The sequence below is a fragment of the Duganella sp. Leaf126 genome (assembly GCF_001423125.1).
Taxonomy (GTDB): Bacteria; Pseudomonadota; Gammaproteobacteria; order Burkholderiales; family Burkholderiaceae_D; genus Rugamonas.
In genome coordinates, this window is sequence record NZ_LMNW01000003.1 from 224756 (window position 1) to 281344 (window position 56589).

Annotated in this window: 49 protein-coding genes, 6 tRNA genes and 2 pseudogenes (2 of these 57 only partly in view); 27 read left to right on the top strand and 30 right to left on the bottom strand. The window is 64.7% G+C overall.

Going from position 1 to position 56589, the window contains the following annotated elements:
• Positions 1-607 carry the 3' portion of a flavin reductase family protein gene (locus tag ASF61_RS05290; protein WP_056152037.1) on the top strand. 17 nt of this gene lie to the left of the window's left edge, so the window shows 607 of its 624 coding nt (coding positions 18-624); its start codon lies beyond the left edge, outside the window; its stop codon occupies positions 605-607.
• A gap of 26 nt (positions 608-633) precedes the next feature.
• Here ASF61_RS05290 and ASF61_RS05295 read toward each other — a convergent pair whose 3' ends face one another.
• Positions 634-1719: a type II asparaginase gene (locus tag ASF61_RS05295; protein ID WP_056152040.1), complete on the bottom strand. Its 1086-nt coding sequence runs from the start codon at positions 1717-1719 to the stop codon at positions 634-636.
• Positions 1720-1888: 169 nt separating this feature from the next.
• Here ASF61_RS05295 and ASF61_RS05300 point away from each other — a divergent pair, with 169 nt between their 5' ends.
• A complete protein-coding gene (locus ASF61_RS05300) occupies positions 1889-2248 on the top strand; it encodes a hypothetical protein (protein ID WP_056152042.1) in 360 nt (119 codons plus the stop codon).
• A 40-nt stretch (positions 2249-2288) separates the two neighbouring features.
• On the opposite strand, the gene ASF61_RS05305 is transcribed toward ASF61_RS05300, so the two are convergent.
• The 4 genes from ASF61_RS05305 to ASF61_RS05320 form a co-directional block, all read right to left on the bottom strand.
• Entirely contained in the window at positions 2289-3434 is a 1146-nt protein-coding gene (locus tag ASF61_RS05305; RefSeq protein WP_229205721.1) for a patatin-like phospholipase family protein, read from the bottom strand.
• Positions 3435-3475: 41 nt separating this feature from the next.
• On the bottom strand, positions 3476-5689 hold the full coding sequence (locus ASF61_RS05310; protein ID WP_056152047.1) for a TonB-dependent siderophore receptor: 2214 nt from the start codon (positions 5687-5689) through the stop codon (positions 3476-3478).
• A 92-nt stretch (positions 5690-5781) separates the two neighbouring features.
• Positions 5782-7953 (bottom strand): M23/M56 family metallopeptidase, encoded by a 2172-nt coding sequence (locus tag ASF61_RS05315; RefSeq protein ID WP_056152050.1) that lies wholly within the window; start codon positions 7951-7953, stop codon positions 5782-5784.
• On the bottom strand, positions 7950-8339 hold the full coding sequence (locus tag ASF61_RS05320) for a BlaI/MecI/CopY family transcriptional regulator (protein WP_200919802.1): 390 nt from the start codon (positions 8337-8339) through the stop codon (positions 7950-7952). Before ASF61_RS05320 ends, ASF61_RS05315 begins: the two co-directional genes overlap by 4 nt.
• A gap of 234 nt (positions 8340-8573) precedes the next feature.
• Between ASF61_RS05320 and ASF61_RS05325 the strand changes: the two genes are divergently transcribed.
• The 7 genes from ASF61_RS05325 to ASF61_RS05350 all read left to right on the top strand — a co-directional run bounded on the left by ASF61_RS05325 (position 8574) and on the right by ASF61_RS05350 (position 13781).
• Complete coding sequence (locus ASF61_RS05325; protein WP_056152054.1) at positions 8574-9191, top strand: hemolysin III family protein; 618 nt, start codon at positions 8574-8576, stop codon at positions 9189-9191.
• Positions 9192-9227: 36 nt separating this feature from the next.
• Complete coding sequence (locus ASF61_RS05330; protein ID WP_056152246.1) at positions 9228-10109, top strand: LysR substrate-binding domain-containing protein; 882 nt, start codon at positions 9228-9230, stop codon at positions 10107-10109.
• A 331-nt stretch (positions 10110-10440) separates the two neighbouring features.
• Positions 10441-10617, top strand: coding sequence for a hypothetical protein (locus tag ASF61_RS23695; protein WP_200919803.1), 177 nt, complete (start codon positions 10441-10443; stop codon positions 10615-10617).
• A gap of 151 nt (positions 10618-10768) precedes the next feature.
• Entirely contained in the window at positions 10769-11146 is a 378-nt protein-coding gene (locus ASF61_RS05335) for a LiaI-LiaF-like domain-containing protein (RefSeq protein WP_056152057.1), read from the top strand.
• Positions 11143-11913, top strand: a complete 771-nt coding sequence (locus tag ASF61_RS05340) for a LiaI-LiaF-like domain-containing protein (protein ID WP_056152060.1) — start codon at positions 11143-11145, stop codon at positions 11911-11913. The genes ASF61_RS05335 and ASF61_RS05340 overlap by 4 nt, the downstream gene beginning before the upstream one ends.
• Positions 11914-11928: 15 nt before the next feature.
• Positions 11929-13002, top strand: coding sequence for a sensor histidine kinase (locus ASF61_RS05345; RefSeq protein ID WP_056152062.1), 1074 nt, complete (start codon positions 11929-11931; stop codon positions 13000-13002).
• The gene (locus ASF61_RS05350; RefSeq protein WP_056152249.1) at positions 13002-13781 is read left to right on the top strand and encodes a LytTR family DNA-binding domain-containing protein; all 780 of its coding nucleotides are present in this window, start codon (positions 13002-13004) and stop codon (positions 13779-13781) included. The genes ASF61_RS05345 and ASF61_RS05350 overlap by 1 nt, the downstream gene beginning before the upstream one ends.
• A gap of 55 nt (positions 13782-13836) precedes the next feature.
• Here ASF61_RS05350 and ASF61_RS05355 read toward each other — a convergent pair whose 3' ends face one another.
• The 6 genes from ASF61_RS05355 to ASF61_RS05375 form a co-directional block, all read right to left on the bottom strand.
• A complete protein-coding gene (locus tag ASF61_RS05355) occupies positions 13837-16155 on the bottom strand; it encodes an ATP-dependent DNA helicase (protein ID WP_056152065.1) in 2319 nt (772 codons plus the stop codon).
• 1 nt (position 16156) lies between these two features.
• Positions 16157-17869 carry a VRR-NUC domain-containing protein gene (locus ASF61_RS05360; RefSeq protein WP_229205722.1) on the bottom strand — a complete coding sequence of 571 codons (1713 nt, stop codon included), beginning with the start codon at positions 17867-17869 and terminating at the stop codon, positions 16157-16159.
• An 82-nt stretch (positions 17870-17951) separates the two neighbouring features.
• Positions 17952-18551 carry a phasin family protein gene (locus tag ASF61_RS05365; RefSeq protein ID WP_056152068.1) on the bottom strand — a complete coding sequence of 200 codons (600 nt, stop codon included), beginning with the start codon at positions 18549-18551 and terminating at the stop codon, positions 17952-17954.
• 61 nt (positions 18552-18612) lie between these two features.
• Positions 18613-18837 carry a hypothetical protein gene (locus tag ASF61_RS22585; RefSeq protein WP_082491219.1) on the bottom strand — a complete coding sequence of 75 codons (225 nt, stop codon included), beginning with the start codon at positions 18835-18837 and terminating at the stop codon, positions 18613-18615.
• 30 nt (positions 18838-18867) lie between these two features.
• The gene (locus ASF61_RS05370) at positions 18868-21081 is read right to left on the bottom strand and encodes an ATP-binding protein (RefSeq protein WP_056152070.1); all 2214 of its coding nucleotides are present in this window, start codon (positions 21079-21081) and stop codon (positions 18868-18870) included.
• Positions 21082-21160: 79 nt separating this feature from the next.
• On the bottom strand, positions 21161-21577 hold the full coding sequence (locus tag ASF61_RS05375; protein WP_056152073.1) for a helix-turn-helix domain-containing protein: 417 nt from the start codon (positions 21575-21577) through the stop codon (positions 21161-21163).
• Between the two features lie 175 nt (positions 21578-21752).
• On the opposite strand from ASF61_RS05375, the gene ASF61_RS05380 reads away from it, so the two are divergent.
• Positions 21753-22601 (top strand): SDR family oxidoreductase, encoded by an 849-nt coding sequence (locus tag ASF61_RS05380; RefSeq protein WP_056152075.1) that lies wholly within the window; start codon positions 21753-21755, stop codon positions 22599-22601.
• Between the two features lie 65 nt (positions 22602-22666).
• Here the strand turns inward: ASF61_RS05380 and ASF61_RS05385 are convergent.
• The 10 genes from ASF61_RS05385 to ASF61_RS05430 all read right to left on the bottom strand — a co-directional run bounded on the left by ASF61_RS05385 (position 22667) and on the right by ASF61_RS05430 (position 30460).
• Positions 22667-22751 (bottom strand) — tRNA-Leu (locus tag ASF61_RS05385).
• Between the two features lie 106 nt (positions 22752-22857).
• Positions 22858-24036, bottom strand: a complete 1179-nt coding sequence (locus tag ASF61_RS05390; RefSeq protein ID WP_056152078.1) for a glycerophosphodiester phosphodiesterase family protein — start codon at positions 24034-24036, stop codon at positions 22858-22860.
• Between the two features lie 52 nt (positions 24037-24088).
• On the bottom strand, positions 24089-24889 hold the full coding sequence (locus tag ASF61_RS05395) for a DUF1868 domain-containing protein (protein ID WP_056152081.1): 801 nt from the start codon (positions 24887-24889) through the stop codon (positions 24089-24091).
• Positions 24890-24894: 5 nt separating this feature from the next.
• The gene (locus ASF61_RS05400) at positions 24895-27423 is read right to left on the bottom strand and encodes a TonB-dependent receptor (protein WP_156369456.1); all 2529 of its coding nucleotides are present in this window, start codon (positions 27421-27423) and stop codon (positions 24895-24897) included.
• 132 nt (positions 27424-27555) lie between these two features.
• Positions 27556-28275 (bottom strand): hypothetical protein, encoded by a 720-nt coding sequence (locus ASF61_RS05405; RefSeq protein ID WP_229205723.1) that lies wholly within the window; start codon positions 28273-28275, stop codon positions 27556-27558.
• Positions 28238-29461 (bottom strand): hypothetical protein, encoded by a 1224-nt coding sequence (locus ASF61_RS23910; RefSeq protein ID WP_229205724.1) that lies wholly within the window; start codon positions 29459-29461, stop codon positions 28238-28240. Before ASF61_RS23910 ends, ASF61_RS05405 begins: the two co-directional genes overlap by 38 nt.
• A gap of 429 nt (positions 29462-29890) precedes the next feature.
• Positions 29891-29975: transfer RNA gene (locus ASF61_RS05415), tRNA-Leu, on the bottom strand.
• Between the two features lie 11 nt (positions 29976-29986).
• Positions 29987-30071 (bottom strand) — tRNA-Leu (locus ASF61_RS05420).
• Between the two features lie 204 nt (positions 30072-30275).
• Positions 30276-30360: transfer RNA gene (locus ASF61_RS05425), tRNA-Leu, on the bottom strand.
• 15 nt (positions 30361-30375) lie between these two features.
• Positions 30376-30460, bottom strand: a tRNA-Leu gene (locus ASF61_RS05430).
• A gap of 322 nt (positions 30461-30782) precedes the next feature.
• Between ASF61_RS05430 and rnr the strand changes: the two genes are divergently transcribed.
• The 4 genes from rnr to ASF61_RS05450 all read left to right on the top strand — a co-directional run bounded on the left by rnr (position 30783) and on the right by ASF61_RS05450 (position 35566).
• The gene (rnr, locus tag ASF61_RS05435; RefSeq protein ID WP_056152093.1) at positions 30783-33257 is read left to right on the top strand and encodes a ribonuclease R; all 2475 of its coding nucleotides are present in this window, start codon (positions 30783-30785) and stop codon (positions 33255-33257) included.
• A 4-nt stretch (positions 33258-33261) separates the two neighbouring features.
• Positions 33262-34005, top strand: coding sequence for a 23S rRNA (guanosine(2251)-2'-O)-methyltransferase RlmB (rlmB, locus tag ASF61_RS05440; protein ID WP_056152097.1), 744 nt, complete (start codon positions 33262-33264; stop codon positions 34003-34005).
• Between the two features lie 125 nt (positions 34006-34130).
• Positions 34131-34868 carry a serine O-acetyltransferase gene (gene cysE / locus ASF61_RS05445; RefSeq protein ID WP_056152099.1) on the top strand — a complete coding sequence of 246 codons (738 nt, stop codon included), beginning with the start codon at positions 34131-34133 and terminating at the stop codon, positions 34866-34868.
• A 20-nt stretch (positions 34869-34888) separates the two neighbouring features.
• The gene (locus ASF61_RS05450) at positions 34889-35566 is read left to right on the top strand and encodes a YceH family protein (protein WP_056152101.1); all 678 of its coding nucleotides are present in this window, start codon (positions 34889-34891) and stop codon (positions 35564-35566) included.
• Between the two features lie 113 nt (positions 35567-35679).
• Here ASF61_RS05450 and ASF61_RS05455 read toward each other — a convergent pair whose 3' ends face one another.
• From ASF61_RS05455 to ASF61_RS23145, 5 genes are all read right to left on the bottom strand, one after another.
• Positions 35680-36627, bottom strand: a complete 948-nt coding sequence (locus ASF61_RS05455) for a hypothetical protein (RefSeq protein WP_056152104.1) — start codon at positions 36625-36627, stop codon at positions 35680-35682.
• A complete protein-coding gene (locus tag ASF61_RS05460) occupies positions 36624-37517 on the bottom strand; it encodes an ABC transporter ATP-binding protein (protein WP_056152107.1) in 894 nt (297 codons plus the stop codon). Before ASF61_RS05460 ends, ASF61_RS05455 begins: the two co-directional genes overlap by 4 nt.
• Positions 37514-37921, bottom strand: a complete 408-nt coding sequence (locus tag ASF61_RS05465; RefSeq protein ID WP_056152110.1) for a GntR family transcriptional regulator — start codon at positions 37919-37921, stop codon at positions 37514-37516. The genes ASF61_RS05460 and ASF61_RS05465 overlap by 4 nt, the downstream gene beginning before the upstream one ends.
• Positions 37922-38006: 85 nt before the next feature.
• Positions 38007-38717 carry a DUF72 domain-containing protein gene (locus ASF61_RS05470; protein ID WP_056152113.1) on the bottom strand — a complete coding sequence of 237 codons (711 nt, stop codon included), beginning with the start codon at positions 38715-38717 and terminating at the stop codon, positions 38007-38009.
• Between the two features lie 172 nt (positions 38718-38889).
• A complete protein-coding gene (locus ASF61_RS23145) occupies positions 38890-39228 on the bottom strand; it encodes a hypothetical protein (protein WP_162241967.1) in 339 nt (112 codons plus the stop codon).
• Here ASF61_RS23145 and ASF61_RS05475 point away from each other — a divergent pair.
• The 3 genes from ASF61_RS05475 to ASF61_RS05485 all read left to right on the top strand — a co-directional run bounded on the left by ASF61_RS05475 (position 39155) and on the right by ASF61_RS05485 (position 42821).
• The gene (locus tag ASF61_RS05475; protein WP_056152117.1) at positions 39155-41353 is read left to right on the top strand and encodes a bifunctional SulP family inorganic anion transporter/carbonic anhydrase; all 2199 of its coding nucleotides are present in this window, start codon (positions 39155-39157) and stop codon (positions 41351-41353) included. The genes ASF61_RS23145 and ASF61_RS05475 overlap by 74 nt on opposite strands.
• Before the next feature lie 56 nt (positions 41354-41409).
• A complete protein-coding gene (locus ASF61_RS05480) occupies positions 41410-41994 on the top strand; it encodes a DUF1439 domain-containing protein (protein ID WP_056152120.1) in 585 nt (194 codons plus the stop codon).
• 77 nt (positions 41995-42071) lie between these two features.
• A complete protein-coding gene (locus ASF61_RS05485; protein ID WP_056152124.1) occupies positions 42072-42821 on the top strand; it encodes a tetratricopeptide repeat protein in 750 nt (249 codons plus the stop codon).
• A 101-nt stretch (positions 42822-42922) separates the two neighbouring features.
• Here the strand turns inward: ASF61_RS05485 and ASF61_RS05490 are convergent, their stop codons facing one another.
• From ASF61_RS05490 to ASF61_RS05500, 3 genes are read right to left on the bottom strand one after another with little or no spacing between them, the layout of a single operon-like run.
• Positions 42923-43735 (bottom strand): UDP-2,3-diacylglucosamine diphosphatase, encoded by an 813-nt coding sequence (locus tag ASF61_RS05490; protein ID WP_056152126.1) that lies wholly within the window; start codon positions 43733-43735, stop codon positions 42923-42925.
• Positions 43736-43741: 6 nt separating this feature from the next.
• Positions 43742-44236, bottom strand: coding sequence for a peptidylprolyl isomerase (locus ASF61_RS05495; RefSeq protein WP_056152129.1), 495 nt, complete (start codon positions 44234-44236; stop codon positions 43742-43744).
• A 43-nt stretch (positions 44237-44279) separates the two neighbouring features.
• The gene (locus ASF61_RS05500) at positions 44280-44927 is read right to left on the bottom strand and encodes a peptidylprolyl isomerase (protein ID WP_056152131.1); all 648 of its coding nucleotides are present in this window, start codon (positions 44925-44927) and stop codon (positions 44280-44282) included.
• Between the two features lie 169 nt (positions 44928-45096).
• Between ASF61_RS05500 and cysS the strand changes: the two genes are divergently transcribed.
• The 8 genes and pseudogenes from cysS to ASF61_RS05535 all read left to right on the top strand — a co-directional run bounded on the left by cysS (position 45097) and on the right by ASF61_RS05535 (position 53305).
• Positions 45097-46488 carry a cysteine--tRNA ligase gene (gene cysS, locus ASF61_RS05505; protein ID WP_056152134.1) on the top strand — a complete coding sequence of 464 codons (1392 nt, stop codon included), beginning with the start codon at positions 45097-45099 and terminating at the stop codon, positions 46486-46488.
• Complete coding sequence (locus tag ASF61_RS05510; RefSeq protein ID WP_373994531.1) at positions 46485-47168, top strand: DNA-3-methyladenine glycosylase; 684 nt, start codon at positions 46485-46487, stop codon at positions 47166-47168. Before cysS ends, ASF61_RS05510 begins: the two co-directional genes overlap by 4 nt.
• A gap of 88 nt (positions 47169-47256) precedes the next feature.
• Entirely contained in the window at positions 47257-48231 is a 975-nt protein-coding gene (locus tag ASF61_RS05515; RefSeq protein WP_056152137.1) for an acetyl-CoA carboxylase carboxyltransferase subunit alpha, read from the top strand.
• A gap of 193 nt (positions 48232-48424) precedes the next feature.
• Positions 48425-49556 (top strand): annotated as a pseudogene (gene tilS, locus ASF61_RS24525) (tRNA lysidine(34) synthetase TilS); the annotation flags it as partial.
• A 458-nt stretch (positions 49557-50014) separates the two neighbouring features.
• A pseudogene (gene tilS, locus ASF61_RS24530) lies at positions 50015-50233 on the top strand (tRNA lysidine(34) synthetase TilS); the annotation flags it as partial.
• Between the two features lie 141 nt (positions 50234-50374).
• Positions 50375-51622 carry an aspartate kinase gene (locus ASF61_RS05525; protein WP_056152140.1) on the top strand — a complete coding sequence of 416 codons (1248 nt, stop codon included), beginning with the start codon at positions 50375-50377 and terminating at the stop codon, positions 51620-51622.
• A 114-nt stretch (positions 51623-51736) separates the two neighbouring features.
• Positions 51737-51829, top strand: a tRNA-Ser gene (locus ASF61_RS05530).
• Positions 51830-52060: 231 nt separating this feature from the next.
• The gene (locus tag ASF61_RS05535; protein ID WP_056152143.1) at positions 52061-53305 is read left to right on the top strand and encodes an integrase arm-type DNA-binding domain-containing protein; all 1245 of its coding nucleotides are present in this window, start codon (positions 52061-52063) and stop codon (positions 53303-53305) included.
• A 15-nt stretch (positions 53306-53320) separates the two neighbouring features.
• Here ASF61_RS05535 and ASF61_RS05540 read toward each other — a convergent pair whose 3' ends face one another.
• Positions 53321-53599, bottom strand: coding sequence for an AlpA family transcriptional regulator (locus ASF61_RS05540; RefSeq protein ID WP_307155871.1), 279 nt, complete (start codon positions 53597-53599; stop codon positions 53321-53323).
• 392 nt (positions 53600-53991) lie between these two features.
• On the opposite strand from ASF61_RS05540, the gene ASF61_RS05545 reads away from it, so the two are divergent.
• Both ASF61_RS05545 and ASF61_RS05550 read left to right on the top strand, forming a co-directional pair.
• Positions 53992-55752: an SIR2 family protein gene (locus ASF61_RS05545; protein ID WP_056152149.1), complete on the top strand. Its 1761-nt coding sequence runs from the start codon at positions 53992-53994 to the stop codon at positions 55750-55752.
• Positions 55752-56589, top strand: partial view of a hypothetical protein gene (locus ASF61_RS05550; RefSeq protein WP_056152151.1) — the 5' portion only. 614 nt of this gene lie beyond the right edge of the window; only the first 838 of its 1452 coding nucleotides appear in the window; its start codon is at positions 55752-55754; the stop codon falls past the right edge of the window. Before ASF61_RS05545 ends, ASF61_RS05550 begins: the two co-directional genes overlap by 1 nt.

The window sequence follows — 56589 nt, forward strand, 5'->3', positions numbered from 1 at the left end:
CTACCAGCCAGCGCAGGGCCACGGCCTGCCGCACGATCCGTTCAACGCCATCGTCGGTCCGCGCCCGATCGGCTGGATCTCGTCGCACTCGGCCGCCGGGGTGCTGAACCTGGCGCCCTACAGTTTTTTCAATGCCTTCAATTACACGCCGCCGCTGATCGGCTTTGCCAGCATCGGCCGCAAGGACACGCTGCGCAACATCGAGGAAACCGGAGAATTCGTCTGGAACCTGGCCACGCGCCCGCTGGCCGAAGCGATGAACGCCAGCTGCGCACCGGCGCCGCCCGAGGTGAACGAGTTCGACCTGGCCGGCCTGGCCACGGCGCCGTCACGCATCGTCGGCGTGCCGCGCGTGGCGGCCAGCCCGGTCTCGTTCGAATGCAAATGCAGCCAGATCATCCGGCTGCAGGGCGCCTCGGGGGACGTCACCGATACCTGGCTGGTAATGGGCGAGGTGGTGGGGGTGCACATCGCGCGTGCGCTGCTGCGCGATGGCGTGTACGACACGGCCGCCTCGCAGACCATCCTGCGCGCGGGTGGCCCGGCCGACTACTTCGAGATCAGTGCCGACACCCTGTTCCGGATGCGGCGGCCCGATTACCCTTAAAGTCCCCTTGATCTGTCGGTGCCCGATCAGTAGGTGTAGAACATCTGCTGGATCGCGCGGGTATCGCTGGTGCGGGTCAGGGCCAGCATCAGCAGGATCCGCGCCTTTTGCGGATTGAGCGTGTCGGCCGCGACGAAATCGAGCTCGTCGTCGTTGGCTTCGCCGTTGCGCGCCAGGATGCCCTGACCCACGCGGCTGGCGCGCACGATCACCACGCCCTGCTTGCGTGCGGCCACCAGCGCCGGCTTGACGGTTGCCGCCAGGCTGCCGTCACCGACGCCGGCGTGGATGATGCCCTTGGCGCCAGCCGCCACCAGCGCGTTCAGCGCCACCGGACCGACGTTGGCGTAACCATAGACGATATCGACCTGCGGCAGGGCCGTCAGCTGGCTGACATCGAATTCGGTATCGGCCGTGTGCTTGCGGGTGGACGCCCGGTAGAAATACGGCTTGTTGCCCTGGATGTAGCCGAGCAGCCCCAGTTCCGGGGTCTTGAAGCTGTCCGGGGTCGAGGTGTTGGTCTTGGTGACATCGCGCGCGCTATGGATCTGGTCGTTCAACGCCACCAGCACGCCTTTGCCGACCGCGTCCTTGCTGGCAGCGAGCAGCACCGCGTTGTACAGGTTGATCGGACCGTCAGCCGACAGTGCCGTGCCAGGGCGCATCGCGCCCACCAGCACCACCGGCTTCTTGCTGTGCACGGTCAGGTCGAGGAAGTAGGCCGTTTCTTCCAGCGTATCGGTACCGTGGGTGATGACGATGCCATCGACATCGGGCTGGGCCAGCAGCGCGTTGACGCGCTTGGCCAGCGTCAGCCAATGGGCGTTGGTCATGTTCTCGCTGGCGATCTGGAACACCTGCTCGCCCTTGACCTCGGCCACTTTCGACAGCTCCGGCACCGCCTTGATCAGGGTATCGACCCCTACCGTGGCGGCCGTGTAGCCGACCGTCGTGGTGGAGCTGGCGCCGCTGCCGGCGATGGTGCCGCCGGTCGCCAGGATGGTCACATGGGCCAGTTTTTCTGCAGCCCCGGCATAGCCGCCAAGCAACATCGTGCAGGCCAGCAGGGCGTTTATGGTGCGTACCAGACGGTCAGGAAGAGGATGTGACATGCGGTCGGTCTCCAGTTGCAGTGTTATAAAGCTGGTCAGTCTAACAAAATCGCCCGCTGTCAACAATGCGCAGGGGTCGAGCGTTAAGTCGGGTACCGGGCAACGAGGAGAGGCGCAGACCGTATCGGTAGATTAAAATCGGTCCAGGGCACAGAAGATGAATAAGCACATGAATTTTTCACACACCTTGCGCTGGCAAGGCGCCGGCCTGCTGGCGCTGGCCGCATTGCTGGCCACGACCGGTTGCGGCGAAAGCAAGGCCCAGAAAAGGCAGCAGGAAGCCAGCGCCGTGATCGCCATGGGCGAAAAATACGTCAGGGAGAAGGTCCGCGAGCCGAACGCCGCGCAGTTCCGCAACCAGTTCATCGGCAAAGGCGGCGCGCCGTGCGGCGAAGTCAACGCCAAGGATGCGTTTGGCGCCTACCTCGGTTACCAGCGCTATATTTCGGTGGCGCGCGAACTGACCATGCTGGCGCAGGATATGCCGCCGGCCGAATTCGAGGAGTCGTGGCGCGAAATGTGCCGCTAGGCGCCGGGCGCATGATCGCTGCGCGCCCGCAGGTCCGCTGTCAGCCGTCAGGATAGCGGCGGCTGTGGCGCGTGGCGCGGCGCACGTCGGGATGGCGGCCGACCGGGTGGGCCAGCGCCTCCCTGGCGCGATCGTAGCCGTATTGCCACTGGTCGCGCACGTGCTGCACGAAGATCTCGTACGTGGGCGGCATCGCCAGTTCGATGCGGTTGCGGCTCCAGTGCAGCTTTTGCTGCAACTGCTGGCGCGCCAGCACCTTCGAGATGTCGGAGGAATCGATGCGCAGGTCGGCCAGCCAGGTATTGGCGTAACGCAGGCGCGCATTGCCGTTCAGCCCCAGCACCGCGCGCCAGGCCGGAATCGAAAACACCTGGTCGAACGCCTCCTTGAACTCCATGATCACTTGCGTGCCGAGCGTGCGCGCGATTTCGACCGGGAACAGGTCGAGTACCCCGCCGATGTATTCCGCGCCCCGGTACTGGCGGCAGCGGAAATAGATCATGTCCGCAATCGAGATGCGCGCCGCTTCGGTGATCGGCACGCTGCTGTCGATCAGCAGTTCGGGCGCGACCGCGTGCTCGCCCCAGCGCGGGTCGGCCAGCGGCGACGCCATGCCGCGCAGCGCGGCAGCGGCGCGCTCCCCGCAAAACACGGTTTCGGCGAACAGCTTGCGCTGGCCGCGCGGGCAGCCCACCTCGTGCGCCTCGAACAGCAGCTTGCCGCCGATGATGGCCACGTCCACCTCCGGCGTGCCGCTGGCGGCAGGGAAGGGCAGTTGCGAGGGTATGTCGAACAGGAAGTCGCCGAACAGGTCCGGTATCAGCGGCGCCGGGGCCGATGACAGCTTGCGCCGCGCCGCCCGTGCCAGTGTGGCCAGCAGCGCCGCGTGGCGGGTGGACCTGAGACCGCACCAGAAATCGTACATGGCGCGCGACGACAGCCAGTCGCGCTGCGCCTGCGGCGCCGGCAGGTGGTGGATGATGGCGGCAGCAATCGCCCCGCCGCAGCTGGCGACGATCACGTCGGGCGCCTTGCCCGCCTCGCGCAGCGCGGCGTACATGCCGATGTAGATGCCGAAGCGGAAACCGCCGCCGCCCATGATCATGCAGCGCCGGTACGGTGGGGCGGAGGATGCGGCGCGCGTGGAGGACGGAGACGGGACGGGGGCAGTCGGTGCTGTGGTCATGGGCCCACCTTACCACAGCAGCGCCGCCCGCGCGGCCTCGGTCAGAACTGGTGTTCGAGCATGATGCGCACGGCTGCGCTGGTCGGCGTGACGGTGTCGCGCCGGCGCGTGCTGGCGCCGGCGCCGTCCGCGTCGCGGAACTGCTGCCAGTTGCGCTCGCGCTGGTGCAGCAGGTTGCTGGCCGACAGGCGCAACTGGGTCCTGGCGTCGAGCTTGCGCAGCGCATACAGGTCCAGCTTGCGGCCGGGCGAGTTGCCCAGCCAGAGCTGTGTCGATTGCCGGGCGGCGACGCCGCCCTGGTAATGGAAGTCGCCGCCCACCGTCCATGCGCTGCCGGGCAGCGTGTAGTCCGCGCCCAGATTGGCGGTGACGGGCACCTGTTCTTCCAGCGTGTTGCCGGGGCCGGGTACGCGCGCCACGCGCGACCAGTTGCGCGCCAGGTTGGCGCGCAGGTCCACCGCCGGCGCCGTGGCCCGGTTCAGCAGGCGGCGCAGCGGCAGCTTCGCTTCGAGCTCGATGCCGTGCACGCTGGCGTTGCCGTTGTTGAACGGCGCCGTGATCCACACGCCGGCTTCTTCGAACAGGCGGGTCTGCGTGACATCGCGGATACGGCGCCAATACAGATTCACGCTGACCAGCGCGCCGTTACCGAGATAGTGCTCGTAGGCCGCGTCCAGGCCCCAGGCCAGTTCGGGGCGCAGCTGCGGGTTGCCCTGCTCGTCGGGATTGGTGGGGTTGTTGTTATTGTCGATGGTGTACCGGCGCGGCACCAGCTTGGCCAGCGGCGGCGCCTTGTAGGTGCGCGCCAGCGCTATGCGCAGCACGTCCTTGTCCGGCAGCGCATAGCGCGCCTGCAGCGAGGGGCTCCACACGGCCGAGCGGACGTCGAGCGCATCGGCGGACGTGGGGGCGCCAGCGAGCGCGCGGCTGGTCGTTTGCAGCCGCTCGTGGCGCAAACCCGCGTACAGCGAAAACTGTTTCGAGATTTCCCACTCGTCCTGCGCGAACAGCGCCAGGCGTTTGACGATGGCGCTGTAGTCGGCGTTGCTGGCGCCGGTCTGCACGCCGGCGCCATCGAAGATGGTTTCGATGCGGTCTTCGTCGCGCCGCGCGCGGCTGGCGTCCCAGCCGATAGCGAGCGCGTGGTGCGCGCCGACCGGGTGGCGCCAGGTGCCGGTGAAGGTGACGGCGGTTTCGGCGGGGCCGGCGTCGACATGGCGGTGCACGCCCGGCATGCCCTCGGCGTCCATGCCGTAAAAGTCATAGCCGGTGTCGCGACGGTTGCTGCTGGCGCCCAGCCTGGTTTCGAGCTGGTCGCCGCTGGCGAAGCCGTGGTTCCACTCCAGGTCGCTGCGCAGCATGGCGATGCGGGCGCGATAGTCCGACACGAAGCGCGGGAACTCGCTGGCGTCGCCCACCAGCGTTTGCTCGTCGGCGCGGTTGCCGATCGCAAGGCGGCGCAGGTTGGCGAAACCTTGCCAGGTCACGGTGTCGCGCTTGCCCAGGGTCCAGCTCGCGCGTGGCGCCAGGGTCAGCTTGTCGTCGCGGGTGGACTTCGGTTGCAGCGTGTGGCGCCGCACGATGGTGGCGCCGCTGTCGTCGGTCAGTATTTCGTCGTCGGTATTGGGCTGTTCCGTGCGCTGGCGCGATACGGTGGCGGCCAGGCTGTACTGGCCGTGCAGCGGGCTGCTGTCTGCCGCGGTCGAAAACTGTGTGCTGAGTGAGGGGGACGTTGCGCCGCCCTGGCGGGTGGCGCTGGCGGTGATGGTGCGCTGGCCGCGCGGCGCAGCCTTTTTCAGCACGATATTGATGCTGCCGGCCACCGCCTGGTTGCTCGATGCCGCCGTGGCGCTGCGCAGGATTTCCACCCGCTCGATCATGTCGGGCGCCACCGTATCGAGCGAAAAGCCGGCCGGCACCGGCTCACCGTTGAGCATGATCTGGGTATAGCCTTGGCCCAGTCCGCGCATGCTGATCTCGCCGCCCTGGCCGGAAGCGCCGCCGACGCTGATGCCGGGCAGGCGCTTGAGGGCGTCGGCCAGGGTCTGGTCGCCCTGGCGCACCAGATCCGCGTGCGGGTAGATGATGGCGGTGGTGGTTTCGCGCTGGCGCAGGTCGGCGCGGGTGCCGGCGACTTCCACCTGCTGCAGCTGCTGCTCTGCGGCGGGCGTCGTGGTTGCCGTGGTGGCGGTGGCTTCGGCGGGTACTGCCGGCGCTGCCAGCAGCATGCCGGCGGCGAAAAGGGATAGCGACATGACGGGTCCTGTGATGGGGTGGACAAAACGCGGGCAAAAGGGGGCCTCGGCCACCGCTGACGGTGGCCGATTGCAGTCAATCTGAAGCGGGATCAGTAGCCCAGCTGCTGCCGCCGCACGGTCAGTGCATGCCGCGTGGCGTAGCGGTCGAGGCCTGGGAGCACGCTGGCCGGATCGAAAGCCTGGCCGTGCCGGCGCAACTGGAAGTGCAGGTGCGGTCCGGTGCTAAAGCCGGTCACGCCGACCGTGCCGATCACCTGGCCGGCCACCACCTGGTCTCCGGGCCGCACCGTCGTGGTGGCGAGGTGGGCGTACAGCGCTTCGGTGGCGGCACGTTCCGGGCCATCGTGCGCTCCACGGCTGACCACCATCACGGCGGTGCCGTAACGGCCATTGTTTTCCGTGCGCGGACCGGCTGCCAGCACGGTCCCGGCAGCTGCCGCCCGCACCGGCGTGCCGACCGGCGCCGGCAGGTCCAGGCCTATGCTCGGACGCGGCGAGACGCTGCGCATCACCCCGAAAAAGCCGGAGACGCGCATCTTGTCGAGCGGATGGCGCCATGCGATGGCGGACACGTCGCCCACCTGGCGCGGCGCCGTGGCAGCATTGGTCGATGTCCCCGACGCGATGGCTGTTGCGTGGGTTGAACCCACAGCCGCTCCAGCGGCCGTTGCGCCGTTAATTCCTGCGGTCGCCTTAGCGGCCGCTGCGCCGGCGAATCCCACAGTCGCTTCGTCGGCCGCGCCACCGGCTGTTGTTCCAGCTAGGCTCGCAGCCATGCCATCGATCGCCACGCCGGATCGCGCAGCCGCCTCGTCGACTGCGCCGCCGGCCGTTGCGCCAGCTAAGTTGGCAGCCCGGCCATCGGATGCTGTGCCAGTCAGTCCCGCGGTGGCCTCGCCGATCACTTCATCGGCTTCTTCGCCAGACGACACGGCCGCTGCCTCGACCGCCAGTGCCGGTCGCAGCAGCGTGGTCCCGGTCAGTGCGACGATCAGCAACGCCGTCACCGCCCAGGCGCCGGCGGCCGGCAGCCGGGCAGCATCGGCGTGGCGCAGGTGGGCGATGCGCGCGCTGGCGGTATGGGCGTCGGCGGTGCCAAAGGCGAGGGCGGTCGCTGGCGGTGCGATCAGCTGCGCCCGCCATTGGGCCAGCAGCGCGCCGGCATACTGCTTGCGCTGCCGGGCAGGACGGCCGGCCAGCACGCGGCGGTCGCACGCCAGTTCTACCGCCCAGGCCAGGCGCGCACCGAGCCGGCGCGGTGCGGGATTGAACCACAACAGCGTCTGCACCAGCGCGGACAGGCCCAGCACCCATGGGTCGCGGGCGCGCCAGTGCTGCAATTCGTGGGCGATGACCAGTTGTTGCTCGATCACGGGGAAGCCGCGCAAGTGGCGTGGCAGCAGCAGCACCGGCCGCCAGACGCCGACCAGCATCGGTGATACCGCCGCGTCGGTTTCCATCACCACTAGCCGGTGCCGGGCGATCGCGGACAACTGGTGCGCATCGAAGCCGCCGTGCGCGCCGAGCGCGCGCCGGTCCAGCTGCTGCGCGCCGTCCAGCACCGCGCGCCACAGCTGCCAGGCGCGCCGCAGCCGGGACAGCGCAATAGCGAGACCTGCAAAGTAGATCATGGCCCAGGCCAGCGGCACCCAGGCCAGCCAGGCCTTTGCAGCAGAGACCTGTGTGGCAGCAGCCAGCGGGGCGACGGTGGCGATGTTTGCCGTACCAGCATCGACGTGGCTGGTGGCGCCAGTAGTATCAGCTCCAGCGGCGCGGAAGCCGGTTCCAGACCAGGCAATCTCGCCGGGACCGGCGTCTCCATCCGCGCCGCCACCAGCAGCCACACCAGCACCAGCACCAGCACCAGCACCAGCACCAGCACCAGCACCAGCGTCGCGGCTCCCAGGCGTATCGACAAAGGCTGGCTTGCGGTCAGGGGTGACGGCAGGTGCAGCGACAGGCCAGGGCTGCGGCGCCGGGAGCGTGAGCGTGAGGGGTGGCGTCACTCCCGTGATCCCGAGACCCGGCAGGCCAGGCGCCAGCGGCAGCAACGCTACGCCTGCCAGCGCGCCCTGCGCTGCCAGCCACACCAGGCGCTGGCCTTGCAGCGCCGGCCAGGTGCGCGCAGCCAGCTGCAGCACGGTGTGCAGCAGCCATCCCGCCAGCACGCAAGTCATGCAGGCCAGCAGCCATTGCCACAGCAGCAGGTGCGGCATCGGCGGCAGCAGCGGCCATGCTGATGGCAGCGACAGCGCGTTCATGGCTGCTCCGTGTCGTCGTCGGGCCACGCGTTGAGCATCTGCTCGAGGCGGGTCAGCTCCTGCTGGTCCACCAGCTTGCTGCCGGTGAACATCGCCATCGGCAGCGGCGCCTCCAGCTCCATCACGCGCCGGCCAAAGTCACGGGCGAACGCTGCCAGCGTCTCCACCTTGTCGAGGCGGGGGCGGTACACATTGACGCCGTGCACGACCTCCAGCGCGATGAACTGCTTGTCGAGCATGCGGTCCAGCGTCTTGCGGGTGGACGAGAACGACCATGCCAGTTCGTCGGCAGCGGCATCGTGGACTTCGCGGGCGCTCAGCGGTTGCTGCTTCCACAGCGTCTTGAGCAGGGTCAGTTCGCTGACTGACGGAATGGGATTGGGCATGACGCTTCCTGTAATGCGACGAGTTGAGTGATTGTGCGACACTTGTCGCATTTTCGTCAATCACTAATTTTGATGGATGTAACATTGCTTTGAATAAATTCTTTATGTGCTACCATTGCCATCATTAAGTTTTTGCCAAGTTGTGCGCCGGGCACGCTGCCGGCGATGCGCTTACAATGGCCCGCTGTGGCAAGGCCATCCGGTGCCGGGCTGCATTCATTGCACTGGGGCCTTATGTATTACGGAGAGCGCTTCAACAGCATCACCCACACAGTCGGCGCGGCACTGGCGGCCGCTGGCGGCATTGTCCTGATCGTACTGGGCGCGCGCAGCGGTGATCCCTGGAAGGTGGTCAGCTTCAGCATCTTTGCCGCCACCCTGTTCGGCTTGTATCTGGTCTCGACGCTGTATCACAGCTTGCGCGGCCGGGCCAAGGACGTGCTGCGGCAGATGGATTACTGCGCCATCTACCTGCTGATCGCCGGCACCTACACGCCGTTTACGCTGGTCAGCCTGCGCGGACCATGGGGCTGGTCGCTGTTCGGCGTGGTATGGGGGCTGGCGCTGGTTGGCATCGCGCAGGAGTTGCTGTATGCCAAAGGCAAACGCATCCTGTCGCTGGTGATTTACGTGGCGATGGGCTGGGTCGGCGTGATCGGTGCCAGTCCGCTGATCGCGGCCCTGGGCCGCGACGGTTTCCTGTGGATTGCCGCCGGCGGCGTGGTGTACACGGTGGGCATCGGCTTCTTTGTCACCGACCACAAATGGCGGTACGGCCACGGCGTCTGGCACTTGTTCGTACTCGGTGGCAGCGCCTGTCACTTCGCCGCCGTGTTGTTGTACGTCGCATGAAGGATTGCTAACGCAGAGCAGGCAGGGTTGAAGCAAGTGGATATTAATTCGGACGATCTGAAAACCTTTACCACCGTGATCGACAGCGGCTCCCTGAGCGCCGCCTCGGTCCACCTGGGCCAGACCACGTCGGGCGTCAGCCGCGCCTTGTCGCGGCTCGAAGACAAGCTGGCCACCTCGCTGATCACCCGCACCACGCGGCGCATGGAACTGACCGAGGAAGGGCAGCTGTTCCTCGAACGCGCGCGCGCCATCCTGGGCGCGATGGAAGAAGCCGAGGAGACCATCCGCATCCGCCGCCAGCAGCCGACCGGGCGCCTGTGCGTGGACGCCGCCTCGCCGTTCATGCTCCATTGCATCGTGCCGCACGTGGCGCAGTTTCGCGCCCTGTACCCGGCGATCCGGCTCGAATTGAGCAGCAACGACCAGATCACCGACCTGGTCGAGCACCGCACCGATATCGCCATCCGCATCGGCGCGCTGACCGATTCGACCCTGCATGCGCGGACGCTGTCGGCCAGTCCCCTGTACGTGCTGGCCAGCCCCGACTACCTGGCCCGTCACGGCACGCCGCGCACGCCGCTGGACTTGGGCGGCCATGCACTGCTCGGCTTTGCCCAGTACGACCAAGGTAACAACTGGCCGCTGCAACATGCGGGCGGCAACAGCCTGGCCATCGCACCGTCGCTGACCGCTTCCAGCGGCGAGACCTTGCGCCAGCTGGCGCTGGCAGGGCAGGGCATCGTGTGCCTGGCCGACTACATGACGCGCGCCGACATCGGCGCCGGCCGCCTCGTCAAGGTGCTTGAACACAGCTACACCGGCGACCGCCAGCAGATCCACGCGGTCTATTACCGCAACACGCAGCTGGCGCGGCGCATCGGCTGCTTCCTCGATTTTCTGCAGCAACGGCTGTAAGCGGATAGTGTGAGACTGCGAACAGAGAACCCGGCCACGCTGCGCTATAGTGGCTGCGCGTGCCTGGAGCGCATTCTTGCAAGTGTCGCTCGGCAGCAGGTAAGCCGGTAGCCTCAAGTACCGGCACCAACAATTGGTAGGGGCTCGGCCGACCGGCTGCGCGACCCGCTGCCGCCCCTGCGTTGCTCAGCGTACTTGAGTACGCTTCCGCTACTCGAGACGGCAGCGGGCCGCTCGCTGCGGTCGGCCGATGCCCCCGAGGCGTGCGTTTTTCTTGGCTGTTTTTTATCCTTCTTTGCGCTTTCGTTGCTTATTTTTTGGGAGACTCGGTATGTCGCTCAGTATGCATCCATCGAAGCACCTGGTTCGGGCCTGGCTCGCACGTCGCAAGCGGGAAATGCTGCCGCCGCCGTCGCCCGAGGAAATTCGTCGTCAGCTGGGCTGGGGATTGATGTTGTTCGAGCCTGTGCTGGTGCCTGCCAAGGCCGCATCCCCGCGCCGCCGCTGACCGGCGGCCGCTCTGGACCACCCACCCGCCACCGGCGGCGTGGGTTTTTTTTTGCCGTTCGCCGTGCCATTTCCGCCGTTCGCCGATCCGGGCTTTGCCTGGCGCCGTTTCCCCGGTATCGTGACGGTCATGTCATCACGGGGAGTCGGTCATGAGTGTGGAAACTGTTTATCGCTGGCGCCAGCAGCTGGTCTGGGGCCTTGCCTTGATCGCGGTGGGCGTCATCGTACTGCTCGAGCGTGCGCACATGATCGACCTCGACTTGCGCATAGGCGAGCTATGGCGCTACTGGCCCTGGCTGCTGGTGATCAGCGGCCTCACGCAAATCATCCCGCCCACCACGCCCGCCTACCTGCTCAGCGGCCTGTGGAGCATCTTTTTCGCCGGCTGGTGGTATGTGTCGTTCAACCGCATCTGGGGATGGGGCTTCGGCGATACCTGGCCGGCGCTGATCGTCGCCTGCGGCGTGGGTCTGCTGTTGCGGCCCCTGCTGGAAAATATCTATTACGCCAACAAGGAGCAGAAATGAGCCGTCTCGCCAGAACCAATCCCCGCGGGCAAATGGTGCTCGGTCTGCTGGTGGTCGTGATCGGGCTGCTGTTCCTGATCGATAACCTCGGCTGGATCCATCTCGACCTGCGCCGCATGCTGGTGCCGGGCATCCTGCTCGTGGTCGGCGTGCTGAAACTGACGCAGGCGCGCTCCAACTCCGGCAACGTGATCGGCGTGGTGCTGGTCTGCGTGGGGGCGGTCGGGATCTTGCGCGGCATCGGTTTTCTCGATTTCGACTGGCGCGACATCTGGCCGGTGGTGCTGATCATTGCCGGCATCGGCATCGTCTACCGGGCCAGCATGTACGACAACGTCGGCAGCATCCACCAGGTCGGCAAGCGCGGCGGCGACGACGACAAGGGCGCCTTCGTCTTCCCCGACAACGCCGGCCAGCAGGCGCCCCGCGCTGCTGGCGACGACACCGTCCTCAATTTCGTCTCGGTACTCGGCACGTCCAACCGGCGCGTGGCGACGCAGGATTTTCGCGGCGGTGAAGTGACCGCCATTCTCGGCAGCGCCGATCTCGACCTGCGCCAGGCATCGATCAACGGCGATGCCGTGCTCAATGTATTCTCGCTGGTGGGCGGCATCACGATCAAGGTGCCGGTGGACTGGGCGGTGGTCATGGATGGCACGGCCATCATCGGCGGTTTCGAGGAAAAGACCGCGCAGCCCCACGGCAGCGGCAAGCGCCTGATCGTGCGCGGCTACGCCATCCTGGGCGGGCTCGAAGTGCGCAACTGACGCCGCCGGCCGGGCATGACCGAGGCGTTTTCCAGCCGGCGCGGCGCCACCATCTACATGGTGGTGTGGTTGCTGTTCGGCGTGGCGCTCGGCGCCGTGATCGCGCTCGCTGGCGCCGCGCCGCTGCCCAACGCCATGCTGTTCGCCATCCCGATGAACCTGACGTACGCATTCGTGGCCGGCTACTCGGCCTACTATCTGTGCCGCGCCTATCCGCTCGGTGCGCGCCCGGCCAGCGCCATCGCGACGGTGCTGACGGTGGCGGCAATCGTCTCCGGCGGCCTGTGGCTGCTGGTGGGGCACGTGTGGAATGCGCTGACCGCGCTGCCGAACCTGGACTGGGCCGGCATCGTGCTCACGCCGCAACTGTCGGCGCTGATCGTCGGCCTGGGCCTCCTGCTGTACGGCTTCGCGGCGGCCGTGCACTACCTGGTGATCGAGTTCGTGCGCGCCCGCAGCGCCGAGCGGCGCGAGCTCGAATCGATGCTGATGGCGCAGGAGGCCGAGCTGCGCATGCTGCGCACCCAGATCGATCCGCACTTCCTGTTCAACAGCCTTAATTCGATCAGCGCACTGACCTCGAGCGACGCCGGCGCGGCGCGCCGCATGACGCTGGAACTGGCCAGCTTCTTTCGCCGCAGTCTCGGCATGGAACCGCACACCATGGTGACGCTGGACGAGGAGCTGGCGCTGATCCGCCATTTCCTCGCCGTCGAGCAGGTGCGCTTCGGCGACCGGCTGCGGGTCGAGTGCGCGGTGGACGCTGCAGCCGGCGCCTGCCTGGTGCCGCCCATGCTGATCCAGCCGCTGGTGGAGAACGCCGTCAAGCATGGCATCTGCAAGCTGCCCGAGGGCGGCGTGGTCCGCATCGCCGCGCAACGGGCCGGATCGCTGCTGCACATCCGGGTCGACAACCCAATCGATGACGGGATTTCCCGTGGCGGCACCGGCATCGGCCTGGCCAATGTGCGCCAGCGCCTGAGCGGCGCCTACAAGCACGAGGCCAGTATCCGGTGGGGCCGGCAGGACAACAACTTCAACGTGGACATCGCCATGCCGGCGCAGACCACAGTGGACGGGGACCAATGATGCGGGTGCTGATCGTCGACGATGAAATGCTGGCGCGCGCCGTGGTGCGCGAATACCTCGGTGCACACGCCGATATCGAGATCGTCGGCGAATGCGCGAACGGCCACGAGGCAGTGCAGGCCATCACCGAGCTGGCGCCCGACCTGGTGCTGCTCGATATCCAGATGCCCAGGCTCGACGGCTTCGAAGTGGCCGAACTGGCCGGCAACCAGCCCCGCTATATTTTCACCACCGCCTTCGACCAGTATGCGATCAGGGCCTTCGAATACCACGCGCTCGACTACCTGCTCAAGCCGTTCAGCCAGCAGCGGCTGGACCAGGCGCTGGCCCACGCCCGCGCCAGTGGCGCCGGCATCGTCGGTGGCAGCAGGGCTGCCGGCGACGCCGCCACCGCTCGCCTGGTGCGCGACGCCGCCCGCCGCAAGCTGCCGCTGGACCGGGTGCTGATCCGCGAAGGCGCCAGGGTGCATATCGTGGCGTGCGAGCGGATCGACTACATCGAAGCGCACGACGACTACGTGCGGATACGCGCCGACGGCCGCGACTACCTGAAAAGCCAGCCACTGGCCGAACTCGAAGGGCAGCTCGACGGCGCGCACTTCCTGCGCATCCACCGCTCGTGCATCGTCAACCTGGCCCGCATCGACCGCATCGAGCAGGCCACGCGCGACAGCCACGTGGCCATCCTCAAGGATGGCAGCCGGCTGCCGGTCAGCCGCAGCGGTTACCAGAAAGTGCGCGCGGCGCTGGCGCCGGCAGCGCCTGGCGCAGCGCGCTAAGCGGCGGCATCCACTGGCGCCAGCGGCCTTGCCTGCGCAGTCACGACGTGCGCCGTCAGGCGGGAACGGTGGCCGTGTCGATGCACCACCAGGCCGGCATCAGCGCCTGGATCTCGGGACGGCCGAAGCGGTCGTCGATCAGGAACACCGTGCCGCGGTCGGACTGGGTGCGGATCACGCGGCCGGCCGCCTGCACCACTTTCTGCATGCCGGGATAGGTGTAGGTGTAGTCGTAGCCGGCGCCGAAGATGGCGTCCATGCGCTGGCGGATCTGCTCGTTGACGGGATTGATCTGCGGCAGGCCCAGCGTGGCGACAAACGCGCCGATCAGGCGCGCACCCGGCAAGTCCACGCCTTCGCCGAACGAGCCGCCGAGCACGGCGAAGCCGATGCCGCGGCTCTCCGGCGTGTAGCGCGCCAGGAAGTGGGCGCGCGCCGCGTCGTCCATGCGGCGCGCCTGGCGCCAGGTGGGCACGTCCGGGTGCAGCGCGGCGAAGGCGTCCGCCGCCTTTTCCATGTAATCGAAGCTGCTGAAGAAGGCCAGATAGTTGCCGGGCTGGCGCAGGTATTGTGCGCCCATCAGCGCGGCGATCGGTTGCAGCGACTGCTGCCGGTGCTGGTAGCGTGTCGAGATGTGGGCGGCCACCTGCACCGACAACTGCTCGGCCACGAACGGCGACTCCACGTCCACCCAGGCGGTGGTGTCGGGCATGCCCAGCATGTCGCCGAAATAATGCCAGGGACTGAGCGTGGCCGAGAACAGCGCCGTGGTGTGGGTGCTGGCCAGGCGCGGCTTCAGATACGGCGCCGGCACGATGTTGCGGATGCAGAGCAGCGAATCGGTCAGACTGGCGCGCGCGCCGTCGCGTTTTTCGACGTCGAACAGCGCATGCTCGCCGAACGACTCGCCCAGGCGGCCGAACAGCAGCGCGCCGAAATAGAAGTCCTGCAGGTCCGGGTCGTGCCGGGTCGGATGCTCGGCCTGGTAGTCGGCGATGGCAGCCGCCGTGGTCTGCAGCGCGATCATGAATTTTTCCGGCAGCGTGGCGTAGGACCGGTAGTCGGTGTCCTGGTCCTTTTCGAGCTGGTTCCACAGCTTGTGCACGCGGTCGAGCGGCTTTTTCAGTTCCGGCGGGGCGGTCTTGCGCAGCAGGCGCAGGCTGGCGTGGTCGAGTTCAGCCGAATACATCTTGCGCGCGCGCGACACCATGTTGTGGGCCTCGTCCACCAGCACGCTGACCTTCCAGTCGTTGAGCACGGTGAGGCTGTGCAGCATGGCGCTGAGGTCGAAATAATAGTTGTAGTCGCCGATTACCACGTCGCACCACCGCGCCAGCTCCGTGCCCAGGTAGTAGGGGCAGACCTCGTGGGCCAGCGCCACCGCGCGCAGGGTGGCGCGGTCGAGCGACAGGAACGCAGCACCGTCGGCCGGCGGCGCCGTCAGGTCCAGCGCCGACTGCCGCGCTGCCGGCAGGCGGTCGTAAAAGCCCCTGGCCAGCGGGCACGAGTCGCCATGGCAGGCCAGGTCCGGGTTGACGCAGGCCGTGGTTTTCGAGGCCAGTTCCAGCGTGCGCAGCGGCAGCAGCGGCGCGCCGTGGCGGATCACATCGACCGCATCGAGCGCCATTTGCCGGCCCGAGGTCTTGGCGGCCAGGAAGAACACCTTGTCCACGCCGTGCGCGGCGGCGCCTTTCAACATCGGGAACAGGCTGCCGACGGTCTTGCCGATGCCGGTGGGCGCCTGCGCCAGCAGGCACACGCGGCGGTTGCTGGCCTTGTACATCGCTTCGGCCAGCTGGCGCTGACCGGGCCGGAAGTCCGCGTGCGGAAAGCGCATTGCCTTGAGCGCGCTGTCGCGCGCGGCGCGGTGCGCCAGTTCCTGCCGCGCCCAGTCGAGGAACAGGCCGCACTGCTGCTGAAAATAGTCCTGCAGGTCCTGGGCGCTGTACTCTTCCTGCAGACGGGTTTCCTGCTGGCTGGCGATGTCGAAATACACGAGCGCCAGCTTGACCGTATCGAGCCCGCGCGTGCTGCAGAACAGGTAGCCGTAGATCTTTACCTGGGCCCAGTGCAGCGCGCGCTGGTTGGCCGCCATGCGCGCCAGGTCGCCGCGATAGGTCTTGACCTCTTCCAGACGGTTGGTGCGCGGATCGTAGCCATCGGCGCGCCCGCGCACGTGCAGCGGGCCGAAGTCGCCCGCCAGCGCGATCTCGGTTTCATAACCGTCGGCGCGGCGCCCGGCCACCACCGCGTGGCCGGCGATGCCTTCCTGCGCCGTGGGCGACGGCGTGAAGCGCAGATCGAGGTCGCCCGCCTTGGCCGTGAACTCGCACAGGGCGCGCACGGCGACGGTATAGGTGCCGGCGGTTTCCATGTCAGGCCGCCCACTGCAGGTAGCACACGGTCACCGGCATGTCGTGGGTGGCGCAGTAGTCGATCCAGCGCAGCTGGTTGTCCTGCAGGCGGTCGCCCGGCCCCTTCACTTCGATCATCGTGTAGCGCCGCTCGGCCGGCCAGAACTGGATCAGGTCGGGGAAGCCGGTGCGGTTGGCCTTGACGTCCTGCAGGATGCGTTCGAAAGCGCGGCGCAGGTGCGCGGGCGGGATGCAGTCGAGCGCCAGCTCGAGCAGCTCGTCGCCGATCGCCCCCCAGTGCAGGAATGGCGAGGCGATGCCGCGCTTGGCGCCGTGGTTGGCGCGGATGGTGGCGCGGTACTCGCCGCTGTCGAGCTGGGCGAAGCAGGCGGCAAACTGGGCCGCGCGGCGGCGCTGGAAATCGGCGCTGTGCAGGTCGGCCGGGGCGCGGTGGTACGGGTGGAAAAACGCGCCCGGCACCGGGCAGAACACGGCGTCCCAGCACAGCAGGCCGAACAGCGAATTGATCAGCGCGTTTTCCACGTAGTACACGGGCGCATCGTCGCGCGCCAGGTGGTCGCGCACGACGAATTCCACGTAGTGGTGCTCGCTGGGCGGCGGCAGGCTCAGATCGATGCGCTGCGGGGTGACAGGCGGTGTCGGCGGCGGCTTGGCGTGGCCCAGCTTGCGCGCCAGCCGTGGCGCCATGCGCAGCAGCTGCTGGCGTTCGGCCTCGGTTTCGGGCGCGGCCATCGCCTGCTGCAGCAGGTCGAAGGCGGCGCGCGGCTGCTCATCCTTTTCCAGCACGCGGATCGCGCGCGCGCGGGCGCCCGGGTACGGGCAGGCTGCGTACACCGCGTGCGCGGCCGGCCAGTCGCGCAGTTTTTCCAGGTGCTGGCCGATCGCGAAGGTGAACTTGTGGCGACGGCTCAGCAGCCATTCGTTGTCGTCCGCGCAGGCAGGCAGGTCGGCCATGATGGCGGCCGGGTCTTCGCCGAGCTCGAAGCGTTCGCGGCAGCGGTGCAGGGCCAGGAAATCGTCGATATCGCGCCGCGTGCGAAAACCGCGCGCCGCTGCCGGGAAGTCCACTTTTTCATACTGGAAGATGCCGAGGTCCGACAGCACGAACTCGGTCCAGTCCTGGTGGAAATTGCCGAAGAAGATCAGCCGCAGGCGGTCGCACAGGTCCTGCACCAGGTTGCAGTAGGCGTGATCGCCCGATTCCGGCCACCACAGCGAATATGGTTGCGGTGTTGAAAACTGCTCGCGCAGCGCCGCCAGCTGGTCGGCCTTGCGCAGGTGGCGCACGTTGGCGCCGAGCTGGAAAATCTTGCTGATTTCAGGTTTTTGCAGCAGCTCGAACAGCTGGTCGAGATCGAGCTGCGGATCGTGGTCGATCAGGCCAGCGGCGGCCAGGGGCAGGGCGGCCGCATGGGTATCGCCGATTTCGACGTAGCTGAGCTTACTGGCGCGAAAGATCGTGCCCTTGCGCATGACCATGCGCACCAGCAGCGCCCGCGACGCTTGCGGCAGGGTGGGAAAACGCTGCAGGAAATCGCGCTCGTCGGGCGCCAGCAGATCGTCGTAGCGCTCGCCGATCCACGCCAGGACCCGGTGGAAGTTTTCCAGGTAATACAGGGGGTTGTCGAGCGGATTGGCGTAGGTGTTGCCACCAGTGCGGGCGCCGGTATGGGCGTCAGTGTGGGCGAAGGATCGGGCGGAGACGAGGGTCATTGCGGGCACGGCAGGGAAAAGCGATGGCTGTATTTATGTACAGTGTATCGCGTTCAGCTGCCGCTGCCCAGCGAAATGTCGATCAGCCCTGGCTGGCCTTGGCGGTTTCGGCGGATTGGGCGGATTGCGCGGATTGGGCGGCTTCGGCCGCTTTCTGCTCGACCAGCGCATTGGCCTTGGCGATCTGCTCCTCGACTGCCTGCACGGCCTGGCGGGTGGCCTTGGTCACCTGTTCGTAGCCGGCAAAAGCATTGTCGATCGCGGACTTGACGATCTGCACCGCGTTTTCCGAGCCCGGGCGCACGTTCTTGGTGACGTCGTAGATCAGCGCACTGAGGTTGGTCTTGGCTTCGGCCATGTGGGCGTCGGCCGCGCGCGTGAATTCCTCGCGGATGTCGGCGATGATGGCGCCCAGTTGCTGGTTGTAGGCGGCAGCGCCCGCCACGCCCGGCTGCAGCTTGGCGGCCGCCAGGTCCAGGGCAGCCTTGGGACCGGCAGCCTGGCCGATTTCCTTGCCCGACGCCAGGCCGTCTTCCATCGCCGATTTGGCGGTGGCCATGTTCAGCGCCACGACCTGCTCGACGCCTTGCACGGCGCGCGCGGTCAGCGTGTTGAAGGTTTCCAGCTGAAATTCAAACAGGGCTTTGGTGGCATTGGCGAACTGCTCGGGATTGGTGAACATAGGGTCTCCTCATGTTGTCGATGGGATGCTGCCCCGGGGTGGTCCCCGTGTTGCTTTTAATTTATTTCACTGGCCTGGTCATGATAGCGGGTTTTTCGCAATGGCTGTCGCGAAACGGACCGCGAAACTTCTTCCAGCCCGGCCCCAGCGGCGTGGGCGAGCAGGTCAGCACCTGGGGATCGACGATGCTTTGCCATTGCCAGTAGTCGGCTGGCCCGGCCTGCAGTGCCGTGCAGGCCAGCGCCAGTGCCGAGGCCGCTGCCCCACGTAAAAAGTATCTGGTCATGGCGCCAGACTACAGCAAATCGGCGCGCCCTCAAAGCGGCGCTGCTTTCGGCAGGCGCAGCGTGACCCGGGTGCCGTGACCGACCTTGCTGGCCACGTCGATATGGCCGCCCAGCACGCCGGTGACGATGTTGTGGGTGATGTACAGCCCCAGGCCCGAGCCGCCGGCGCCCATGCGCGTGGTGAAGAACGGGTCATAGATGCGCGGCAGATTGGCGCCCGGGATGCCGGCGCCGTTGTCGGCCACCGTGATCACGACCACGCCATCGCCGGTGCCGCTGTCGTGGGCCGTCACCCGCAACAGGCCGGCATTGCCGTGGTGGTCGCTGCCAAAGCCATGCACGACCGCATTGTCCACCAGGTGTTGCAGCGCCTGCAGCAGCGGGGCGGAGTAACTGTCGAGTTCGATGGTCGGGTCGATAGCGTGCGCCACCGTCACTCCCTGCCGGCGCAGGTCGGCTTCCATGGCGTGCAGCAGCTGGCCGACCTGCTCGCCCAGCACGAAGCGGCTGCGCGGCGAGTTGGCGCCATCGACGGCGATATGGCGGAAGCTGGCCACCAGCGCGGCCGCCCGGTTCAGGTTGCGCAACACGACCTGGTCGGCGCTGGCAGCCTGGTCGAGATAGCTTTCCAGGACCGAGCGGCGCAGGCCGCTGTCGAGCTCGCGTCTGAGTTCGACCGTGCGCTCGCTCATGGTGCTGGCCATCACCAGGCTGTTGCCGATCGGCGTGTTCAGTTCGTGCGCCACCCCGGCCACCAGCGCGCCCAGGGCGGCCAGCTTGTCGCGGCGTACCAGCTCGTCCTGGGTCATGCTCAGGTGTTCGAGCGCGGTGGTCAGTTCTTCGTTGACTTGCTCGGCCTGCTCTTTCGCCTGGCGCAGTTGCCGGGTGCGCTCGGTCACCAGTTCTTCCAGGTGCTCGCGATGACGCAGCAGCTCGCCGTCGCGCCGGGTGCGCGTGATGGCGATGCCGGCCAGGTGCGAGGCGGTGCCGATCAGGGCCAGTTCCTGCGCGTCCGGTGCGCGCACGCTGCGGTAGTACATGGCGAACGAACCGATCACGGTGCTGCTGTCCTGCATGATCGGGATCGACCAGCAGGCGCGCAGGCCGTATTGCGCAGCGACCGCGCGGTAGGGCGCCCACAGCGGGTCGTGCTCGATGTCGGTGACGATCACGGTGGCGCCGCGGTGCATGGCGGTGCCGCACGAGCCGGCCGCCGGGCCGATCGGCAGGCCGACCAGCGCATCGAGATAGGCACGCGGCATGGCGGCACCGCTGGCGGCCGCCACCGTGTGTCCGTCTGCGCCCAGCAGCATCACGGTGCACAGGACGTCCTGCGATTGCGCTTCGATCAGCCCGGTCAGCCGGTCCAGCGTCTGGTCCAGCGGCGCCGAACCGGCAATCATTTCGAGCAGCTTGTTCTGGCCGTCGCGCAATGCCGCCGCCCGGTTGCGGGCGGTCACATCGACCACCTGCACGTGCATCAGCCGGTGCTCGCCGGTGTTGATCGGCACCATGCGCAGCTCGCAGTCGAGTAAGCGGCCGCTGCTGTGCTGCATGGTCAGCGCCACCATCTCGGTGGCGCCGCCCATCACGGCAGCAACCTGCTCGGCAAATACGTCCACCGACGGCCGGCCGTCGGGCTGGCGCGGCGGGCACAGCGAGGGCAAGTCGCTGCGCACCAGCTCCGCCTCGGTCAGGCCGAACTGCTGGCGCGCGCGGCGGTTGACGTCCAGCAGCAGGTTGCTGCCACGCTGCATCAGCAGGATGGTGTCGGGCGCGCCGGACAACATGGTGTGGTAATTGACTTCCAGCGTGGCCATGGTGGGCAGCGCACGCGGGTTCGGCGCCGGCAGGATCGCCCCCAGGCGCAGCAGGATGTTTCCGGCCAGCTCGTCGGGGTCCATCGCCAGCGGCAGGTATTCGGCCGCGCCGATGGCGAGCGCGCGCGCCTGTTCTTCCGGATGGGGCGCGGCGGACAGCAGGTACAGCGGCACCTCCGGTTCGCACAGTGCGCGCACCCGCTGGCACAGTTCCAGGCTGGCGCTGCCCGCCAGCGCCACGTCGACGACGGCCAGCGTGAGCGCGCCGCTGCGCGCCACCGCCAGCGCTTCGTCGCCCCGGCTGACGGCGCGCACCAGGTAGCCATGGCGCGCCAGCGCCCGGGCCAGCGCGGCGTGGTCGTAGGCCGAACTGGTGGCGACCAGGATCGTGTGCGGCACGGTGGCGTCGGGCGTTGACGTCATGACATGGACCGGGGGCGGAGGGACAAGCGCGGGCGATGGTGCAGTGTAGTACAAGATCGGTGGCCCCGTTCACCCCGATTCACGCTGCTGCGACCGCGTCCGGGCCGTCGGTCTGCATGCGCGCTTGCGCGATCAGGTGGTAATTGTTTTCGATCCAGTCCACCAGCACTTCGAGCCGCACGGCTGCTTCCCGGCCGAGCGGGGTCAGGCTGTATTCGACGTGCGGCGGCACCACCTGTTGCGCCACGCGCAGCACCAGGCCGTCGCCGGCCAGCGTGTCCAGCGTCTGCGCCAGCATTTTCTCGCTGACCCCGCCAATCGCGCGGCGCAGTTCGCTGAACCGGTGCGTGCGCTCGAGCAGCACGATCAGCACCAGCACGCCCCAGCGGCTGGTGATATGGCCCAGCACGGCACGGGACGGGCATTCGGCCACCAGTACGCGCGGCTGCAGCTGGTGTTGTTGGAGGGTAGCGCGCAGCGTCAGCGGTTCGGTCATGGTGCTTCCAGCAGGGAGAAGTGTACTTACCAAATTGTACGTACTATCAAAAAGTAAGTACAGCAGTTACGATGGTGGCCGCTGCGTACGGCGCCTTGCCACGGGATCCAGCCCTTAAGGCAAACCTAACCGTGCGCCCTTAACCTCTCTACATCGTTATTGAAAAGGAAATAATATGATCGTCATCACCGGTGCTACCGGCCAGCTGGGCCGCCTTGTCATTTCCCATTTGCTCAAAACCACGCCGTCGGGCCAGATCGTCGCTGCCGTGCGCGACCCGGCCAAGGCCGCCGACCTGCAAGCGCTCGGCGTGCACGTGCGCCAGGCCGACTACAACGACCCGGCCTCGCTCGACACCGCCTTCGCCGGCGCCAGCAAGGTGCTGCTGATCTCGTCCAACGACATCGGCAACCGCGCCGCCCAGCACCAGAACGTGATCGACGCCGCCAAGCGCGCCAGTGTGGCGCTGTTCGTCTACACCAGCGTGCTGCACGCCGACACCAGCCTGCTGGGCCTGGCGACCGAGCACCGCGAAACGGAAGAGGCGATCCGCGCCTCGGGGCTCACCCATGCCCTGCTGCGCAATGGCTGGTATATCGAGAACTACACGATGGGTCTGAAAGGCGCGCTCGCACACGGCGCGCTGAACGGCGCAGCGTCGGACGGCAAGATTTCCGCTGCCGCACGCGACGACTATGCGCAGGCCGCTGCCGTGGTGCTGGCCAGCAGCCAGCCGGTGGCCAAAGTATATGAACTGGCGGGCGACACGGCGTTTACGCTCAGCGACCTCGCTGCCGAAGCGGGCAGGCAGGCCGGCCGCGAACTGCCGTACCACAACCTCGGCCAGCATGAGTACCGCGAACTGCTGCTGGGCGTCGGCCTGCCGCCGATCATTGCCGACATGCTGGCCAACTCCGATTTTGCGGCTTCCAAGGGCGCGCTGTTCGACGACAGCGGGACGCTGGGCAAGCTGATCGGCCATCCGACGCAGTCGCTGGAGGCCGCGGTCAAGGCAGCGCTGTAATGAAAAAAACCCTTCATCTGCACTGAGTTCGCTCAGCCGATGAAGGGTTTTTTTGCGGAATTCTGTGGTGCCCACGGAGGGACTCGAACCCCCACACCTTGCGGCACATGGACCTGAACCATGCGCGTCTACCAATTCCGCCACGTGGGCGCACTGTTGCTTCTTGCTACTTTCTGCTGCGTGTTCTGCAACAGAAGGCATGCATCTTAAAGGCCGTTGGGCAGCCCGTCAAGAGCAGATTGCTGCTTTCGTGAAATTATCTGCACAGGTTGCCGTGGAAGAAGCTGAAGTCGGCGCTGCCGTGGTTGTGGGCGATGTCGCCCATGACGTCGCTGATCACGTAATCGGGCCTGACTTCATCGACGAAGGTCTGCTTGGCGGCGCGCACGTCGTCGCGGAACAGTGCCGCCTTCACATTGGTCGACTGGAAGGTGTAAGCGACGCACAGTCCGCTGCTGATGCGGCCCGCGTCCGGATTCGGGACGATCGACATGGTCTGGCGGCCGTGGCTCCTGGCCCAGTTGATCGCCTCGCGCGCGCCATCCTTGGCCCACGGCTTGTTGAGCGGCACGCTGGCGCTGACGATGGGGACGGTCGGCGCGTCGCCATGCTGGCGGCTGGCGTTGGCCCAGCAATCGAGATAGGCGCCGATCGTCAGCCTGGTCTGGAAGGCGGAAATATTGGCGTTGTCGTCCTCGTCCTGGTCCATTTCGCCGTCGTTGATCTGTGGAATAAGCTTCAGCCCGGTCAGGTTGTTTTCCTTGGCGTAGACATAGCAGGTATCGGCGCCGTCGTAGCGCAGGTTTTTGTACAGCCCGTTACTGACGAAGAATTTCAGGTAGACCGTGTCCTGCACGCCGAAGTATTTGACGACGTCGGCAGCGAGGTGGAACACGTCCGGATCCTGGATGTCGAGGATGATCTTGAAGTTGTTGTTGTGCAGTACGTCGCGGCGGTGGTCGCTCAGCATCTGCAGCATCGAATCGAGCGACTGCATGTAGAACGCCTGGTCCCAGTCGTGCACCTGTTCGCGGTCCAGGACGCCGTCCTTGGCATACACCTTGAGCAGCGTGTTCTTCCAGTGCCCGCTGTTCTTGGTATTGATCCAGATGGCGCCGGGCGCCTGGCTGTTCATGCCGTCGATCGGGTTGTACCAGCCGTTGCCGCCGTCGTCGCGCGTGCTGCGGTTGGCGATCTTGTCATGGGTGACCATGACCGTGCCGTCGCTCGCCAGCCGCAGGTCGAGCTCGACGCCGGCAAAGCCCATGTCCTTGGCGCGGGTGACCGCGTAATACGAGTTTTCCGGCAGGTTGCTGTAGTTGCTGATGTCGTGGTACACACCGCGATGGGCGATGGTGGCGGTAGCCGATGCGTACAGCGGCGCCAGCAGTGCGCCCGCCAGCGTCAGTGCTGCGGACAGTTTGAATAACTTCATGGTGACTCCTTCAGGTTGAGGACGAGGGGTGTTGCAACGAAAAAGAGGATGGCTAGCTTTCCTGGCCAGCCTGGTTGCGCAGCAACAGCTGCGGCCGGAACTGGTACATATCGTCGAAGTACACGTACTCGGGGTTGTGCAGTTCCAGCACCGGCGCGCGCTGCAGGAAGTCCGCCACCAGCGTGCGATGCAGCGCGAAAAAACGCGCCTGCTCGTCCGCGGTGGGGGTCGCATAAAAGTAGTGCAGGGTGACGTGGAAGCGGAAGGTCTCGTGGTCCGGCAACCGGTAGTGCAGCGTCTCGGCCAGGCGGTCGCGCAGGCGGCGCAGCTTGCGGTCTTCGGCGGCATCGACGGGCGCGAACTGGATGTTGTACGGGTTGCTTTGCCGGTTCAGCGGCAGCGCCCGCATCCGCAGCGGCAGTTCGGTGGCCAGGTCGAACCGCTTCAGCTTGGCCAGCAACCACTCGTTACAGAAAGTGTCATCGGCGTCGGCCGGGAGATCGGCCGGAAAAGCCTGGCGCCGCGCCGGGTAGGACACGCCGTTGAAGACCGTCATGTGGTAGCTGGCCGGCGGCAGCGGCGCGATCCGGTGTAACATGCCACTGCGCATCAGCGCGCAATGGATGTCCAGCAGCGCCATGAAATTCTCGCTGCGGCGGTCCACATGGCAGATGATGGAGTTGCCGGGATAGTGGGCGGCGCTGCCGTCCGGATTGAACTTGGGCGTGATGCTGGCGCGCGGCGCGGCAGCGGCGGCCGGCTTGGCGTTGGCGCCGGCCAGCAGCGCGCCGGCGCCCAGCAGCGAAGCGAGAGCGGTGCGGCGCGCAGGCAGGGGAGGGCATGCTCGGCTCATGGCGCTCACCACTGGAACGTCGCCGAGGCGGTGAAGTTGCGGCCGAACAGCGGACGTCCCGTGGTGGCGTCGGCCACGGTCAGCAGATTGCCTTCCGGTGCGCGGGCATTGCCCTCGCTCAGCCCCGCCGCATTGGTCACATTGTTCACCACGCACTGCACGGTCACGTGTTCGGACAGCGGATACTGCACGCCGACGTCCACCGTGCGATAAGCGCGCAGCACGCTGGTGTTGACGAAGTCCTGGTAACTGCGGCCCACCGCACCGAACGACGCGTACAGCCGGCCGCGCTGGCCCGCGTGGGAGAACAGATAGGCCGGGTTGAGCGTTGCCATGGTCTTCGGCACGCGGGGAATCTGCTTGCCGACGATGCTGCCGGCCGCCACCGTGTTGAAGGTTTCGCCGCCATCGACCGCCGGGCGCTGCCAGGTCAGCGAGCCGCCCAGCTCGAATGCGCTGGCGGGCCGCCACGTGCCTTCGAGTTCGATGCCGCGGGTGCTGGTATTGATCAGCAGCGGCTGGTTGCTCAGCACCCCGTCCCCATTGGCGAAATAGGTGGACGTGTTGAGCTTGCTGAAGTGGCTGTAAAAGCCGATCAGCGCCAGCTGCAGCGTGGGCGTGTACAGCCTGGCGCCCAGTTCCGCCTGCCGCACCGGCACCACCGGCACCGGCTGGCCGTTCGGCAAGGTGCCGGCCACGCCGTTGTTGATGTTGCTCCAGTAATCGCTCAGGCGCGGCAGGCTGTAAGCGCTGCTGTAGCGGGCGAACAGGTTGAGCGGCCTGGCAAGCCGGTACAAGGTGCCGGCGGTCCAGGCCGTGCCCTTGAGCGTGTGGCTGTAGGGCGCATAGCCGGTCAGGCCGGTCACGCTCTGCGCCGCCAGCGGGCCGCTGCTGGCAAGTACCTGCTTGCCGATCACGCCGCGCAAGCCCGTCTCCTGGCGCGCTTCGTGGCGGATGCCGACATCGGCCTGCCAGGCCGGGTCGATGTGCCAGTTCTCGGCCGCGTACAGCGCCGAGGCCAGGCCGTGCACCTGTCCGATCAGGTCGCCGCTGCCGTAGGTGGAAAAGCCGTTCTCGGTGACCATGCCGGTGGGCTGGCCGCTGGCGTCCAGCGCCTCGATGTCGAGCGCGTCGGGGTTGTTCCTGACGCTGGTGATCAGCGTATTGCCGATCTGCTGCTGCGCCAGGCTGTAGCGGCTCAGGCTGACGCCGACGGTGACGTCGTGCGCGCCTGCCAGGGTATTGCTCAGGCGCAGGTCGTTGATCGCGTTGCTGAGGTGGGAGCGGGTGCTGGACCAGGTATTGGCCATGGTCAGCCCGGCCGTGGCAGCCGGATCGAACGGCTGGCCGGTGGCGGCGACCAGGTAGCGCAACTGGGTCGTGCCGGGAAACGCCTTGCGCGCTGCCGCCAGGTTGTTTTGCAGCATGGCGCCGGCATCGACCGGGGCGCCGTTGAGCAGGGCGTCGAAGCCGACATCGCCGCGCAGATAGCGGGCCTTGTCGCTCAGTTTCCAGCCACCGGCCAGATTCAGCTCGGCGCCCAGCGTCAGGCTGACGATGTCGGGATGGATGCCGTCCGCCAGGTCGCGCGACACCTGTTCGATGCCACCCTGGCCGTCCAGCACCGGGAACCGGACGTGGCGGAAGCTGGCTGACGCCAGCGTGCCCGTGTGCGGGTCGATCAGGCTGGCCAGGCTGTTGCCGTTGCGGGCATCGGTGAGCGGGATGCTGCTGTAAAAGATGTTGCGGTCGTTGACTATTTTGAGGCCGGCAAACAGCTTGCCACGGCCGTCGTCGAGCCGGTACGTGGCACCGAGGCGCAGCTGGCCGCCGCGGTCGGCGTGGGCATAGCCCGGGTCGCGCAAGCCGTCGCCCTGGCGGTAAAAGCCGCTCACGCTGTACAGCAGGCGGTCGTCATTCTGGGCGACGGGGCCGGAACTGGCCAGGTCCACGCGCTTTTCGCGGTGCTGGCCGGCACTGAGCTTCACCACGTGCCGGCTTTCTTCCGTGCCGAAATTGGACAGGAAGTTGACCACGCCGCCGGCGGCGTTATTGCTGTAGATCGGCGCCGTGCCGCCCCGGACGATTTCGGCGCCCTGGGTGCCGAGGTCGAGCCGGTAGAGCTCATCGATCTGCAGCTGGCGCTCGTAATTCGATTCGAACAGCGGCAGCCCGTCCTCCAGCATGTCCATCAGGCGGAAGCCGGCAAATGGCAGACCACGGATGACGACATTTTCGCCGCCGCCCTGGCCGCCGGAATTTTCCACCTTGACCCCGGGTACCGACTTCAGCAGATCGACCGCGCTGCGCGGTTCCTTGCGCCCGATGTCGTCGTCGGCGATGGTGGAGATCGCATACGGCGTGTCGAATTTTTTCTTGCGACCGGAGGTGCCGGTCACGACCACCTGCTGTTCGGGGGCGTCGGCGGCCTGGGGGCCATCGGCTGCAGCGCCGGCGGTGGCGGGAAGGGTGAACGTCCCCAGCACGGCGATCGCCATGCTGGTCAGACGGAAATGCGCATATGCACTGGACACGAATTCCTCGGCTAAAAAGGTCACAGGGCGTGCCAACGGTCGGACACGGTTGCCGAGGATTGTAGAAAGGACATCGCTGCAGCGGGTCGCCTTTTACGGTGAAATTTACTGTAAAACCGGCAGTGAAATCGCCTATTTCCCCTCTGTGCGCATGCCCAGCACCCGGATGTCGGTGCTGCCGTTGGCTTGCAGCACGCATTCGAGCAGCAGCTCGAAATCGCCGATGCTGCCGTCGCTGCGCCGCGCGCGGCGCAGCACCGGGTCGAGGTCGGCGGACGAGGTCAGGAACTCGATCGCTGCCTGGGTGCCGGCCGAGGTCGTGCCGCCGAGCAGCAGGGCCCGGCCATCGTGGCCGAGGCCATGGGTGTAGGCAATGGTGGCAAAGCCGCGCTTGACCGGATCGTCGATCAGGAATTCGTAGGACGCCTGTTCGCCGGCCCGTGGATGATCGTTACGGATCAAGAATTTTCCGCTGGCGTGGGCGTCCCAGTCGATATGGAAATTGAGCTGGTGGCGAAACAGCTCGCGCCACGGATTGGACTGCGCCACTCCGGCCAGCACGACGTTCGCATGCTTGAGGTCGTCCAGCATCAGGTCGCGCGCGTAGCGCACGTGGAAACGGTCCGGGGCGGCGGTGGCGCGCTTGCCCAGCTCCGCTGCCAGCTGTACCGACGAGATGCCCGTGTAGCGGCGCGCCCGGTAGCGCGCCAGTGCGGCGCCGCCAGCGTCGGCGCGGTCGGCCACGCGCCGGGAAAAATACTCTTCCCTGGGCACCTCGTGCTCGGTCTCGAGCTGCAGCAGCACCAGGCCGGTATCAGGGATGACGAAGATGGTGTCGCGGTCTTTCGGCATCAGCGCCGACCAGAACGGCGAGGGCGGCGGCGTCTCCGGCCTGGCGTGCCGCAGCTGGAGCGCAGCCAACAGCAGCGCAGCCACGGTCGCCCCGATGGCCACCCGGCGCCACCAGTCGGGCCGCCGCGGGTGCCCGGCCGATGCGCCGTCGCTGGCGGCGCCGGCGCGCGCGGGTGCCGGTGCTGTTGCCGAGGAGGGCGCTGATGCCGGGGCAAATTCCGCTGCGCAAGCCGACGCTGATGATAAATCTGACGGTGATGGCGGTGCCGAAGCTGCCGCTGCCGGCGCCGGGGCTGATGCCGGCAGTGGCGCTACCGTCGGCGTCGATGCTTGCACTGTCGCTGCCGCCGATACTGGCAATGCTGGTGCTGACGGTGGCGATGCTGTCATCGCCGATGGGACGGCCGATGCCACTGTTGCTGCCGGGAATGCTGCTGACGGTGAAAGTGGTGATGCCGGTACTGCCGCCAGTGCTGGCGCCGATGCCATTGCCGATTGCGGCGCTGAGGTCAGCGCCCGTGCTGACGCTGGTCTCGGTGCCAATGCCGGCGTGGGAGCTGAGCCCGGCATCGATGCTGGTGAAGGCGCCTGCTCTGACGCGGATGCCGATGCCGGCGCTGGCGGCAATCCCCCGGCGGATGCCGGAACCTCCGCTGACGCTGGCAGCATTCCCGGCGCCGATACCGGCACCGCTGCAGACGGTGGTGCAGACACCGGAGCCGATGCCGGCACCGCTGCAAACGCCGAGGGAGATAACTGAGTTGATGCAGGAGCGTCTGCTGGCGCTGACGACATTCCCGGCGCCGATGCCGGCACCGCTGCAGACGCTGGTGGAGACATCTGAGCCGATACCGGCACCGCTGCAAACGCCGAGGGAGATAACTGAGCTGATGCCGGAACCTCCGCTGACGCTGACGGCATCCCCGGCGCCGATACCGGCACCGCTGCGGACGGTGGGGAAGACATCTGAGCCGATACCGGCACCGCTGCAGACGGTGGTGCAGACACCGGAGCCGATGCCGGCACCGCCGCAACCGCCGAGGGAAATACCTGAGCCGACACCGGCACCGCCGCAATCGCTGACGCCGATACCACCGCTGCCGCAGGCGCCGCGGCCGCCGCCTCGGCTGTCACCGCCGGAACAAACACGGGAACGTAAGCGCCACGCGGAATCGTGATGCGCCATGGATCGGCGCTGCCTTCGGTCTGGTAATACAGGTCCAGCCGCTGGCGCAGCAGCCGGGCGCTGGCGCGCACGATGTTGTCGTCGGCCGGGTTGTAATGCTCAGGCCGTTCAAAGACGGCCACGCCGATTTGCTGCTCGGTCAGCTGCCCGGTGCGCTGCGCGAGGGCAGTCTCGCAGACGTGACGGACAAAACACGAGAGGCGGGCGCTCCTGGCGAATGTTTTACTTGCCAATACCTTGTCCAGGGCGGCCAGGGCCTCGGCCTTGGCCGGCGCCGCACGCTCGAAATGCTGATCCACGCCATTCCTCGTTGTGGTCTGAAAAGAACACACTATAGCGCGTGCAAGTTTCAGTGGAATGACGGCGGCGCGGCCCATGAAAAAAGCCGCAGACTCGATGAAAAGTCTGCGGCTTTCTCGCGGAATTCTGTGGTGCCCACGGAGGGACTCGAACCCCCACACCTTGCGGCACATGGACCTGAACCATGCGCGTCTACCAATTCCGCCACGTGGGCACTNAATTCTGTGGTGCCCACGGAGGGACTCGAACCCCCACACCTTGCGGCACATGGACCTGAACCATGCGCGTCTACCAATTCCGCCACGTGGGCACTGTTACTGCTGTTGCTACAACTACTGCTTGCTTGCTGCTGCGTGTTCTGCAGCAGAGGCCAGAACTATACGGGACACGCGGCGCGTCGTCAAGCGTTTGCCGGGCTTTTTGTGCTGCCGGGCTGCCGGGACGACAAACCGCGCCCGCCATGAAAAAAGCCGCAGACCCGGTAACAAGTCTGCGGCTTTCTTGCGGAATTCTGTGGTGCCCACGGAGGGACTCGAACCCCCACACCTTGCGGCACATGGACCTGAACCATGCGCGTCTACCAATTCCGCCACGTGGGCACTGTTNGAATTCTGTGGTGCCCACGGAGGGACTCGAACCCCCACACCTTGCGGCACATGGACCTGAACCATGCGCGTCTACCAATTCCGCCACGTGGGCACTGTTGCTCAACACGGGGAGGTTTCGTGCCAGATGAACTCGCGTTCCATACTGCACATCAACCCGGTCTAGCATTCCTGCTGCGCTGCTGTTTTTCAACGTTGTCGCTGCAAGAGACCAGGATTATAGAGCAATCATGCCCGATGTCAAACATCATTTTTGTCCGATGTCAGAAAAAACCGGCAAACTGCTTGCGAATTAGGCTATCGCAGCGTTTCCAAGTACACTACGGCTGTCGTCGCGGCATATATATGCACCGCGACGATTTTGCCAGGCCGGAAACACCGAAAAGACTGTCAATTAATCCATACAGAAATAACTTTTGAGCCAAATTACCCATACCATTCCAAGCCGTGAGGAAATTCTCGGCATCTTCCGCAGCGCCCAACGCGCGCTCGATCTGCAAGCGGTAGCGAAGTCGCTCGATGTGGCGACCGACGCCCAGGCCGTGCTCTCGCGCCGCCTGAACGCCATGCAGCGCGACGGCCAGATCGTCGTCGACGACGCCGGCAATTTTACGCTGGCCCAGGATACCGGCTTCATCGCCGGCAAGGTCAGCAGCCACCGCGACGGTTTCGGCTTCGTGATCCCTGACGAGCCGGGCGAAGACCTGTTCTTGCCAGAAAAAGAAATGCAGAAAGTGCTGCACGGCGACCGCGTCATGGCCAAGGTGGTCGGTGTCGATCGCCGTGGCCGCAAGGAAGGCACGATCGTCGAAGTGGTGCAGCGCGCCAACACCCATATCATCGGCCGCCTGCTCAACGAGAACGGCGTCTGGATCGTGGCGCCCGAAGACCAGCGCATCGGCCAGGACATCCTGGTCGAAGGCTCGGTCGGCAAGGCCAAGTCGGGGCAGGTGGTCAGCGTCGAGCTGACCGAGCAGCCGATGCGCTTCAAGCAGCCGGTGGGCAAGATCGTCGAAGTGCTCGGTTCGCTCGACGATCCCGGCATGGAGATCGAAATCGCGGTGCGCAAGTTCAACGTGCCGCACGTGTTTTCGCCGGCCGCGCTCAAGCAGGCCAACAAGCTGCCCGACCACGTGCGCGAGAGCGATCTCGGCGAGCGCGTCGACCTGCGCGACGTGCCGCTGGTGACCATCGACGGCGAAGATGCGCGCGACTTCGACGATGCCGTTTACTGCGAACCGGTCAAGATCGGCCGCAGCAAGGGCTTCCGCCTGATCGTCGCGATCGCGGACGTTAGCCACTACGTGAAACCGAACGATGCGCTCGATACCGACGCGCTCGACCGCAGCACCTCGGTGTACTTCCCGCGCCGCGTGATTCCGATGCTGCCGGAAAAACTGTCCAACGGCCTGTGTTCGCTGAACCCGGCGGTGGACCGCCTGACGCTGGTGTGCGATGCCGTCATCAGCGCCAAGGGCGAGATCAAGGCGTACCAGTTCTATCCGGCCGTGATCCACTCGGCGGCGCGCCTGACCTACAACGAAGTGGCCGACATCCTCGGCGACAAGAAGGGACCGCAGGCCAGACGCCGTCCGGGCCTGGTGCCGCACCTGGACAACCTGTACGACGTGTTCCAGGCCTTGCTGAAAGCGCGCGGCGAACGCGGCGCAATCGACTTCGAGACCACCGAAACCTATATCGTCAGCAACCCGACGACCGGCAAGATCGAAAAGATCATCCCGCGCACGCGTAACGATGCGCACCGCCTGATCGAGGAATGCATGTTGACCGCAAACGTCTGCGCGGCCGACCTGCTGCTGCGTAACAAGCACCCGGGCACCTACCGCATCCACGCCAGCCCGACCGCGGAAAAGCTCAAGCAGGTGCGCACCTTCCTCAAGCAGGTGAACCTGACGCTGGAAGGCGGCGACAAGCCGACCGCCAGCGACTATGCGTCGCTGATGCGCCAGATCAAGGAGCGCCCGGACGCGTCGCTGTTGCAGACCATGCTGCTGCGCTCGATGCAGCAGGCCGTCTACAGCCCGGACAACATCGGCCACTTCGGCCTGGCGTACGAGGCCTATGCCCACTTCACCAGCCCGATCCGCCGCTACCCGGACCTGCTCACGCACCGCGCCATCAAGGCGGTGTTGGCCGGCAAAAAGTACGAGCCGAAGATCCCGGAAACCAGCGTGCTCAATACCAATGTCTCGAACGCCACGCGCAAGCAGCAGGCCAAGGACAAGGCCGAGGGCAAGGAAAAGAAGGCCGCCGACCTGACCGTGTGGGATGCGCTCGGCGTGCACTGCTCGGCCAACGAGCGCCGCGCCGACGAAGCGTCGCGCGACGTCGAGGCCTGGCTCAAGTGCTACTTCATGCAGGACAAGCTGGGCGAGGAATTCACCGGCGTGATCACCGGCGTGGCCACCTTCGGCATCTTCGTCCAGCTCGACCAGCTGTTCGTCGAAGGCATGGTGCACGTGACCGACCTCGGCGCCGACTACTTCCAGTACGACGATGCCCGCCACGAACTGAAGGGCGAACGCACGGGCAAGCGCTTCCAGCTGACCGACCGCGTGACGGTGCAGGTGGTGCGGGTGGACCTGGAAATGCGCAAGATCGATCTGCGCCTGTCCGGCCCCGACGCGCCGCCGCCGAAGCCCGAAGGCAGCGGCAGCAACGGCAGCAACGGCGGCAAGGATCGCAAGTCCAACATCAAGCCCGGTCCGACCACGTCCCAGCGCCACGAAGTGAAGTCCAGCGCAGCGGACCAGCCGGCCTCGAAACCGAAGTCGCGTTCCCGTGGCGGTCGCAAGAACAATGCCGCGGCGTCTGCCCCGGCAGCACCCCAGGCAGCCAAAGCTGCCGCAAAAAGTAAGAAGAAGCGATAAGTCAATGAAGAACAAAATGATTTTTGGGTTCCACGCGGTGACCTCGCGCCTGCGTCACGAGGCGTCATCGGTGGAAGAGATTTTCATCGACGCCGCGCGCGACGACCGCCGCATGAAGGACCTGGTCGCCAACGCCAAGGCGGCCGGCGTGCGCATCATGCCGGTCGATTCGGCGCGCCTGGACAAGATCGTCGGCACCCGCCGTCACCAGGGCGTGATCGCGTTCGCCTCGCAGCTGGCGCTGGCGCGCAACCTCGATGAACTGCTCGATGCCATCGACGGCCCGCCGCTGCTGCTGGTCCTCGACGGTATCACCGATCCGCACAACCTGGGCGCCTGCCTGCGCGTGGCCGACGGCGTCGGCGCGCACGCGGTGATCGTGCCGAAAGACCGCGCCGTGGGCCTGAACGCCACCGCCGCCAAGGTCGCCAGCGGCGCGGCCGAAACCGTGCCTTACATCACGGTGACCAACCTGGCGCGCACGCTGCGCGAACTCAAGGAGCGCGACATCTGGCTGATCGGCACCTCCGACGACGGCGAGAAGGGTTTGTACGAAGCCGACTTCACCGGCCCCACTGCGCTGGTGATGGGCTCGGAAGGCGAGGGCATGCGCCGCCTCACGCGCGAGACCTGCGACGTGCTGGTCAGCATTCCAATGTTCGGCTCGGTCGAGAGCCTGAACGTGTCGGTGGCGTCGGGCGTGTGCCTGTACGAAGCGCGCCGCCAGCGCATCGCCAGGGAAGGTTAATCGGTTCACCCTTCGGGGCCTCCTGCCGGGAGGCCCCTTGCAACGCCCTCAGCCAGTCCTCGTCGCGATACGCCGACTTAAGATAAGATACGCGTCTTCGTTGTCATCGTTATCACCCTGCACCCATGTTTCACCGCCTGCGCCAAGACATCAACAGCATCATCGAACGCGATCCTGCCGCCCGCAACGGCTGGGAAGTGCTCACCTGTTATCCGGGCCTGCAGGCCATCGTCATGCACCGCTGGGCGTCGTGGTGCTGGTGGCATGGCGCGAAATGGCTGGGACGCTTCATCTCGTACGGCGCACGCATCGTCACCGGCATCGAGATCCACCCCGGCGCCACCATCGGCCGCCGCGTGTTCATCGACCACGGCTTCGGCGTGGTGATCGGCGAGACCGCCGAAATCGGCGACGACTGCACCATCTACCAGGGCGTCACGCTCGGCGGCACCTCGCTGCACGCAGGTACCAAGCGTCACCCGACCCTGGGGCGCGGCGTGATCGTCGGCGCCGGCGCCCAGGTGCTCGGCGGTTTCACTGTCGGCGACTACGCCAAGGTCGGCTCCAACGCCGTGCTGCTCAAGCCGGTGCCGGCAGGCGCCACCGCCGTCGGCAACCCGGCCCACGTGGTGCAGAAGGAGGCGCTGGGCGCCGCCAGCAACCCGTTTGCCGCGTACGGCGTCACGCCCAACGGCGACGACCCGCTGTCGAAGGCCTTGCGCGGGCTGATCGAAAACGCGGTCAAGCAGGAAGCGCGCATCGAGCGCCTGGTGGCCACGCTGCGCGCCGCCGGGCTCGACTGCCAGGGCACGCCCGACTGTGATAAATTGAATTCCGCCCAATTGAACAAGCTTGTCGAATAACGCGTAAAGGATAGCTGCAGATGGAAACAACGCCCAAAGGCAACGAGATTCTGGACCCGTTCGAGCTGCGCGTGCTGGCCGTGCTGGCCGAGAAGGAAGCGCTCACGCCCGATAACTATCCGCTCTCGCTCAATGCGCTGGTCAACGGCTGCAACCAGCTCTCGAGCCGTGACCCGGTGATGGCGATTTCGGAAGAGACGGTGGCCGAGGTGCTGCAACGGCTGATGCAGAATAAGTACGTCAACGGCATCACCCAGGCCGGCGCGCGCGTGACCAAGTACGAGCACCGGCTGCGCATCAAGTTCTCGCTCGAGCAGGACAAGCTGGCCGTGCTGACCATCCTGATGCTGCGCGGGCTGCAGACGGCCGGCGAAATCCGCACCCGGTCCGGCCGCCTGCACGAGTTCAAGTCGGTGGCCGAGGTCGAACATGCGCTGCAGTTCCTGATCGACAAATACCCGCCGCTGGTAGCGAAACTGCCGCTGGCGCCCGGCACCAAGGAGCCGCGCTACGGCCACCTGCTGGCGGGCGAAGAAGCGCTGGCCCGCGAAGAAACCGCCGCCAGCCTCGGTGGTTCGATCAGCGGCGGGGCCCAGGGGTCGCGCATCGGCGCGCTGGAGCAGGAAGTCCAGCAGCTGCGGCGCCAGGTCGAAGACCTGACCGCGCAATTTGCAGCGTTCCGCCAGCAGTTCGAATAAACCGTCCGCATCACCGGCTGATCCGGGCTGCTGCGGCGGCCAGTGCTGGTCGGCATGGCGCAGGCGAGGCGCCTCGCCCGAGCCATGCCGGCGTCGTGCCTGGCCGGATTGCTCTAGCCTTCCTCGCGGCGGCGGCGCATCCACACGGCGACCGCGATCATGGCCACGCCAGCTGCCACGCCCAGCCACAGGACCAGGTCGGCCAGCGTGGACCACGAATACAGCAGGACCGCGTCCGGTGCCGGCACACCGTGCTCTTGCGACAGCACCGGTCTGCCGGCGCCGAACAAGACCCAGGACCCAGGCGCCACGCCCAGCAGCAAACGGTTCAGCACGTTGCCGATGATCCAGTAGGCATTGAGCTCGAAGCCCAGTATCTTCTGCATCCAGATCAGCAGCAGGCCGGCGCCGACCGGCACGCCCACCGCCCACACGAACACTTTCGACCGTACCATGCTCGAGATCATCAGCAGCCAGCCCACGGTGGGCAGCGCCCACAGCATGTACACCGGCAGCAGGGCCAGTAAGCGCAGCGGCGCCAGATACAGCTCGGGCGCGACCAGCAGGTCGGCGAACAGCACCGTCCCGTGCAGCGACAGCTTGACCGCCACGGCCGCCAGCAACAGCAGCGCCAGACCGATGGCGACGCCGGCCACGATCAGCGGCGCCACCACCAGTGCAGTCAGCACCTTGGACAGCACGGTGGTCAGGTCCGACACCGGCAGCGATTTCCAGAACAGGATGCTGCGGTCGCGCCGTTCGTCGTTGAGCGCGCCGAGACAATAGAAAAACACCAGGAAGCCCAGTACCAGGTACACCGGCACGGCAGCGACGATATAGCCCTGCGACAGCGCAGCGACCACGCCGGCGCGGGCCTGGCCCTGGATGTTGACGGTGTAGGTCTGCGAACCCATCGTGTCGCCGAAGTGGATCTCGTTGCCGCTGAAGACCGCCAGCAGCGCCAGCGCAGCGACCAGTGCCGCAATCACGAGCGGCGTCCAGACCAGCATGCCCTTGTGTTCCCACAGCTCGCGCTTGACCAGCCATTTCATGGTGTTCATTGTGCTTGTCCTTTCATCGTGGCGACGAACAGATCGGCCACGCTCGGTGTACGCAGCTCGCCGAAGGTGGCCAGCTGGGTGCGGTCGGCGCGGTCGAACAGCATCACCGATTTGCCGAACACGGTGCGCTGCGAGATCGGCGCCAGGGCGCTGGCCGTCGCCACGAACTGCGGCTCGACCATCACCTCGGTGAAGCGTTCTTCCACCTCGTCCATGGTGGCGGCCAGTGCGATGCGGCCATGCTCGATGAACATCAGGTCGGTCAGGATGTGCTCGACCTCCTCGATCTGGTGGGTGGTGATGACGATGGTCTTGTTGTCGTCGAAATAGTCTTCCAGCAGGTCCTGGTAAAACTGCTTGCGGTACAGGATGTCGAGGCCCAGCGTCGGTTCGTCGAGCACCAGCAAGGTGGCGTCGATCGCCATCACCAGCGCCAGGTGCAGCTGCACCACCATACCCTTGGACATGGCGCCGACCTTCATGTGCGGCGTGAGCTTGGTGTTGGCGATGTAGCGCTCGGCGCGGGCGCGGTCGAAGCGCGGATGCACGCCGGCCACGAAGTCGACCGCATCCTTCACCTTGAGCCACCGGGGCAGGATGGCGACGTCGGCAATGAAGCAGACATCGTGCATCAGCTGCTCGCGCTCGGTGCGCGGGTCGCGCCCCAGTACCGACAGCGCGCCGTCGAACGGCGTCAGGCCCAGGATGGCCTTGAGCGTGGTGGTCTTGCCCGAGCCATTGGGCCCGATCAGGCCAACGATGCGGCCGGCGCCGATGCTAAAGCTGATGTCGTGCAGCGCGGCCTGTTTGCCGTAGTGCTTGCTCAGTCCGGTGGCGGTGATGACCGCACCGTGGCAGGCGGCCGGCCCGGTGCCTGCGGCGGCGGTCATGACGGTTCTCCTGCTGGCGCCGACGGCGTGGCCGGGGATGCCGATGCGGCCGATGCGGCCCCGAGCAGGGCACCGGCATCGAGACCGAGGCGGCGCATGCGCTCGAGCACGGCCGGCCACTCTTCGCGCAGGAAGCGTGCGCGCTCGCTCGTCAGCAGTTTGTCGTGTGCTCCTTCGCTTACATACATACCTAGCCCCCTGCGTTTTTCGACCAGTGCCTCGTCCACCAGTTCCTGGTAGGCGCGCGACACCGTGATCGGGTTGAGTTGATAGTCTGCCGCCACCTGGCGCACCGAGGGCAGGGCGTCGCCCGCCCTGAGCAAGCCGTCGAGCATCATGCCGACCACTTTGTCTTTCAGCTGCCGGTAGATCGGCGCATTGTCATGCCATCCTGTCGTCGACATGTGCTGTCCTCTATTGATGTGGTGTTGTAGTTAACTATAACAGTAAAAATCAAAAAGGCAAGATCGATTGTGGCGTTGTCGTTTTTCAGGCGGTTTTGTGCTGCAGGGCGAGGGCGTTCGGCAGGGCCGCGCCGGAGGCGGTGTTATCGAACACGCACCAGGCGTCGCGCCCGGCCAGGTACTGCGCCACCTGGTCCAGGTAGGCGTCGCCATACGACGAGTAATACATGCGCGGGCTGCCGTGCAGGCGCGCATAAACCAGCTCGGTCGTGGGCACGTACGGTCCCGGCGCACCGGCCGGCGGATCGGCAATCACGCGGGTGACGCCGTGAGCGCGCAGCAGCGCGGTGGCGTCGTCGCCGAACCAGCTGCCGTGGCGCGCCTCGCAGGCGAGGGCGCAGGCAAAGCGCTGGCGCAGCGCCGTGAAAAACTGCCCGGCCGCGCGGCTGTCGTGCCGCAGGCTCGGCGGCAGTTGCACCAGGATGCAGCCGAGCTTGGTGTCGAGCGTGTTGGCCTGGGCGGCAAACGCGTCGAGCAGGGCGTCGCAACCGGCCAGGCGTTGCTCGTGGCTGATGCTGCGGGGCAGCTTGACTGCGAAGCGAAAATGGTCGGGCACGCTGGCGGCCCAGCGCGCATAAGTTGCTGCCTGGTGCGGCTTGTAGAACGACGAATTGATTTCGACGGCATTGAGCACGCGGGCATAGCGCGCGAGGTGGCTGTCGTCGCCGGGGAAGGCGTCGGCCTGCTCGCGGCCGATGCCCCAGCCGGCACAGCCGATTCGGAGGGTGGTGTGCATCAGCCGATTCTAGGGAAATCGTGCGGGTGATGGCGCGCGTCTCGTCGCGATTCTGTCGCGATAATAATGCGCTGCGATGACCTTATTTTATTTTGTTCGATAAATAATAAAATTTTCCGCGGCTAAATCTTATTAATTTCTGTCGGATAATTTGAATATTGAATCTGGAAATTTAAATTTCTGGAAATAAAAGACGCTGCGCAAAAATACGGTAAAAAATTTTGTGCGCTGCAAAAGTCCGTGCTATATTTTCTTCCAAGCTCAACGCCAGACTAGTCCTCCACCGATGCCAGGCGATCCCTGCGCATCGCGGCGCGGTGCGCAGCACGCGCACCTGCCTGTATATCGTCTTCGTCAAGGTTTCTGTTTTTATCCCTGCTGTTGCGGGAGGAAACCGTTCGCCTGATTCATTCTCTTTTTGAATATGGACGCTCATCATGAAGAATTTAAAATATGATCTGCCGGCCGCAGTTGTGGTCTTTCTGGTGGCTTTACCGTTATGTTTGGGCATTGCGCTGGCCTCCGGCGCGCCGTTGATGTCGGGGATTATCTCCGGGATTATCGGCGGCATCGTGGTGGGAGCGCTCAGCGGTTCGCAGACCAGCGTGGCCGGACCTGCGGCCGGGCTGGCGGCCGTGGTGCTGGCATCGATTACCAAGCTCGGCAGTTTCGAGATCCTGCTGGTGGCGATCGTGATTGCCGGCGCCTTGCAGATGGTGATGGGATTGTGCCGCGCCGGCTTCATCGCCAACTATGTGCCGTCGAGCGTGATCAACGGCTTGCTGGCGGCGATCGGCATCCTGCTGATCCTGACCCAGATTCCGCACGCGTTCGGCTACGATCCGAAAAACGCCGACAATTTCTCCTTCTTCCAGGGCAATGGCGAAAACCTGTTCTCGATGCTGGGCCAGGCAGTTGCTGCGGTGACGCCGGGCGCGCTTCTCATTGCCGCCTTGTCCATCCTGATCCTGGTGTACTGGGGCAAGACGCCGCTGGCCAGGTTCAAGATGCTGCCGGCGCCCCTGTTCGTGGTCGCGTTCGCGGTTGCGCTGAACGCCTTGCTTGGCGCGGTCGCGCCTGCGCTGGCGGTCGGCCCCACCCACCTGGTGGACCTGCCGCCGATCGACGCCACTGACCCGGCCGCCTTCCTGCAGCTGCCCGACCTGCGCCACCTGGGTAATATCGATGTCTGGATAGTGGGGATCACGATTGCCATCGTGGCCTCGCTGGAAACGCTGCTCAACGTGGAAGCGGTGGACAAGGTCGATCCCCTGAAACGTGAAACGCCGGCCAACCGCGAACTGCTGGCCCAGGGTGCCGGCAATATGCTGGCCGGCCTGGTAGGCGGTTTGCCGGTGACGTCGGTGATCGTGCGCAGCACGGTCAATGTCCAGTCGGGCAACAAGACCAAGGCTTCGGCCGTGCTGCATGGCGTGTTCCTGCTGCTGGGCGTGCTGGTGCTGAGTCCAGTGCTGAACATGATTCCGCTGGCAGCCCTGGCGGCGATCCTGATCACGACCGGCTACAAGCTGGCCAACGTCGGCGTTTTCCGCGACATGTACCGCAAGGGCGGGGCGCAGTTCATGCCGTTCGCGATCACCGTGGTGGCCATCGTGGCGACCGACCTGCTGACCGGCGTCCTGATCGGCCTGGCAGCCGGCGTGTTCTACCTGCTGCGCAGTAATTTCCGTAATCCGTACACGCTGCAGCAGTACAAGCTGCACATCGGCGACGTGATCAAGATGGCGTTGCCCAATCAGGTGTCGTTCCTGAACAAGGCCACCATCAAGGAGGCGCTGTGGAAGATACCCGAGGGCTCGCAAGTGGTGATCGACGCTGCCGGCACCGATTACATCGACCATGACGCGCTGGAAGTGATCGAGGATTACCGCAGCGTGGCGGCCGAGCGCAACGTGCAGCTGAGCGTGGTGGGCCTGCGCGCCGGCCATGGCCAGCATGCACCGGACCAGTTCGTGCCGGTACTGGACCACGCGACGCAGAAAAAGCTGGCGCCCGCCGATGTGCTGCAGGTGCTCAAGGAAGGCAACCGGCGCTTCCGCGAAGGACGCCGCTTCGAAAACGACTATGTGCACCAGGCCAGCGCCACGGCCGGCGGTCAGCATCCGATGGCCGTGGTGGTCAACTGCATCGATTCGCGGACCTCGCCGGAAATCATTTTCGATGCCGGCCTGGGCGACCTGCTGACCATCCGCATCGCCGGCAACGTGATCAGCCGCGAAATCATCGGCAGCCTGGAAATCGCCGCCAAGCTCGGCGCCAAGCTGATCGTGGTGAAAGGGCACTCGTCGTGCGGCGCCATCGGCCTGGCGATGCAGCAGGAGGGGGCGCACAGCATCGGCGCCATCACCGGCAAGATCCAGTGGGCGATCCACCAGTGCGGCGACCATGCGCACCTCGGCGACAAGGCCTTGCGCGACCGCGTGGCGCGCCACAACGTCGAAAACTCGCTGGCAGAAATCATCGATGGCAGCAACTTCCTGCGCGCCGCCATCCGGCGCGGCGAGATCGGACTGGTGGGCGCGTTCCACGACATCGCCACGCGCCAGGTAGAGTTCGGCGAACTGGTGGCGCCCGACACGTTCGACCCCCAGCGTCCGCTCCACATCGCTGCCTGACACCGGGCGTGCAAGCTCGGTCATAATGGCGCCATCCTCATCGACGGAAGCTTTCCATGACCAAGCTGAAACGCTGTTTTTCCTCCCCGCTGTTGCTGGTGCTCGTGCTGGCGGGCCTGCTGACCGCCTGCGCGGCCCTGATCGGCCCGCGCGATGTCGAGCTGCGCCAGGACAAGCTACAACAGGGGCTCGACCGCAAGTTTCCCATGCACCACCGGGTACTGGGCATCTTCGAGGTCGAGCTGAGCCGCCCGCAGCTGGCCATCCTGGCCGAGAACAACCGGGTGGCGCTGACCTTCGATATGAACGTTACGCCCTTGCTGGCGCGCCAGTCGTGGCGCGGTACCATGGCCGTATCCGGGCGCCTCAATGTCGATACGCTGCGCAACACCATCTACATCGCCGACACCCACGTCGACCAGTTCGCGCTCGACAATATGGATCCCGGCAAGCAGGCGCAACTGGCCAGCGTGGCCAACCTGCTCAGCGACACGCTGGTCAGGAATGTTGCCGTCCACACGTTCAAACCGGAAGAGCTGCGCTACGCCGGCGTGCAGTTCGAACTGACTGCCATCGATACCCGCCCGGGGGCGCTGGTGGCGCGTTTGCGGCCGGCGGAATCTGGCGGCGCAGGGCGTTGAGCGACGCGGAAGACTGCTTGTGATGTTGCTAATAAAATTCTACAATTGCTGTCCTGTAGCGTTTTTCGAGGCAACTCATGCATATTTTCGGTATCGGCATCCACGTTCTGGTGGCGCTTTATTTTGCCGTCCACGTGATCCGCAGCGGCCAGCAGATGTACTGGCTGTTCATCCTGTTCATGTTCCCGCTGCTGGGCAGCGTGGTGTATTTCATCGCTGTCTACTTGCCCAGTTCGCGCATCGAGCAGGGCGCGCGCAAGGTGGCGTCGGTTGCCGTCAGGACGCTGGACCCGGGCCGCGAACTGCGCGAAGCACGGGCAGCCTATGAGTACACGCCGACCGCGCAAAACCAGATGCGCCTGGCCAGTGCCCTGCTCGAAGGCGGTAACGCCGCCGAAGCAGCCAGCACCTACGAAGCCTGCCTGCAAGGGCCGTTCTCGGGCGACCTGGAAATCCGCTTCGGTGCGGCGCGCGCTGCGCTGGCCTGCGGCCGCGCCGACGCTGCCATCGGGCACCTGCGCACCATCCGCGCCGCCAACGCCGGTTTTCGTGCCGAGCAGGTGACGCTGCTGCTGGCCCAGGCGCTGGCGGCAGCCGGGCGGCAGGATGAGGCGCGGGTCGAGTTCGACCATGCCCTGAGCAACCACGGCGGCTTCACCGTCCAGGCGGAATATGCGATCTGGGCGGCCGGCGCCGGCGATGTCGACAAGGCGCGTGCGCTCGAGGCCGAACTGCGCCGCACCATCGGACGCTGGACGCCGCAGACGCGCGACCTCAACCAGCCGCTGATCAAGCGGTTGAACGCCGCCATGGCGGCGCTTCGCTGAAGGGAACCCCGTAAAACCTACTGCGCGACCCGCTATCGCCTCTCCGTTGCTCAGCGTACCTTCGTACGCTTGCGCTACTCAAGACGATATCGGGCCGCTCGCTACGGTTTTTCGAGGTCCCTTGAAGGAATGACCGCGCCATCGAGCCCGTGGCGCGTGATCGCGCCCGCGCCATCGATGGCGATCCAGCCGCCGCGCGGCGGTGTCGCTGCCGGCTCCCAGTCGGGCAGCACGTAGCGGCGCGTGGCGCCGACCGTGTGCAGGGCAGGGCGGTGGGTATGGCCGTGGATCATGATGCGGGTATCGGTCTGCGCGAACAGGTCGGCAATCGCCTGCGGCGTGACGTCCATGATCTGTTCGCTTTTTTCGCCCTGGTCCGTGCGGCTGTTCTCGCGCATGCCGGCGACGATCGCCTTGCGCTGCGCCAGCGGCATCGCCAGAAACTGCTGCTGGTACGCCGGCTGGCGCACCATGGCGCGAAACGCCATGTACTTGACGTCTTCCGTGCATTGGGCGTCGCCGTGGACCAGCACCAGGCGCTGGCCGCCGATCTCGGTCACGTGCACTTCCGGCAGCAGCGTCAGGCCGGCCGCAGCGGCAAAGCCGGCGCCGACCAGGAAATCGCGGTTGCCGCCCATCCAGTAGATGGCGGTGCCGGCGTCGCTGACACGGCGCAGGGCGTCGATGATGTCGCGGTTGAATGGATCGTCGAGGTCGTCATCGCCAACCCAGTATTCGAACAGGTCGCCCAGCAGATAAAGCTGGGGCACGTGGCGGGCATGGCGGGCGAGGAAATCGTGGAAAGCCGCCGTGATGGCAGGCTGGGCGACCTGCAGGTGCAGGTCGGAAATGAACAGCGCGCACGGTGCCGATACGGTGGTGTGCGCGTGCGCGCCGGTCAAGGTAGGGCTCATCGGCGATCAGGCAGCCAGTTCGATCTTTTCGATGATCACGTCTTCTGCCGGCACGTCGGCAAACATGCCGCTGCGGGTGGTTTTGACCTTGCGGATCTCGTCCACCACTTCGGTGCCTTCGACCACTTTACCGAACACGGCGTAGCCCCAGCCGTCCTGGCCCGGGTAGTCGAGGAAGGAGTTGTTCTTGACGTTGATGAAGAACTGGGCCGATGCCGAGTGCGGCGCCGAGGTACGGGCCATGGCCAGCGTGTAAGGCTCGTTTTTCAGGCCGTTCTTGGCTTCGTTTTCCACGGTGGCGTCGGCCGGCTTCTGCTTCATGCCTGGCTCGAAACCGCCGCCCTGGATCATGAAACCGTCGATCACGCGGTGGAAGATGGTATTGGTGTAGTGGCCGGCGTTCATGTACGACAGGAAGTTTTCCACCGACTTCGGCGCCAGCTGATCGTTCAGCTCGGCAACCATTTTGCCCTTGTTGGTGGTGATGATTACTTTGGTCATGGGTTTTCCTTCTTAAATAATAGTGAATTGAAGCGGCTGGGCGCTATTCTACATTTTTGGGCTGGATCGGGGTCTTCAATATCGTTGCGGACTTGACGATGACAGGCGTGACCGGGATGTTCTGGAAGATGCCCTTGTCGTCCACCAGCACGCCCTTGATCTTGTCCACCGTCTCGCGGCCGTCGATGACCTTGCCGAACACCGTGTAGCCGACACCGTCGCGGCCCGGGAAATTCAGGCCCGGGTTATCGACGACGTTGATGAAAAACTGCGAGTTGGCCGAGTTGGGGTCGTCCATGCGCGCCATGGCGATGGTGTAGGCGTCGTTCGACAGCCCGTTCTGCGATTCGCTCGGGATGTTTTTGCGCAGCGGCTTCTGCTTGAGCTTTTCGTCGTAGCCGCCGCCCTGGATCATGAAGCCGTCGATGACGCGGTGGAAGATGGTGCCCTTGTAAAAGCCCGATTTTACGTAGGCGAGGAAATTGTCGACGGACTTCGGCGCTTTTTCGCGGTCAAGTTCCACCACCATGTCGCCCATGGTGGTCTTGATTTCCACCTGCGGGTGGGCGGCCGGCTCGGCCGGGGCTGCGCTGGCCGCACCGGCGCCGATCATGGCCACTGCGCCGGACAGGGCCAGGCCGGCAAGCACGGTGCTCAGTCGACCGAACAACGAAGGCTGGGGGTGATGCATATGGTCTTCCTTTAGTGGACTATGCGGTTTTTATCAATGATATACTTCTCCAAAACCATGCCATTCTACCTGCTGGAAGATAGAAACAATAACACTACCGGTATCCGGCAGTCATACACCGCGCAGCGCGCGGCAAAATAAAAATACGCAAAAAATACGCAAGAGTCCGATGAGTAATTTAAAGATTTACAACACGCTGGCGCGTGACAAGCAGGCATTCGTTCCCATCGAGACCGGCAAGGTCCGCATGTATGTCTGCGGCATGACCATCTATGATTACTGCCACATCGGCCACGCGCGCATGATGATGGCGTTCGACGTGATGTACCGCTGGCTGCTGGCTTCCGGTTACGAGGTCACGTATGCGCGCAACATCACCGATATCGACGACAAGATCATCCGCCGCGCCGTGGAAAACGGCGAAACCATCTCGCAGCTGACCACGCGCTTTACCCGCTACATGGACGAGGACACGGGCGCGCTCGGCATCCTGCCGCCCACGCTGGTGCCGCGCGCCACCGAGTACGTGCCGCAGATGCTGGCGCTGATCGAAACGCTGGAACAGAAGGACCTGGCGTACCAGGGCGCCGATGGCGATGTCAACTACGCGGTGCGCAACTTCCCCCACTATGGCCGCCTGTCCGGCAAGTCGCTCGACGACCTGCGCGCCGGCGAGCGCGTGGACGTCAATGCCGGCAAGCGCGATCCGCTCGACTTCGTGCTGTGGAAAGCCTCGAAAGAGTCCGAACCCGAGGAAGTGAAATGGGATTCCAAGTGGGGCAGGGGCCGCCCGGGCTGGCACATCGAATGCTCGGCCATGTGCTCGGCGCTGCTGGGCGAACATTTCGACATCCACGGCGGCGGCGCCGACCTGCAGTTCCCGCACCACGAGAACGAGATCGCCCAGTCCGAGGGCGCGTTCGGCCGGCCCATGGTCAACTACTGGGTGCACAACGGCTTCGTGCGCGTCGATAACGAAAAGATGTCCAAGTCGCTGGGCAACTTCTTCACGATCCGCGACGTGCTAAAAAAATTCGATGCCGAAGTGATCCGCTTCTTCATCCTGCGCGCCCACTACCGCAGCCCGCTCAACTACTCGGACGCCCACCTGGACGACGCCCGCGTGGCGCTCACGCGCCTGTATACGGCGCTCGACGGGGTCGAGGGCGACGGCGCTGCGCTCGACTGGAACGAGGCGCACGCCGTGCGCTTCGCCCAGGCCATGGACGACGACTTCAATACGCCGGTGGCCATTGCCGTGCTGTTCGACCTTGCCAGCGAAATCAACAAGAGCAAGTCGCCGGCGCTGGTGCGTCAACTCAAGGGCCTGGCCGATGTCATCGGCCTGCTCGGCCGCAGCGCCCAGCAGTTCCGGCAGGCGGCGGTCGGTGAAACCGATACCACGGGCGACGCCGCCATCGCTGCGCAAATTGCGCAGCGGGCAGCGGCCAAGAAGGCGCGCAATTTTGCCGAGTCGGACAAGATCCGCGCCGACCTGCTGGCAGCCGGCATCATCCTCGAGGACAAACCCGACGGCACCACCAACTGGCGCCGCGCATGATGGCGACCAAGGCGGCAAGCAAGGACCAGGCAGCAGCCGTGGCCGACGCGGCCGGTCCGCTGTCGGCCGTACCGGCCTACTGGGAGCAGGCCAAGGTCGAGCTGATGAAGCGCGACCGCATCATGAAAAAGCTGATCCCGCAGTTCGGCGACCTGCATTTGGTCGGGCACGACGACCCGTTCACCACGCTGGCGCGCTCCATCGTGGGCCAGCAGGTCACGCCCAAGGTGGCCGACGCCGCCTGGCGCAAGCTGCTGCTGGCCTGCCCCAAGTGCACGCCGGCCCAGGTGATCAAGGCTGGCGCCGAGCAGCTGTCCGCGTGCGGCCTGTCCAAGCGCAAGACCGAGTACATCCTTGACCTGGCCGACCACTTCAAGAACAAGCGTGTTCACAGCGCCCAGTGGGGCCAGATGGAAGATGAAGCCGTGATCGCCGAGCTGGTGCAGATTCGCGGCATCGGCCGCTGGACAGCCGAGATGTTTTTGATATTTAATTTGCTGCGCCCCAATGTTTTGCCGCTCGACGACCCCGGCCTGATCCAGGGCATCAGCCAGAATTATTTCTCAGGCGAACCCGTTTCACGCAGCGATGCGCGCGAGGTGTCGGCCAACTGGGAGCCCTGGCGAACGGTGGCAACCTGGTACTTATGGCGTAGTCTGGACCCGCTTCCTGTAGAATAAGTGCTCTAATCGCTGCGCGAGGCCTTTTTTTGCCCGTCTGAAGCAGACCCATGCAGTGGGCGCAGCCAAGAATAATCCCGGAGGTACAATGACCAAAACGACTTTCCTCAATTTTGAGCAACCGATTGCCGAGCTCGATGGCAAAATCGAAGAGCTGCGCTTCGTTCAGGACGATTCGGCTGTCGACATCTCGGAGGAGATCGACCGTCTGGCCAAGAAGAGCCAGCAACTGACCAAGGACATCTACGCCAAGCTCACGCCCTGGCAGGTCGCGCAGATCGCGCGCCACCCGCAGCGTCCATACACGATGGACTACGTGAATGAAATCTTTACCGACTTCCACGAACTGCATGGCGACCGCACCTATGCGGACGACCAGTCCATCGTCGGCGGCCTGGCCCGCTTCAACGGCCAGGCCTGCATGGTCATCGGCCACCAGAAGGGGCGCGACACCAAGGAGCGCGCGATGCGCAACTTCGGCATGCCCAAGCCGGAAGGCTACCGCAAGGCCATGCGCCTGATGAAACTGGCCGAGAAATTCGGCATTCCCGTGTTCACCTTTGTCGACACCCCGGGCGCTTTCCCCGGCATCGACGCCGAAGAGCGCGGCCAGTCCGAAGCCATCGGCCACAACCTGTACGTGATGGCGGAACTGAAAGTGCCGCTGATCGCCACCATCATCGGTGAAGGCGGCTCCGGCGGCGCGCTGGCGATTGCCGTCGGCGACTCGGTGTTGATGCTGCAATACTCGACCTACTCGGTGATCTCGCCCGAGGGTTGCGCGTCGATCCTGTGGAAAACGTCCGAGCGCGCGGCCGACGCCGCCGAAGCGCTGGGCCTGACCGCGCACCGCCTGAAAGCGATTGGCCTGATCGACAAGATCGTCAACGAACCGCTGGGCGGCGCCCACCGCGATCCGAAAGCCATGGCCACCATGCTCAAGCGCGCGCTAGCCGATTCTCTGCGCCAGTTCCAGGGCGTAAAAACCAAGGACCTGATCGAAGCGCGTCACCAGAAACTGCTGGGCTACGGCAAATTCAAGGAAACCACGCCGCAGGAATAAGGCGGTGATCGACTAGCTGGCGAAGCGTACTGCGCCGCCGGCGCCCAGGTCGAAGACCAGCTGGCGGAACACGTCAGTGACCAGCTGATAACCTGTCATTCCGCAACGGCGGGCTGCCACGCAGGCGAGACTCACACAAACCAGCCGGGGGCACGCGCATGCGTTGCCCCCGGTTCGCATTTGGAACCACACCATGAAGCAGCAAATCCCCACACTCGCCAGCACCTTTGCCGAGGCAGTACTGGCCGCGCGTGCGCAGGCCGGTAACACCCGCCACATCGCCATCGCCCTCAGTGGTGGCCTCGACTCTTCGGCACTGCTGCACCTGGCGCATGCCCACGCCGCCGAACACGGCTTGCAACTGCACGCCTTCCACATCCATCACGGCCTGAGCCCCCATGCCGATACCTGGCTGGCCCACTGCGAACAGGCGTGCGCCGCGCTCGGCGTGCCGTTCCAGGCGCGCCAGGTCACGCTGCAACGCAAGGACAAGGCCGGCACCGAGGAGGCGGCCCGCAAGGCCCGCTATGCCGCCCTGGGGGCGCTGTGCCGCGAACATGGCATCAACTTGCTGCTCACTGCCCACCACCAGGACGACCAGGCTGAAACCGTGCTGCTGCAGCTGCTGCGCGGCTCCGGCCCGGCCGGCCTGTCCGGCATGGATGCCGCCAACATGGCCGCCAGCCTGCTGGGCAACGACCAGCTGGTGATGGCGCGGCCGCTGCTGTGCGCCTCGCGCCAGCAGCTCGACCAGTACGTGGCGGCACACGGCATCGTCCACATCCATGATGAATCGAACGACGACCCGCGCTTTGCCCGCAATGCGCTGCGCCGCACCATCATGCCGGCGCTGGCTGCTGCCTTTCCCGGTTTTCAGGCACGCCTGGCGCGCAGCGCCGCCCACGCCCAGTCGGCCCAGCGCCTGCTGACCGAGCTGGCGCAGCAGGACCTGGCCCTGTGCCTGGACGGCGATTGCCTCGACATGGTCAGCTTGCGCGCGCTCAGCCTCGACCGCATCCACAACCTGCTGCGCCACTGGTTCGGCCTGCGCGGCCTGCGCATGCCCAGCACGGCCTGGCTGGCGGAAACCGTGACCCAGCTACTGGAGGCGCGCGACGATGCCCAGGTCCTGGTGACGCACCCCGACTGCCACGTGCGCCGCTACCGCGAGCGCCTGTACCTGACGCCCAAGCTGGCCGACCTCAAAGGCACGCGGGAAGACCGGTTCGACCAGACCCCGGGCACCACGTTCCGCTGGAACGGTGAAGCGCAGCTGGCGTTCCCGGCCTACGGTGGCGTGCTGTATTTCGACGTGGTCGGCGCTGCCGATACGGCCGGTGCGGATGCAGGGCAGGGCGCAGCTGCCATCGAAATGCCGGCAAGTGCCGCCGTCGGCGCCGATCTCATCGCCGCTGTCAGCGCCGGTGTCGATGCCGACGCCAGCGCTGACGCCGAAGCCAACGCCAACGCCGAAGCCAACGCCAACGCCAACGCCAACGCCAACGCCGAAGCCAACGCCAACGCCAACGTCGAAGCCAACGCCAACGCCAACGTCGAAGCCAACGTCAACGCCGAAGCCAACGTCAACGCCGAAGCCAACGTCAACGCCGAAGCCAACGTCAACGCCGAAGCCAACGTCAACGCCGAAGCCGACGCCGAAGCCGAAGCCGAAGCCGAAGCCAACGCTTACGCTGAAGATACGCCATCAAGCGCCGCGCCTGCAGACGCTTCCGCAATCGGCCTCGACGCGGACTGGCTGCGCAGCCTGCCGCTGCTGATCGAGTTCCGCCGCGGCGGCGAACGCCTGAAGCGCGCCGCCAACCGCCCGACCCGTCCGCTCAAATACCACTTCCAGGAGCTCGATATCCCGGCCTGGGAGCGCGGTCGTTTGCCGGTGGTACATGCCGGCAAAGCGCTGATTTTTGCCGCCGGCATCGGCATGGATTGCACGCATCTGGTCGAAGGGGTCGGAAGAATCCGGCTGCGTTGGCAGAGCACGTAAAAAATCGGCGCGTTGACCGAATTTTGTATGTGTATATGCCTATACGGTATGAGAATATGAGCTTCCTGACTTGTTATTTTGCACTGCCGCATGTAGAGTTTAGGGTTCCATTTACCTTCAATGAGCGGAAAACTCTCTGTTATGGCTTTAATCGTGCACAAATATGGCGGAACGTCGATGGGTTCGACGGACCGTATCAAGAACGTCGCGCGGCGTGTCGCCAAGTGGCATGACGCCGGTCACCGCATCGTCGTCGTGCCTTCGGCAATGTCGGGCGAGACCAACCGGCTGATCGCCCTGGCCAAGGAAATCCAGTCCCAGCCCGACCCGCGCGAGCTGGACATGATTGCCTCCACCGGCGAGCAGGTCTCGGTCGGCCTGCTGGCGATGGCGCTGATGGCAATCGGCAAGCAGGCCGTTTCCTACGCCGGCTGGCAAGTCGCGATTAAAACCGATTCCGCCTACACCAAGGCCCGCATCCAGTCGATCGACAGCGACAAGGTCAACCGCGACCTCGACGACGGCAAGATCGTCATCATCACCGGCTTCCAGGGCGTGGACGACCTCGGCAACATCGCCACGCTCGGCCGCGGCGGTTCCGACACCTCGGCCGTGGCGATTGCCGCCGCCATGAAGGCCGACGAATGCCTGATCTTCACCGATGTCGATGGCGTCTACACGACCGACCCGCGCGTGGTCTCCGAAGCGCGCCGCCTGAAGGCGATCACGTTCGAAGAAATGCTGGAACTGGCGTCGCTGGGCTCGAAAGTGCTGCAGACCCGCTCGGTGGAATTCGCTGGCAACTACCGCGTACCGACCCGCGTGCTGTCGTCGCTGACCGACCCGATGCTCGACATCGAAGAAGAAGCCAACTCTGGCACCCTGATTTCGTTTGAGGAAGACAAACACATGGAACAAGCAGTCATCTCCGGGATCGCGTTCAACCGCGACGAAGCCAAAATCACCGTGCTGGGCGTGCCTGACCGTCCGGGCGTGGCGTACCACATCCTGGGCCCGGTCGCCGATGCCAATATCGAAGTGGACATGATCATACAGAATCAGTCGGTCGAAGGTAAAACCGATTTCACGTTCACCGTCTCGCGCAACGACTACCAGCGCGCCATCGACGTGCTGAACGGCACCCGCGAAGAACTGGGCGCTGCCAGCGTGACCGGCGACGCCAAGGTCTCGAAAATCTCGGTGGTCGGCGTCGGCATGCGCTCGCACGTGGGCGTGGCCTCGCAAATGTTCCGCACGCTGTCGGAAGAGGGCATCAACATCATGATGATTTCGACCTCGGAAATCAAAATCTCGGTACTGATCGACGAGAAATACATGGAACTGGCCGTGCGCGCGCTGCACAAGGCATTCGAACTGGAAAAAGCATAATTTTTTCAAAAAAAACCGTCGTGTTGCCTTGACCGAAACGGTCCTGGTCTATACTATGACGGTCGTCTGCTGCAGCGTTGTTTGATGAAGCAGGCATAGTTGAGTAATCGACTAGGAGACGTGGCCGAGTGGCCGAAGGCACATCCCTGCTAAGGATGCATACGGCTTATACCTGTATCGTGGGTTCGAATCCCACCGTCTCCGCCAGTTAAACGTTCGCTGATTTTCAGCAGCGTCCTAAAACCCCCACCGCTCATAGTGAAGCCTGGGGGTTTTTTGTTATCCGGCGTCCGCTAGCGTTCACAGCTGTACGCTAAAAGCCGGTGGTTTTGTGGGTATGGATGCGGGTATGACTTCTACCCCGCGCCGGCTCCTACCCGCAAAACTTTCTACATTACATCCCCTTCCTGCAAATCAATTTTGATACGGGGAGGCAGTATGCCTAAGCTAGTCATTCCACTTACCGATCTCAAGCTGAAGACCACCAAAGCTGGTGCGAAGCTGATCAAATTGTCCGATGGCGATGGACTCTATCTCGAGGTGTTACCGAACGGGTCCAAGACCTGGCGCTTTCGCTTCCGGCAGGTCAACGGCAAAGAGAACTTGCTGACCTTCGGCCCATATCCCGACGTCAGCCTAGTTGAGGCCCGCACCAAGCGCGCGCAGGCGCGTCAGTTGCTGCGTGATGGCATCGACCCTGCCAGAGACCGTGACGCGCAGCGTGTGGCCGCGGCTGACCAGCGTGCCCACACCTTCGAGCGAGTCGCCCGGGACTGGCACGCGAATAAAATGAAGTCGTGGTCTCCGCAGTATGCGGAGAACGTCCTGCATCGCTTGGAGCAGGATATTTTCCCGGACATCGGCCCCGAGCCGATCATGGGTTTGCCTCATCGGCGCATTATCGCGGTCCTGCGCAAGATCGAGACCCGTGGCGCCGTAGAAATTGCCAAGCGCCAGAGAGCCGTCTGCCGTCAGATTTTCAGTTACGCGATTCAATCTGGAATTGCCGACCGTAATCCTGTGACCGACATGGCGGACATTCTGCAGCCGGTGTCGCCGGGTCACTTTCCTGCGATTACGAGCGAAGAGTTACCGAGATTCCTCCGCGCGTTGCATAGCAACGAAGCGCGCACGGGCAGGGTGACTTTGCTTGCGGTGCGGTTGATGATGCTTGTGTTTATCCGAACCAGCGAATTGATCGAGGCGCCATGGTCCGAGCTGCCTCCTGGCACCAAGCAGTGGGTAATCCCTTGGAGAAGAATGAAGCTGGGCAAGCGCCATCTGAACCCGATCAAGGTTGATCACGTCGTTCCGCTGCCGCGCCAGGCGGTTGAATTGATCGAGGAGCTACGAAAGCTCACCGGTGGCGGTGCGCTGCTGTTTCCCAACATGAGGGATCACTCCCGCCCGATGAGTAACAACACGATCCTGAAAGTCATCGAACGAATGGGCTACAAAGGCGATATGACAGGACATGGCTTCAGGACGCTGGCCATGAGCACGATCAAGGAAACGCTGAAATACCGCCATGAACCCGTCGATCGGCAGTTGGCGCATGTGGTGAAGGATAAGGTGCAGCGGGCTTATGATCGGGCAGCCTATCTCGACGAGAGAGCTGTGATGATGCAGGCGTGGGCAGATTATCTGGACGTCGTGACGCGTGAGGCGCTGAGCGCCGTTTAGGCGCACTGGAGATTGCTACTGCGGCTGTTCGTGCTTCGTTCGCTGCTGCAGTATGCGTGCCGCCAGCCAGTCGTGGACGTCTTTGCTGACCCAGCGTGTGCTTCGGCCGTGGACGTGTACGGGGGAGGGAAACTGGCCGTGTTTGATTGCGTCGTAGATACTGGTGCGGCTCATGGCGCAGAGGGTGAGGACGTCCTGTAGCCTTAGGAGCCTATAGTCTTGCATGTCAGATGCACGACGTCTGGCGACGCGGCGATCTTGGAGATTGACGTTGTTCGGAAATGGAGATGCCATTTTCTTGCAGTCATTGGATGACGGCCCCGTAAAGAGAAGATTGTGATTTCGCTATGGTGGGAGTGCAGACTTGATCAGATTAGCTTATCGCGAATTCGCTTTTCTGCGAAAGTGCAACTGATCTTCTGAAAGATTTGGGAGAGCTGGCGTGAATGGATGGTGTATGTCATGGGTTGAATATAACCACTTGTGACAATCTGTGAATTTTCAGGTAAGCAAGAGTGATACCCTGTAGACAGAAATGTTAATTTAAAAAGGTCGCAGTGGCTATTTCGATTCCAACTATATCGGCAGCGCAATTCTCAACAGCCTTGGCGTTGAGGCCAGAATTGGTAGCTTGGTTTTTGGGAGCTGGCGCGTCAGCCGCGTCTGGTATCCCAACAGGATACAACATGATCCGAGACTTCAAGGCGCAAATCTTTTGCCGAGAGAACAATCTATCAAAACGTGAAATAGATACGGGCGATCAGGTCTGGATCGACCGAATAGACGAATTCTTCCGACGCACCTCGATCCTTCCTCCGGACGGCGATCCAACTGAATACGCTGCCGCGTTTGAGGCGGTCTACCCTCAGGCGAGGCACAGGCGCCAGTACATCGACGATGCGATTTCGAAGGGTACTCCATGCTTTGGGCACCGGGTATTGGGCAGCCTTATCGCAGCGGGCAAGGTAGATTGCGTGTTTACGACAAACTTTGACCCATTGGTGGAGGAGTCGGCACTCTCCGCTAATTCGCTTCTACCCGTGATGCGGCAGTCGAGGCCAACTGTTGCGGCCATTGACTCGGGTGATCGCGCGATGCGGTGTCTGAACGAATCAGACTGGCCCTTGATTGCGAAACTCCATGGTGACTATCAATCCACAGCCATCAAAAACACTAATTCTGAGCTTGAGAACCAAGACGAACGCATGAGGCATGTTCTCGTCGAGGCAAGCAAGCGTTTTGGTATGCTGTTTGTCGGCTACAGCGGCCGGGATGCTTCGATCATGGAGGCGCTCAGGTCCGTTCTGCGGGAGACGGCGCCTTTCCCCAATGGTCTTTATTGGGTGACATCCTCGGCATCCCGGTTACTGCCCACCGTGATCGAGTTACTCGAGAACGCTCATCTAGCAGGCGTCGATGTTGCTGTTGTGGAGTGTAAGACGTTTGATGAATTAGTCGCCGAAGTCATTAAGCATGTTGACCTGCCCCAGACTCTCCTGGAGCACGTGATGCAGGGGCGTGCGGCCCCGCGGCTGGTGCCAGTAAAACTGCCCGATACTGCGGCTAGAAAATTTCCCGTACTTAGGCTGTCGGCAATCCTAATCGAATCACTCCCTCGTAGCGCTCGCCGTATGACTCTGAAACAGCCGACGACTTCTCCAGCAGTTCGAGAGCTGCTGAAGGAGCATCACTGTAGGGCCGCTATCGCTGCTAACGGACGAGAGCTCGCCGTTTTTGGGGACGATCAGGCGGTGTTAAAGGCGCTCGTATCCCTCGGACCAGAGGTTGCTGGCACCGTAGCGCTAGACGTCATCAGAGACAGCTGGGCGCACGGCCTCCTTTATGACGCGCTAGTTAGAGCGCTATCGCGCTATCGCTACCTAGTTCCCCGGCTCAACCGGTCAGGTCATTCTATCGTGGTGACTGCGCCTCAAGCAGATGAGACGGAAGAGAAGACAACGAAGCGATCTGCGCGACTTGCGGAGCTTCGCGCCGCCTATGGCAGCTCGCTGACTGGAACGGTTCCGGGTCTGAATCTCCCTTTTCAAGAAGGCATCTTTTTGAAGTTGGAGCAGATCGAGGAGCGCTGGTGGTGCGGTTTCGAACCATACACGTTTGTGAACGTACCCAGGGAACAGCGAACTGAGCATTCAATGCCGGCAGACGCGGTCAGAGAGGAACATGCTGCGCTGGATGGGCCCCAAGAGCGCCGCAGTGGCGATCCGGCGGGTGACTGGAGAAGAGAGCGCTGGGCTCAGAAATACAACAAGAATTGGGCCGCAATAGTCGACGCATGGGCGAAGCTCCTGACGGTATCTCAAGATCGGACTGTATGCGCTTTCGGCGTGGACGAGGGCGCAGGCGTTGATGCCGTGTTCACGATTTCGCCATTTACAGGATGGAGCCGGCCTGGCCACCATCACGCCTATCTGAATAGGACAAAATAATGACCAGTTCATCCCAGGCATCTATGTTTCCACCGTTTGCGTTGCTAGACGAGCCGTTACTCACGTTTTCTCCTTCGGACCCTAAGCAGGTGGACGTGCATCCGTTACGGGGGCTTGCGAATTTCGGCCCCTATTCTAAAGGCTCGTTTGGTGGCTACACGTCGGAGATACGAATTGCCACGGTTGGACCTGAGAGTGCTTTCAGGCGACGCGGTGCGCTTATGACCGATCTTCGGAAATCGTATCCTCCCAGCGACCGCGCTGAGTACGTGCCCAATTATCCTGGCTTCGAAGCCCTCTTTCAGGTGAAGCTAGTTAGCGCTCTCGGCGCGCACATCAAATGGCCTGAGTCTCTGGGCGAGCTCCCCGGTGATGACGATGCCCAGACTCGCCTTTTCCAGGCGATGGACACAGCGCTCCGTCGTCTGGAAACAGTACGAAATGATTTCGACGTCGTGCTGGTTCACTTCCCCGACTCCTGGGCGCCAGCTACTCGAGGAAGATTTTTTGACGCCCACGATGCACTCAAGGCGCTCGGTGCGAAGTACAACATCCCCACGCAAGTGCTCAACGATCGCGTATTTACGTTTAAGCACAAGGCATCGCTCGCGTGGCGCCTTGCAACCGCGCTGTACGTAAAGGCTGCGGGGACACCTTGGAAGCTGGCGCCGCTAAATGGCGTACCGGCTGATACCGCCTACGTTGGCCTTGCCTATGCTCTTCGCGGTGACCAGCGTAACGCCCATTTCGTGACTTGCTGCTCCCAAGTCTTTGACATGGACGGTGGCGGTATGCAGTTCGTGGCGTTTGAAGCTCGTGACCCAGTGGTGGATGTCG

What these genes read in the sequence shown, in the direction of transcription:
- ASF61_RS05460 (WP_056152107.1), bottom strand. Translation starts at nt 37,517, where the DNA reads ATGACCGCCGCCGCAGGCACCGGGCCGGCCGCCTGCCACGGTGCGGTC.
- ASF61_RS22585 (WP_082491219.1), bottom strand. Translation starts at nt 18,837, where the DNA reads ATGACCAGATACTTTTTACGTGGGGCAGCGGCCTCGGCACTGGCGCTG.
- ASF61_RS05515 (WP_056152137.1), top strand. Translation starts at nt 47,257, where the DNA reads ATGACCAAAACGACTTTCCTCAATTTTGAGCAACCGATTGCCGAGCTC.
- ASF61_RS05525 (WP_056152140.1), top strand. Translation starts at nt 50,375, where the DNA reads ATGGCTTTAATCGTGCACAAATATGGCGGAACGTCGATGGGTTCGACG.
- ASF61_RS05355 (WP_056152065.1), bottom strand. Translation starts at nt 16,155, where the DNA reads ATGGAAACCGCCGGCACCTATACCGTCGCCGTGCGCGCCCTGTGCGAG.
- ASF61_RS05375 (WP_056152073.1), bottom strand. Translation starts at nt 21,577, where the DNA reads ATGACCGAACCGCTGACGCTGCGCGCTACCCTCCAACAACACCAGCTG.
- ASF61_RS05345 (WP_056152062.1), top strand. Translation starts at nt 11,929, where the DNA reads ATGACCGAGGCGTTTTCCAGCCGGCGCGGCGCCACCATCTACATGGTG.
- ASF61_RS05300 (WP_056152042.1), top strand. Translation starts at nt 1,889, where the DNA reads ATGAATTTTTCACACACCTTGCGCTGGCAAGGCGCCGGCCTGCTGGCG.
- ASF61_RS05405 (WP_229205723.1), bottom strand. Translation starts at nt 28,275, where the DNA reads ATGCCGAAAGACCGCGACACCATCTTCGTCATCCCTGATACCGGCCTG.
- rlmB (WP_056152097.1), top strand. Translation starts at nt 33,262, where the DNA reads ATGAAGAACAAAATGATTTTTGGGTTCCACGCGGTGACCTCGCGCCTG.
- ASF61_RS05480 (WP_056152120.1), top strand. Translation starts at nt 41,410, where the DNA reads ATGACCAAGCTGAAACGCTGTTTTTCCTCCCCGCTGTTGCTGGTGCTC.
- ASF61_RS05325 (WP_056152054.1), top strand. Translation starts at nt 8,574, where the DNA reads ATGTATTACGGAGAGCGCTTCAACAGCATCACCCACACAGTCGGCGCG.
- ASF61_RS05380 (WP_056152075.1), top strand. Translation starts at nt 21,753, where the DNA reads ATGATCGTCATCACCGGTGCTACCGGCCAGCTGGGCCGCCTTGTCATT.
- ASF61_RS05465 (WP_056152110.1), bottom strand. Translation starts at nt 37,921, where the DNA reads ATGTCGACGACAGGATGGCATGACAATGCGCCGATCTACCGGCAGCTG.
- ASF61_RS05315 (WP_056152050.1), bottom strand. Translation starts at nt 7,953, where the DNA reads ATGAACGCGCTGTCGCTGCCATCAGCATGGCCGCTGCTGCCGCCGATG.
- ASF61_RS05370 (WP_056152070.1), bottom strand. Translation starts at nt 21,081, where the DNA reads ATGACGTCAACGCCCGACGCCACCGTGCCGCACACGATCCTGGTCGCC.
- ASF61_RS05390 (WP_056152078.1), bottom strand. Translation starts at nt 24,036, where the DNA reads ATGAAGTTATTCAAACTGTCCGCAGCACTGACGCTGGCGGGCGCACTG.
- ASF61_RS05450 (WP_056152101.1), top strand. Translation starts at nt 34,889, where the DNA reads ATGGAAACAACGCCCAAAGGCAACGAGATTCTGGACCCGTTCGAGCTG.
- ASF61_RS05310 (WP_056152047.1), bottom strand. Translation starts at nt 5,689, where the DNA reads ATGTCGCTATCCCTTTTCGCCGCCGGCATGCTGCTGGCAGCGCCGGCA.
- ASF61_RS05360 (WP_229205722.1), bottom strand. Translation starts at nt 17,869, where the DNA reads ATGACCCTCGTCTCCGCCCGATCCTTCGCCCACACTGACGCCCATACC.
- ASF61_RS05340 (WP_056152060.1), top strand. Translation starts at nt 11,143, where the DNA reads ATGAGCCGTCTCGCCAGAACCAATCCCCGCGGGCAAATGGTGCTCGGT.
- ASF61_RS05455 (WP_056152104.1), bottom strand. Translation starts at nt 36,627, where the DNA reads ATGAACACCATGAAATGGCTGGTCAAGCGCGAGCTGTGGGAACACAAG.
- ASF61_RS05485 (WP_056152124.1), top strand. Translation starts at nt 42,072, where the DNA reads ATGCATATTTTCGGTATCGGCATCCACGTTCTGGTGGCGCTTTATTTT.
- cysS (WP_056152134.1), top strand. Translation starts at nt 45,097, where the DNA reads ATGAGTAATTTAAAGATTTACAACACGCTGGCGCGTGACAAGCAGGCA.
- ASF61_RS05305 (WP_229205721.1), bottom strand. Translation starts at nt 3,434, where the DNA reads ATGACCACAGCACCGACTGCCCCCGTCCCGTCTCCGTCCTCCACGCGC.
- ASF61_RS05540 (WP_307155871.1), bottom strand. Translation starts at nt 53,599, where the DNA reads ATGGCATCTCCATTTCCGAACAACGTCAATCTCCAAGATCGCCGCGTC.
- ASF61_RS05320 (WP_200919802.1), bottom strand. Translation starts at nt 8,339, where the DNA reads ATGCCCAATCCCATTCCGTCAGTCAGCGAACTGACCCTGCTCAAGACG.
- ASF61_RS05535 (WP_056152143.1), top strand. Translation starts at nt 52,061, where the DNA reads ATGCCTAAGCTAGTCATTCCACTTACCGATCTCAAGCTGAAGACCACC.
- ASF61_RS05395 (WP_056152081.1), bottom strand. Translation starts at nt 24,889, where the DNA reads ATGAGCCGAGCATGCCCTCCCCTGCCTGCGCGCCGCACCGCTCTCGCT.
- ASF61_RS05475 (WP_056152117.1), top strand. Translation starts at nt 39,155, where the DNA reads ATGAAGAATTTAAAATATGATCTGCCGGCCGCAGTTGTGGTCTTTCTG.
- ASF61_RS05495 (WP_056152129.1), bottom strand. Translation starts at nt 44,236, where the DNA reads ATGACCAAAGTAATCATCACCACCAACAAGGGCAAAATGGTTGCCGAG.
- cysE (WP_056152099.1), top strand. Translation starts at nt 34,131, where the DNA reads ATGTTTCACCGCCTGCGCCAAGACATCAACAGCATCATCGAACGCGAT.
- ASF61_RS05490 (WP_056152126.1), bottom strand. Translation starts at nt 43,735, where the DNA reads ATGAGCCCTACCTTGACCGGCGCGCACGCGCACACCACCGTATCGGCA.
- ASF61_RS05295 (WP_056152040.1), bottom strand. Translation starts at nt 1,719, where the DNA reads ATGTCACATCCTCTTCCTGACCGTCTGGTACGCACCATAAACGCCCTG.
- ASF61_RS23695 (WP_200919803.1), top strand. Translation starts at nt 10,441, where the DNA reads ATGTCGCTCAGTATGCATCCATCGAAGCACCTGGTTCGGGCCTGGCTC.
- ASF61_RS05500 (WP_056152131.1), bottom strand. Translation starts at nt 44,927, where the DNA reads ATGCATCACCCCCAGCCTTCGTTGTTCGGTCGACTGAGCACCGTGCTT.
- ASF61_RS05365 (WP_056152068.1), bottom strand. Translation starts at nt 18,551, where the DNA reads ATGTTCACCAATCCCGAGCAGTTCGCCAATGCCACCAAAGCCCTGTTT.
- ASF61_RS05470 (WP_056152113.1), bottom strand. Translation starts at nt 38,717, where the DNA reads ATGCACACCACCCTCCGAATCGGCTGTGCCGGCTGGGGCATCGGCCGC.
- ASF61_RS23910 (WP_229205724.1), bottom strand. Translation starts at nt 29,461, where the DNA reads ATGGCGCATCACGATTCCGCGTGGCGCTTACGTTCCCGTGTTTGTTCC.
- ASF61_RS05510 (WP_373994531.1), top strand. Translation starts at nt 46,485, where the DNA reads ATGATGGCGACCAAGGCGGCAAGCAAGGACCAGGCAGCAGCCGTGGCC.
- ASF61_RS05545 (WP_056152149.1), top strand. Translation starts at nt 53,992, where the DNA reads ATGATCCGAGACTTCAAGGCGCAAATCTTTTGCCGAGAGAACAATCTA.
- ASF61_RS23145 (WP_162241967.1), bottom strand. Translation starts at nt 39,228, where the DNA reads ATGCCCAAACATAACGGTAAAGCCACCAGAAAGACCACAACTGCGGCC.
- ASF61_RS05335 (WP_056152057.1), top strand. Translation starts at nt 10,769, where the DNA reads ATGAGTGTGGAAACTGTTTATCGCTGGCGCCAGCAGCTGGTCTGGGGC.
- ASF61_RS05350 (WP_056152249.1), top strand. Translation starts at nt 13,002, where the DNA reads ATGCGGGTGCTGATCGTCGACGATGAAATGCTGGCGCGCGCCGTGGTG.